This window comes from Mycobacterium sp. IDUB_3 (assembly GCF_055419585.1).
Map to the genome: position 1 here is coordinate 2,921,419 of NZ_JBVAXZ010000001.1, position 52,055 is coordinate 2,973,473.

A 52,055-nucleotide genomic window follows, 5' to 3' on the forward strand; every position below is an offset into this window, starting at 1 on the left:
GAAATCGCCCCGAAAACTTATCGTCACATCGTGGAACGACGTTTGGCCCTGAAACTCCCTCTGTTGCTGGCGGCAGGCGCCGCAGTTGTCCGGATGCCGCGGGCTTCCGCGGAGGAGGCGGGCCGGTGGTCACCCGAGCGCGCGAACCGTTGGTATCAATCGCAGGGCTGGCTCGTAGGAGCAAACTACATTCCGGCGAATGCCATCAATCAGCTCGAGATGTTCCAGCCCGACACCTTCGACCCGCGGCGCATCGACACCGAACTCGGCTGGGCCCAGTTCTACGGCCACAACACCGCCCGGGTATTCCTTCATGACCAGCTCTGGGCGGCCGATCAGCGCGGCTTCCAAACGCGCCTAGGCCAATTCGTCGACATCGCGGCGCGCCACCGCATCAAACCACTGTTCGTGTTCTTCGACTCCTGTTGGGATCCGCAGCCCCGCGCGGGACGCCAGCGCGCACCACGGCCCGGCGTGCACAATTCGGGCTGGGCACAGAGCCCGGGTGCCGAACGCCTGGGTGACCCGAAGTACGTCCCGGTGATGCGCGACTACGTCACTGCGGTGATGACCCAATTCCGTAATGATAACCGGGTTTTGGGCTGGGACCTGTGGAACGAACCCGACAACCCCGCGCGTCAGTACCGCAGCACCGAACGAAGCGACAAGGAGCAGCTGGTCACCAACCTGCTCCCCCAGGTCTTCCGCTGGGCTCGCGCGGTGGACCCCAGCCAGCCGCTGACAAGCGGTGTGTGGCGCGGGGATTGGGGCCAGCCGCAGGGCCGCAGCGCGATCAGCGACATCCAGCTGGCCAACGCGGACGTGATCACCTTTCACTCCTACGCCGGGCCGTCCGGGTTTGAGAACCGGATCAACGAGCTCACCCCACTGGGCCGGCCGATCCTGTGCACCGAATACATGGCGCGGCCACAGGGCAGCACCGTCGAATCGATCCTGCCGGTTGCCAAGCGCCACAACGTCGGCGCCATCAACTGGGGCCTGGTCGCCGGCAAGACCCAGACCTATTTCCCCTGGGACTCATGGGATCACCCCTACACCTCGGTCCCGAAGGTGTGGTTCCACGACCTGATCCGGCCCGAGGGACGGCCGTTCCAAGACATCGAAGCGCTGACGGTGCGAAAGCTGGCCGGTAGCCAGACCTGAGCCGCATTGCGGCCTTTCGTAACCCTTCGCTGAATCAACACCGACCCGCCATAGACCCTCCGGTAGTAGGGTTATACCTGCTCAGAAGGGGGCGGCGATGCTCGTCGGTGTTGGTCGGCTGCTGGCGGCGCAATGACTTGGGCGAATTTCAGCGAAGCAGAACTGATCGCGTCGGCCGGCGGTGATCCGTGGGCGATCAACCAGAGCTTGCAGGCGGGCAGCCCGTTTCAGATCTCCCAGCTGGCGGAGGCCTTCCATGGCGCCGGCAGGCATACCGCCGAGGCCGACCATGCCTTCGAGGAGGCGCGGAAACGCTTCGCCGCGGCCTGGAACCACCAGCAGGGTGGTCACCCGATAAATGACTCCGAAGAAGTCCAACGGGTCACCAAATCCCTTGGAGCGCAGTCTGAGCAACTGCCGAAGATCGGCGCCGATCTGGAGTCCATCGCCGCCGCGTTGGCGGACGCGCAAAAGCAAGGGGCCCAAGAGATCGCCCTTCTGGACAGCGAGCTGCGGGGCCTGGACAGCATCATGACCGCGATAAACCATGATTTGACGCTCGACCTCCCTCCGGCGGAACGCAACAAATTGGAGAAGCTGAAGCAGGCTGTGCACGCCCAGGCGGTGGACGATGTCCGCGATGCCGTCAAGCAGATGAATTCAATTCGTAATGCCTACTCGGACACGTTGCGGAAGTCGATGGAGAATCTGCATGCCGACGGCTACGACCCTCCGAAAGCTGTGGACGACTGGATCGAGAGTCCGCTGAAGCCAGGTGAGGTGAGGGATCTTGGGCCGATCGCGGGGACCGGCGGCATTCCCGGCATCCCAGGCATCGGGGCGGCTGACTTAGGGGAAGTCGTCGAGATACCCGGGCAGCCCGGGAAGTATCTCGCGATCTTCGGGGATTCGTTCTCTGGCAATAAGGTCGGGGAGGGTGAACACTACCGATCTGTTGCGGTGCCGGTGACCTTCGACGCCGACGGACGTCCGCATTTCGGCGCGCCACTGACGGGAGCAAAAGATAGCGGTCGTGAGCTGTTCCCCATGCCGGCGGAGGCGGTGAAGGCCGGAGTCAACGATACGTTGCCAGCCGGGACGATCACGCTCGGCGACAAAACGTACATGATGGTGACGGGCACTCAGGGTGATTTGAAGCCAGTGGCTTCGTGGCTGGTCGAAGTCAACGGCGATCCCGGCAAGGGGTGGGCAATGGTGCCGGGGTCGTATCGGGCCGCGGGCGACGCGCCCACACAGGTCAGCGGCTACAAAGGGTCAGACGGCAAGGTCTATATCGCCGCCGATTCCTTCGACCGCAGTCGAGGCATCACCATGTACCGCGCGGATCCCGGCAACGTGTTCGATCGTTCAACCTGGCAGCCGTGGAACGGGAACGACTGGGGAAAGCCCGGCCAACAGGCCGTCCAGGTAACCCCCAATCGTTATGGGGAGCTGAGCTTTCGAGAAATCGGGGGGAAGCCCGTGTTGTCTGGCTTTAACGTAGATGCGCATAAGGGAAGTATTGAAGTGCGGGTGGGATCCAATCCGACCGAAATGTTCGGCGCAAACGTGCCCACGACCGTCGTTGCGCAGAATGGCGATCCAGGGGCCCCGAAGTTCATCCCACAACCGTATGGTGGATATATCCTTCCAGGATCAACGCTGGACGATTTGAAATTATTTGGTAGTCAATGGAATACGCTTAAAGATGCGAACGGCGTGCCGTTGGGTACTCCGTATAACACCCGAGAGTTTCAACTCAACCCATATCACTGACCGCCTGAACCGATTGGATGCATATGGTCATCAAGAAGCTGGCCGGCGTCACGGCATTCGTCGGAGCTGCTTTCTCAGTTGCCTGCACGGCGCATGCCGACCAACCTAGATTCCCCGACCTGAGCGCAGACTCGCCGGTGAACGTCCGCGATTACACGATCGACGTTCCCAACCCTGGCCGACCGCCCCTGCCAACGGTGTATTTCCTCACTCCCGACGGGGTCGTCTGCAACTACACGCCTGATCAAGCACAGTGCACTGGAAATAACTTGCCCGCGGTCCCTCCCGCGCCTTCAAACCCCGATGCGGGAATCACCGGAGTCAATTGGATTGGAACCACTACTGGGCTGAAGCAGACGAATGAGGGGGAGCCGTCACGCGTGATTGACGGACAACCAGTCAAAACGCTTCCTCCGGGTCATTCCATCACCGTCAATGGCATCATCTGCGGGGTCGACAACGCCGGCACGACCGCGTGCAAAGACGCGCAAGGTCGTGGCTTCGTGCTGTCGCCGAAAGGATCTGGGTGGCTGCCCCACGTGTGAGGTCCGCTCGAGGGCATGGCCACCGAACGGGCAAGCGGCCAGAGTGGTGATTCGAAACAGCTTGGCTTAAAAGGTTTTACGACGCAGCGAAGTCACCGACGGCGGTCATCTTGTTGCCGTCCCAGGCGGTGGCGAAGCCGCCCGCGTTGTACGCGCAGTTCAAAATGATGTCTCGGTGTGGTGGACTTTGCATCCACATGTCGAGGGCTTCCTTGGGAGTCGCAGCGGATCCGGTGCCCCAGAAGACGATCTCGCCCGAGTACCTGCTCCTGTAGCCCGCCGCGGTGATTCGCGCCTGCGGCGAAGAGCCGTCCGACCCGGTGTGTCCGCTGACCCCGTTGCGCAGCATGTCGTCGGCGTGGCGCTGGGCGGCTTCGGTCAGGCGCGGGTCGTCGCCGATCGGCCCGCATCCCGGGCGAAGCTGGTTGATGCCGCTGTAGAGCGCGGACCCCGAATCGTCTGCGTGCGCGACGAAATTGGACAGTGTGCCAGGAGCCGTGATGAGGGCAGTGCAGATCGCGAAGACGGCGATGATCTCGACTTTCTTGGCCATGATGCCTCTTGCCGCGCGCTCGCTTTGCTGTTTTCGGTATCTAAATGTTACCCATTTTCAATCAACCACGATCACTAATCGCAAATCGGTGCGCAGCAGCTAGTGGCCGACGTTGTGGACCAGATCGATGGCGTACTGATTGACGAAGTTGCCCGCCGGTGGATCACCTTTGCCGCATGTTCCATCGGACTCGCCGGGACGTTTGATCCATAGGTACGCGTCGGCGTGCGCACCCGCGGTGCTGGCGGTCGGCGGAGTGCCCAGCGCCCGGCCGCTCGGGTTGCACCAGTTGAGGTCGGAGTCGGGAGCCGGTCCCGCGCCGTTACGCGACGTGTCGATCACATAGTGCGAACCATTGGTGAGCCCCGAAATAGCCTCGCCGTAACCGATTTCGTCCTCGGTGGTGAAGAAGTTCGCCGTGTTGATGCTGAAGCCCCGGGCGTGGCCGACGCCGGCCTGGTTGAGCCGGGCGGCCATGTCGTCGGCGCTGTGCCAATGCAGGTGACCCGCGTCGACGTACACGGCCGCGTTCGGATCGCGGGTCAGCGTGTCGACGGCGTAGCGGATCAGGTCGAAGCGTTCCTGGCGCGCATCACCCGACAAGCAGTCGGCCATGGCGAGCGCATCGGGTTCGACGACGATCGCCACCCGCGAAGCGCCCACGCCGGACGCTATGCCGTCGATCCACGAGCGGTAGCTATCGGCCGAGCCCATGCCGCCGGCCGCGAAGCTGCCGCAGTCGCGGTGGGGGATGCCATAAATCGCCAGAATCGGAATGGCGCCGGCCCCATTCGCGTCGCCGACATATTTGCCGACCGTTGCCGCCGACCCGCCCGGGACGATCCAGTAGGCCTGCGGCGTGTTGGCGATGGCGGTCAGCTCGGGGCTCGGCGGATCGGCGCTCTGCGCTGCGCGCATGGCCGCCGACGTCGGGTTTACGTAGAACGGCGCTCCCGCCAGCGGGTCGCCGTCGGCGACCAGCCGCATCGCCGGGGCGGGACGGACCTGCACCGGGTCGGCGACAAGACCCACGCCGGCCACGGCTACGACCGTGAGGAAGGGCAAGATCCACCGCGTTGCTGCACCTGCAGCTGAGAAGTTCACCTAAGGAAAATAGTGGCTCGGAAGCATCGAGCGCCAATCGGCCCGAGCTACGGCCATCCCCCTACATCGAGCCGCGCGCGCCAGGACCCGCGCCGAGAAGGCCGGCCGCAAAAGCCGCACCCTTGTCGATCACCTCGGCGTTGGTCGAATACGTGTCATGCGCGGCGAAATTCATCCCGTCGGAGCAGATCGGGTCCTCGGCGGCGCACACCTGGATGGTCTTCGCCTGATAGAGCGGGCCGATGGCCACCGGCGGCTCACCGAAGAAGTTCATCGCCTTTTCGTTCGGCAAGGCGAAGAGGACGACAGAAGAAACGTGGTTGGCGATTTCCGGATCCAGCGGTTTGGGCACGCTGGCAGGATCGATCCCATTCGGTACCACGGGCGAGGTGACGAAGCCCATCACGGCCGCGCCTTGGGAGTAACCGCCGAGCACCATCTTGGTGTTGGGACAGTCGTGCGCCATCGACACGACGTGTGCGCCCGCATCTCTGACGCCGGCCTCGCCCGCGTTCGTCCAGTCGTGAGTGGCCGGGTAATCGACCGGATAGACGTCGAAGGACTTTGCGCCGATGCGTGGGCGCAGGGAGTCGACGAATGCCTGCCCGGTCGGGCCGAGGCCGGGCGGATCGTCGGTGCCGCGGGCGAACACGACCTCCGCGTCCGGGCATGGATTGGCGGTGGCGGCGGGGATCGCGGTTGCGAGCACCGAAGCGGCGCAGCCCGATGCCGCGGCTACCGCAGGAGCAAGGAGACGAGAGCCGTGACGCGCGGTCATGCCGCTGTGTGCCCCGAAATGTGATTTTTGAACCGCGACCTTCGGCGGCGCACCGATGCGCGGCCGGGTTTCCAGCAAATTCGGAAACCAGTTACGTCCATCAAGCTTGGCGGTGGCGGAGGGATTTGAACCCTATTCAGCTACCTGGTGAGAGCTGCCAATCGGCTTCTAGCTGCCAAAAGACATCACCGTAGTTCACGCCAGTTATCTGTAACTGCACGGGAATTGCGCTCACGGCGTGCTCAGGCGCACCGCCGAAGTGCTTGAGGCAGATATCACTGGCCGCGAAGATCGACGCCATGACTATTTGGCTGACTGCCCAAACCGCCGCCGAGTACTCCACAGTTGGCGTCGACACGATCCGCAATGCCGTCAAGGCCGGGGATCTCAAGGCTTACGCAATCGGTACGGGCCGCGAATACCGGCTGACAGCTGAGGATGTTGATGCCTGGCTCATGTCCCGCTCCTGGGAGCCCAATCCGCCTAAGCACCTCTGACATGGACAGTCCAATTGACGGGCCCAGCCCAGGCACCGCGCCGAGCCCCATCAAGACCTACAGCCTTGACGAAGTCGCTGAGATGGTGTTGCCGGATCTCAAAAACGGACGCCTATGGCTGGTGCGCCGGCTGAAGTCCGGTCGTGCTCGTGGATACAAGGCCGGGCGAACCTGGCGGATGACACACGAAGACGTTGAGGACCTGATTGCCGGGCTTCGAAACAATGTGGCGCCGCCGACGCCGCCGGTGCGCGAGGACCATGAGCACAACCCGATGGGGCTGTCTCCTCGGTCTTTGAGGTACCGCCAGAGGTACGGCATCGAGGGAAATCCGAACTTGCAGAAGCCAAGGAAGAAGCGCAAGCCCGCGGAAGGCTTTTGAGCGCAATCATTCGCTGCCGCTACCGGCCGTCACGGAGCTGGTAAACCCTCGGCAAGGACACTCCCGCAGCCTCGGCCATCTTCTCCCCCGAAAGGCCTTGCTCGAATCCCTCGCGGATGAGCCGGCGCAGCTCGGCATCAGCTTCGTCGAGTGCTGCGCGCCGACGTTGCCGTGTCTTGGCGGCGCGTCGGATGAGTGCCAAATGATCCTCCATAGTCACCGCGAAGCGTAACGCCGCGGGCGACACGTCGGCCGGAAGCCTTTCGCGTGTTTATAGAAGTCTATAAGATCGTTACGGACATGAGTCATTCACGTCGCTGAAATCCCTTGAGAGAGATAGACAAAAGCCATGACCAAAGTACGCCGAGGCTCGCGCGGGCCGCCCCGCTGTGTCGTCGACGACCGCTTTCGTTTGAGCACACCTGCTCGAAAAGACTGAAGGCGGCTCCCCTGCCAGGGAACCGCCTTCTTGACTCACAAGCCCCCTGCCAGGGGCCGAAGCACTAACCAACAAGGAGAGTACTCCCATGCGCAAAAACGGCGCAACCGAAGCCACCCCGCAATCAGATGTCCCGTTACCCGATCCACCGTCTGGCTTCGATGCCCCCGATGGATGGGTAGCTGGCCGGATCCTCTCAGCAGACGAGACACGAGCATGGCGGCTGGTCTACCGCCGCGCTCAGAAGGTCACCGATCACGATGCCTATGCATGTGTTCGTGCTATCCAGTACGGCGACGGCAGCCTCGAAGACGTCGAGATCCTCGTTAACGGCGCTGGTAGCGATGACCCTCTCAACAGCGACCAGGCCCGAGAGCTCGCTGCGGCGCTGCTCGAGGTGGCGGCCGAAGTCGATGGGTGGGCCAAGTAATGACCGCCTCGGGCAGTCGTCGAGAGCGTTACATGCGGAAAGTCTCAGAGGTCACCAATGAAGTCGGCCTGGAGGACTTAACCGAGGACGAGTTGGTGGCTTTCGTCGTTCTCCTGGCGCCTGCGCACGCCCGTGTGCTAGCTGGCCAGCGCGTCTCCGGCGATCAGCTTGGGAAGTGGACGTCGTGAGCCCGGCCCACGACAAGCTCGTGTATCGCGCGAGAGCCGCAATGGGCGTCATCGGGCCAGATCAATTGACCCTCGACGAGCTGTGCCGGATCGTCCCGATTATTGAAGCGGCGGCCGATCGCGAGGCGCTCGGAATGCTCGACGACGGGAACGTAATCACGTTCGCCGCTTGCCGACGCCGGCGCGCTCGGCGGAAGGCATCGCGCAAACAGTCGGGCGATGCCGACTGACGGAACCCAGTCGCTCTAGCCCTCGTCCAAACTAGTGATCGGGCCGCCCCTGCTCTCCTCGGGGCGGCCCGATTCATCTTCCGGCCAGGGAACCTACACGAGGTAACAGGCGGCCGTAGGCATTTCCCGGACAGGCGTCACTCCCCAATGCGAATATTCACAGACGCACCAAACAGGAGACCCCGATATGGCCCGCAACGACAACCAAGACGAGGAGCCCCTAACCAGGGCGGCCCACCAGGCGGACGAGACCGAGATCGGGGCGGCCGCCGATGAGACTGAGCTCGTACCGCCGATCGCCGCCGGGCCGCCCGAGCTGGCCTGGTCTGATGAAGACGGCATCGGCGACGGCGATTACTCGTGGGGAGGCGCCGCGGAACGTGCCAGCATCATCGTCATCGCCGGCGCGGCAGTCGCTGTCGCGGTCGGTCTCTTGACGTGGCTTGGATTCCATCTCCTTGACCAGCCCAAGCCGACAGTAGCCCCGGAGGCCACACGGCCTGCCACGATCGTTCCGGAGGCACTGCCGAAGGTCACCGCGGCGCCTCCGTCGACGGTGACCGTCGTACCGCCAGCACCCGCGCCAGCGACAGTCACTGTGCAAGCCGCGCCACCACCAGCACCCGCTGTGAAACCGGCTCCGGCGATCCCGCCCCCCGGCGGCACCGATGTTTTCACCATCTGCCCGGACGGGCACGAAGGCGTCGTCGGCGGCCACACCACCTGCGCGTTCGCCGCGAACGTGCGTCAGATCTTCTACGCCTCCGGCATGGCCAACGCTTTCACAGCGTTCTCCCCCGTGACTGGTGACGGCTACGAGATGACCTGCGTCGGCAGATATCCCGCATATTTCACCGACGGGTCGACGAAGGTATCGACGCGCTGCTACGGCGGCGACAACGCCGAAGTAGTCATCTGGTGACCCACCCTTGACCGGATGGCCTTGACGCGGAATGCGGGCTCCAAGATCGCGGCCTATGGCGAAGGTTTTGTTTCAACGTCCGCACCCTTTTCACGGTTGACCGTAAAAACACCGGTGGCCGTCCGCCCGGCAGTCGGGGCTAACGGCCCGCTTTCGCTGCTTAACGCGCCCCTCAAACCCCTGCGCGCACAATACCAATGCGAATTACCGAAAGGATGACCATGAAGGTTTCCGGTTCCGACGACTACTGGCAACAGATCAGGATTCACACGAACAACCGCCTAAGCATGGGCAGCCCGTGGAGCGTGCAGCTACACGCCGCGGCGCTCCTGGGCGATCACCGCATCAGCGCGTCCTGGACCGGGTACACCTCCAATCAACCAAGCCTGTGGACCGTTGTCGCCGTCACCGACGACGACCGCCTGATCCGCCTGCAATTGGAGTTCGACGCCGAGCAGTACGACCGCGACGCAGAACAGCGACTCCAGCGTCTGCACCAGTCAGTGGGCACAGTCGTACATGACGCCTCGGTGCATCGGTTGCGCGATGCCGTGAACCTATCGATCGGCAGAGCTTTCCCGCGCGCCGACGGCTGGGGCAAACCGTCACGCGATGAAGTCGATGTCAGCGACATTCGCCTGCAATTCAGCGACGGTAGCGAGATCGACCTCTGCATGGACCAGACCACCATCTACGACACCGACGACCGCGCCCGCTCAGACGCCCTCATCGAGGCGATCCGCACGCAATCAGGCCTATGAACTCTCGCGGCGCATTGGTTTGCTGAAAGACCCCGGGCAACTGTCCCGGACAGTCGCGGACTAGCAATAGTCAGTGCGTCGCCGCCGTAGTCGCTGAGAGGTGTCCATGGTGGTGGACATTCCCGTAGTTGGAGCGGCGCTGAGCGGACAAAATCAGCCTCTCAGCGGCTATTTCTGGCTGATCCATCGCCGGCCATCCGGTAACTTCTTGGGCTGTACGTAAAAAAACGCGACTGGCAGGCGGTCGCTTTGAGGGCCCTCCCCCTCGATTTTTTCGGCGGGGGGTGGGTATGACGGATGGTACAAAGTTTGCTGGGACAGTTTGGCCGTGGTTGACCGGGTGACCGGTCGCATGGTCTCCATGCAGGTGTTAAGGCCAAGCCATGGTGCGATGGCCGACGTCCGAGCGTGCCTCTCGTTACTGCGGTGGTTCCTCGGGAGGCGCCTGCCGCTCGAGTTTGACGTCGCCCGGCCGCAGGAGGCGGAGGAGCGGAGCTTTGCAACCGATCTTTGCGGCGCTATCTGAGATCGATGCACGGAGGTACGGGTAGACGGCCATTACACCCACGCGTTGGACGAACTCGGTGACGGTCCGCTCGTCGATCTCGACCGGGCGTGACAAGGCGAACACGGCGGTGGCGTCCGAGATGTAGCTCCCTCCGGCGCCCGTCACGTTGATATTGCACCGCACGGCGATGCTTTCGGTGGTCAGCTGTGAGCTGATCTGCATGGCGAACCTAGCCAGTTCTTCGTCGCCGGCGGCCTCGTTCTCGGTCCGTTTGGCCGAGACCTCGTTAAAGACGACCGATTTGATATCGGTGAGCTCCAGCAGTGAGCCGATGTCAGCGATTAGTTCGCCCGAAGTGGGCTGGTCGCTCGACGAGTCGTCACTCATGGAGGCAGTAGGTTGTGAACTCGGCGTCCAGGTCTACGCATCCGGACGGCCCTTCAACCTGGTGCGTCACCGCGCTGGACTCGGGCATCATCGTCGCCGCCAAGTCATCCGCCGATCCCCCCATGTACAAAAGCACGCTGCTCCAAATTTGGGCAGGATAGTGCTGCTTGACGCCAGCCTCCGAAACGATGCACGCGTCCCCGACACGCACAAAATCTGATTCAGGCGCCGCGAAAGCGCTGTCTACGAAGCGCGCCGGCGACTCTAGTGCTGCGTTGGCCGCCGGGAGGGCCCGCTGCCGCGGTGCCCGGCGGGCGGGAAGTTCCGCCGATCCACCTTCTACAGGCCTCGCCGCGATCGTCGCTTCGTAGCCAAGCGCCCGCAGGTAGCGCGCGACGGCGGCAATCCGAAGGTTGCCGTCGCCGTTGAGTACCTGGGAGACACGGCCCTGCGTCACACCCAGCTTCTCGGCCAGATCTTTCTGATCCATTCCCGAGGCGGCCAACGCCGCATGGAGAACGCGGCTCACTTGCCCGGCAAGATCTGCAGCAGCCAAGCCCTGGGCGCCGGCGTCTGTCGCTTCGACTTCCTCGACGAGGCTCACTTCACGCTGTTGTTCGGTCATGCGCTAGGTCCTCCTCTCGTACATCTGTCGTTTGTTCAAGGTCGTACTCCGGTGTGGCTTGAGTGACTTTCGGGAATGCGTGCCCGAGACGTATCCAGTGGTCGAAGTACGGAATGTGCCAATAGTCGCTATTCGGTGCCTCTGCGTCGCGGTGGTCGAGTATCCGCAGCTTCGGGGTGTAGTTGCCTGCGCCGTCAGTGTCGTAGAAGCTCAATCGCTTCTTAGCTCGCTTGAATTCCCAGACACCGTCGTCCAGGTCGTTGACTGCCCCGGGATGTACCGGTTCTCCGGTACTCGCCCAGTGTCTGATCGCGTTGAGGAACCAGTGCCAGTCGCTGATCTGTTCGTCGTCAGGCAGTTCCTCGGCGTCGGGGTCTGGCTCCCACATGCCGGTTTTCAGGGCATCGAGAAACTCACCCGCAGGGCAGCCCGTCTCGTCTGCCCGCACGGCGCAATGGACATCGTGGAACTCTCCCCTCGCGATAAGCCGTCGCTCTATACGATGACTATCCACTTTAGTCAACGCTAAAGCCTCCGGTTTCATCAGTCCATTCCGGTGTGACTTACGTCACACCGGTGCAAGCGGATGCCCCCGCCACCATATGTTCGAGGGCTTGTCGACCCATCTACCCATCCGATTCCGCAGCTGAAACACCCACGACCGTGCTGGCCCGGCAGGCCAGGGGCGCGGACATGGTGTCGTGGCCCGCTGACCCGATGGCAGCGTGGGGTTCAAGATCGGGCTAATTGTCGTAGGGGAATAAATTGCGCCAGCCCTCTGGCTGGCTCCACAGGAGCACGCGCCGCGAGAATTCAGGCGCCAGCCACAAGTGGCTGATGTGCACTGGAACGGGTGGTGGTTCGCGAGGGACCGCATCGTCGAACATGAGTACCGAGGAAAGTTTGAACGGGAGGGCGCTCCCGTGAAGCGGGATGAAAAGATGGTGTTCGTCGGCGTCGGCTCTGGCGAGTTTCTGAAAGTGACTCGGGATGTGTGGGCGTTCGAATGCGGTGCCCAGCTCCTGAGCAAAGCCCGATAGCGAGTCATCGATGAATCCGGCCTGAGCGGCGGCTGTGATCATCGCGCCCGGCTTCTGCATGGTGCTCGCGAGTTGTTCTGGGTGGCCGACCATGTTGCATGACGAATGCTCTATCAGCCACTGCAGGTCTGGATCCGCAGCGGGAGTCCACGCAAGCGGATGCCGGGAGGGATAGGCGATGGCCGCCGATTCGCAGATCAGAATGATCTTCTGGTAGCACTGTTTGAGCCGACGCAGGTCTTGCGGCGAGCCGACCTCGATACTCCAAAACCAGTTACCAGGCAATGGCCACCGGTGGTTGTCTCGGGCAAGCAAGCTAGCTGTTTCAAGCGCGCCCTCGGCCGCTAGGTTCGTCACCTCGAATGCGGCCCTGCGCCCGTCTTTTAGTGTCAGCATGACGTCGACGACGCCTTGACGGGCGCCGACATCCCAAGCCTCCGCGGCGACGACTCCGAGCGTTCGGACGGCGATAAGGCAAGCCGCCTGCTCTTGTCTCGGCAAGTCAGCTATTCCAATTAGGACTGGCTGTTCAGCCACGCCGGTGAAGCCTAGTCAATGACGTACCCGGAGCTAGCGGCCAGGTCGAAGTCCATGGCGGTCTGCAGAATTCGAGCGCCCCTACTACCTCGACGCTCTGAAAGATGACGTCGGGGCGGGTGACCACCACACGCGGGGGCGCTACGTCACTGCCCACAGTTTCAGGCTCCGTCGGGATCAACCACTACCCGTTGCAGAACTGCGAACCGCATTGCAGTGGTATCTCGCCGCAGCCCGTCATCATGAAGGCGGTGCAGGCGAGCATGACTGCGACGAGGATTCGGGTTAGACGAGGCATGACCCAACTCCATTTCTCTATGAAAAGGAACTGTTGCCCGAGAACACGACAGTACGTCAGCGGTTCGGCGCAGTGAGCGATTTTCACAAATTCCGATGTGACTACTCGCGGAAGCGCTTATGCTCCAATCGACGAGTCGGGCAACGTCACGAAGCGGGTTTGGAACCTAACCCACGCAAGATTGTTGGGGGACCCAGTGTTTCGACTTATTGCACTACTGAGCGCTGCCCTCGTCGGCGCGCTGATAGGCGCGACGCCTGCCCATGCTGACGGCGACAGCTATATCCGTTACCTCAACGACCACAACATATTCGTGCCGGGGATAAACGACGCCGTCAGGATCAGTCGCGGATCTCAAGTGTGCACCTCATTGCACAACGGCATGACACCGCAACAGATCATCGACGCGAACCCGATCGTGTATTTCGATCTGCGCGGAGTGATCGACGCTGCCCAGCACGAGCTCTGCCCTGACACGCTGCACTAGGAGCAACGCGGAGCGGACGCGAAGCACGGGTGGTGAGCACCTATTGATCACGGTATCGGGACGCCAGTCGGTGGGTGCACTGTCGCTCACCTATCAGCCCGCATTAGTCGGCCCGCCGCTTATGACACCGCGCGGCTGTCTTCCCCCAGCTACGGGACGAGCGGGACGGCTATTCCGCCCCAATTGGTCCCGGTCGGTGCGGTGGCGCTGAAGGTTACTGTTGCGGCGCCGGGTGAATCCCCGATCACCAGCGGGAAGCTAACACTGCTGCCGTACAGGGCGCTGTAGCGGACAGTTTGGCTATAGCCTGTGAAGCCCCCTGATGTCATGCCGCCCCCGGTGAACGCCTGGATAAGTGCGCGGCCACTGGTGGACGAAACCGTCTGGGATGCGCTCGTGCTGGCTGTGGGCCCAGCAGTAGTCACGGTGCCGAAGCTCGACCCGGCCGTGTAGGAGACAGAGTCTGCGGCCGTCTCCCAACTGGTGCCCCCACTGTTAGTCAAAGTGATGGTTTGCGCGCCGGTCGGCGGATTAATCAACCCAAATAAGTAGAGGTAGAGGTAGAAGCCGCCGCCTGGGTTGTAGACGGAACTCCCGTAGGTGCCCAGTTGCCCTAGCAGGGTCATTGATGTACTGCCGACCTTCGCCGACGGTGTCGGCGATCCCGAGTTGGTGTAAGAACTGACCAGCGCGACAACAGCTTTTGCGGATGAGCCGATCGTGTGCGACCACGTTGGGGATGTTGACGTCCCCGCATAGCCAGCCCCGGTGGCGTCGTAGGGTACGGCCGGAATAATCCTCGGCGGCGGGTGCCCAAGCGCACTCATCATCGGAAAACCGCGGCCAAACCTGCACATCAGCTCGGGCTTTCCGCGAGGTCATCGAGTACGTAAGAGAAGCCATCCTTATCGTCACAGTGCTGCACCAGCCGCAGAACGGTTCCGCACGGGTAAGCGCCTGCGGCTACTATCGCGTCGGCCGCTACTTCGCGGGCAAGCGCTTCCAGAGGTTCATCGAACGTTTCGTCGTCGTGGCCGCTGCATTCAAAGGTGTAGCGGCAAGCGCTAATTAGGTCATCCTCGCTGACTCCCAAGTCGCGGACCATGACCCTGGTGGTGCGGTCGCGCCATGGGCAGATGCCGGGCACCACAAGCATCTCGCCGTCGACCTCCCACTGGAAGAAGTCGCGATTGGCTTCAGTGGCCGTGTGCACGGTCAACACCTTCATTGCTTACCTCATCCTCTGCCCGTCTGGCGGTCACCGCTAACGCTAGAAGGACAAGGGGCGCAATCGGTTTCTGCTCGCGTCGGCGCGAGTGTCAGAAGGGAGGTGTCCAAGGGTTGCGTCGGCCTACTCGGGGCTCGCCCGAACCTACGTTTCCTCGATTCACTGCCCCAATTCTGTCCGCAACCTCAGGGGGAGGTAGCGGTTTCCATGACGTCACGACTTGAATGTCTGTAGCTTTGGGCATGATCTCGGCCCATTGGCCATAGCAGCTAGCCAGCTTTGCGCGCTTTCGGGCGGCCGTGGTCAGGGTGGTGTACCAGACCCGCTGCTTAAAACCCGTATACGAACCCTGATAGGCGATCGCGGCCCAATGCTCATCTGCGAGTCGGAAGCATACGACGGATTTCTCCACCAGGCGCTTGTCGCGCTCGGCAGGTTGCTTTATTGCGTCGAGCGCGGTGGCCAGTTCGAAATACCGTCCGGCTAGCCACATGTCACTCCAAGTCATCACCTCGTCAATGAACCCGACCGACTGGGTGGCGCTAGTTTCCCAACAGTCGCCGGATCTGACAGCCACGAACCCGTAACCGGATTTGATGAACCTCACCACTGAGCCATCAGCAGGCTCGGGGAGCTGCTTACGCTCAGGGGTAGGAAACATGCGCGTAGTTTCCTGGATTTTTCAGCCCTGTGTAAAAAAAATCGGTGACCATGGTCGACCGGTAGGGGGTGGCCTCAAGAAAAAGGCGGGCCGCCCCCTATGCCGGGGTGCGTGGTCGCGGAGGGAGAACTTGGGCGCGCAACTGACCCCGTTGTTGCGGCGCTACCCAGAATGTTGGATGACCGGGGCATGCGCCACGTGCGCGTAGATCCGGGCGATCTTTTCAAGTTCCTGCAGTCGATATGTTTGGTCCTCGCTACTTGAGACCAGCTCATCGAGTTCCTTCTCGATCTGTGCGTAGAGTGCCGCGGCGGCCTTCGACTTCTCGTTGACACCGGTTGGGGGCATATCGGGGTTCCCCTCCTTTACGGGGTTAGTTGCCCGGTGCGGGCTGAGGACCGCCGACGGGATGCATGAGCGGAAGTTCACACACACACCCAGTCTGCCCCAGCCGGCCCAGGGACTATGGATCATTGGTTGGTAGCGAGTGTTTCCTGCGGCGGAGCGGCTTTCGAGCGTCGCCCGCCGATACATTGCTCTCTCGCTGTGGCGCCGTCTTGCGTATCGTCAGCCCATGACCCAACGGCTGGAAACCCGACTCAACCCGCGTGCACCGATAGTCCTGAGCCTGTTCCGGATCTTCTTCGGGCTTCTGTTCCTCTGCCACGGCACGTCCCTGCTGTTCGGGCGGCCGGCGGATACCGTCGCGGACACTGGCTCGCTCTTGTGGGTTTCCGGGTTGATCGAGTTGATCACGGGCATCTTGATCAGCCTTGGACTGTTCACGCGTCCAGCGGCTTTCATCGCCTCCGGCGAGATGGCTGTCGCGTACTTCACCCAACATTTTCCGCACGGGTTCTGGCCGATCGGCAACGGCGGTGAACTCGCGGTCATGTACTGCTGGGCGTTCTTTCTGCTGGTGTTCACCGGGCCGGGTGCCTACGCACTCGACACTAGGTTCGGACCACGCGGCCCGGGGTTCGTAAAAAGCTCTCTGCGTAGGTCGCCACGTCTGCCGCGCGGGCGCGGGCGTCGATAGCAAAGTAGACACAATCCGCAGTAACCGCTTCCGCTAGAACGGCACCCGCATGATGTCCGTGCTGCCGTCTCCGTGCCGTTCTTGGCGCCAAGCTTGGTGAATCTGTTGACGGAAGCGCGATTCAAGCTGTCCGCCGCGCGTAACGAGATGTGGGGTATCGCTTAACCGAGCCATGGCCAGGTGCGTTGCCATGGTGCCCCAGTAATGGTCGTCCATTCTTACTCCCTGGTTGTTGGTGGGTGTTCGGCACCAGCCGGTCGCGCCAGCGTCGTCGACCGCGGCAGCGGAGCCGGCTGGTGCCGCCTGTCCGCGCACCACAGAAAGGTAGCCGGCGCGCGGGCGAGGGCTAATTAGGCGGCTGTCCCGGACAGCGCGCGGACAGCGTCCTTGCGGGCTTTTACGGCCGCGGCGACAACGTCATTGGCGAAGCGGAAACCGCCATCCCTTAGGGCGGTGCGAGCAGTGGGCGCACCAGCGGCCAAATCCACACCGAGGTCCTCAAGGGCCTTGAGGCATTCGTGCAATGGTTCGGCGTCGACATTGAACGGATCCGCTTCAGACGCAGCTGGCTCGATCCGCTCGACCATGCCACTACGGAGCAGGAACTCGGCTTCATCGTCGGACAGCCACGGGATGATGTCGCCGTAGTTCGTTGGTCTGCCCAGGTTTGGGCAATCGCGGTAGTGATAGTTGATTGAGCCGGCCTGGTCGTGCACGAGGACCAGAGGCGCCTTTACGCGGTAGGCGGACATAGTCGAACCTTTCTTCTCCTGATGCGGGTTCAATTCCCTCGGACTGCTTTTGGCTCCCAGTACGCGGTGCCGTCGTCGTTCTCGATCAGCGCCGGGGTGTAGTCATCGGCTACAGCTGGAATGTTGTAGTACCGGGCCTCCGGAGGTTTCAAGCCCGCACGAATCCCCATTTTCCAGGCGACATCGCGATAGGTTGGGTCCTCGTTGATCTCGGTTTCCGTGCGGCCGCGGATCTCTGCAGAGTTGGACGGGCGCGACGACGTCGCGGGGCGGTGGAAGTACGACTGATGGCTTGACGCAATGCTTTTGGACTGCGGGCCGAGCCACGGCGACATAAGGCGGTTGTAAACGTCTTCCAGTTCGGACTCGGGGGCCGCGCCCATCTGTCCATCCGGTCTGATGCCGGGCGCCAACGACGCAAGCACTAATCGATTGGCAGGGCGATCGCGTTTGAGTGCCTCACGCCAGCGTTGAGCGCTATTAGCTGTCAGGCGACCATCGTTCACCGCTGCAGCGACTAGCCGCCGATCTTCGGACTCAAGGACTTTCTCGGCCTGCGTGCGGCTTTCGGCTTCGCACCTGGCGGCGTCCTGCGCCAGGATCTTGTCCGCGGCGGCCTTGATCGTTTCCCAATCCGATGACGGATCCACGTCAACGATCCGTGCTAGTTCGGCAAGTTCCTCGACTGATACGGCTATCATTTCCATATCTAGGCCCCGTTCCCTTCGCTCATGCGGGTTTGCCATCTCTCCAGGCTCTCGACGGTCACCATGTGTTGGCGGCCGACCTTTCGGCTCGTGAGATTGCCTTTTCGGCAGTGGTCACGGACGTTATCGGCTGTACATCCAAGTGCCGCAGCGGCTGTCGCGGTGTCCACACAGGCGTCATACCCAGAGATTATTGTTTCGACGGCGGTTAAACAGCTTTCCTCGCGTTGGCGCGAGTCACCAACGCTGACCGCGGCTTCAGCGAGTGCATGTTGGGCCTCAACCAGTCCGGCCGGAACGCAGCCATTCCGTCGAGATGCCATTTCGGCGTACTTGCCGAGCCAAAACACGACGAGCCGCACCAGATCCGGGTCGACTGCGACGACGTCGAGGCGCTGCACTGCGCCAGCAAGGCTATTCGGCCGGCGGCCAGCCTGGGTGCTGCGCGGGGGCTCGGCCGCGGTCATCAGGACTCCCCCTCCACAAGCTCGTCCGCCGCGGCCGCCAGTTGGCTTGCCAACTCGATCGCCTCATTACGGGTTGCGGTGAATCGCAGACCGCACAACTCGAGCTGCACACGACCATTACTGGCCCAAGCCGCAGTCTCGATGTGATGGCGGCGGCCTCTGAGTCTCACCGCCGAGTTCCTGTCCCGGACAGCGCCGGCGTCGCCGCTCGTACACAGTTTTCACGTCGGGGAGGGGGGAGCTTGACGCACGAACGGTCGAGTAGGCCCCCCGGGTGCCTCCGGAAAGTCGGCCGGGGGGGTAGCTGCTGCCACTGCTCGGTCCCTGGAGCAACGAGTGTGTCGTTACGGGGTCGCACGCTCATCGCCCCGACTTCGGGCACAGACGGGTTTGTGTCCAGCATGGCGCCGATCGGGCGGCCGCAGGCGGACATGATCTGCCGTAGCTGTAACAGAGCCGTCCGAAAGTCGACTTGGCGCTTTTCGTCGGTCATTGGTTGGCCTCCCACCGCAGAGGCAGTGCGGCCATTTTGTTGGTGCCTTCAGTGAAAACCGGGGCGTCTCGGCCGAAGCCGGATTTGGTCGCGAAGTCGGGGATGCGGCGCAGCCACTCGGTCAGGATCACTTGCAGCTCAAGTCGGGCCAGATGGATGCCGAGGCAATGCCGCGGCCCGACTCCGAAGCTAAAACTCTGCTTTCGGCGCACCTTGCCGCCCTCGATTGACATGTCGGTGCCGCCGTCCATGCCGGCCGGCTGTAGCAGCAATGACAGGCGCGTGCCTGCTGGCAGCGTCTGGCCGCCGATGGTGACCGGCTCGGTGGTGACGCGGGCAACCGACGTCACCGGCGGATCAAGGCGCACGATCTCGTCAACGAACGACGCCATCTGTTCGGGCTGCTCACGCAACTGCGCCCGTAACTGCGGGTTGCATGCTAACTCCAACAGCGCGAATCCAATTGCCGCGGCGGGGTTATTGAGTCCAGCGATCACGAGCAACGTGTAGAACCCGAGGACATCGGGGTAGCTGAAGGGTTCGGCAAGCAACTGTGAGAGAACCTCGGCGCCTCGACGCCCAAGCCGCTCATCGGTCGCTTCGGCCTCAATCCGCCCAGAAAGGTAGGCGAGCAGATCGCGTACCGGCGCGAAATCAGTGTTTTCGCCACGGTTTCGAAGCTCGCAGGTTCTTTGGACGGCGGCTCTCATCCCGATCAGTCGGTCGCGGTCCGCGAGCGGGAAACCTAAGAAAGTCAGCAAGGCCTGCGCGGGGTACAGATTTGCGATGTCGGCCATGGCGTCGCACTCGCCCTTGGCTACGACGGCGCCGACCAGCGCTGTTGCCTGCTCGTGCAGCGCTAGCATCAGTTCGGCGACAGCACTCGGGCTAAACAAGGGACGCAGCGCCTGGCGGTATCGGCCGTGCTCGGCTGGCGGGCATGACAGCGGTACCATCGGCAGTCCTATCTCACCAAGAACCGCTATGGGCGGCCTCGCGAACGTCTCGGGTTGGGTCGCCGCCGCCACCACATCGTCTCTGCGGGTCAGACATCGGATGCCGTTCACCACCACAATCGGTTGGGCATCCCCCACTACTTTTTTCCATTCGGCGCGGTGAGCCGGGCGCCAGTGATTCACTCCGCCGGCGTCATCCTCGGCCTCGGCGGCGGTCATTCGTCAGCTCCTCCTAGATCGAGTGGGCGCGTGGCTTGGTCGTAGGCGGCTATCGCAGCCCGCAGTGTCTCGATATCGCTGGCGCCGAGCGAATATGGGCCAAGTTCTAAATGCCAACCGGCGGCCTGGTCGTGAACCAGCCGGACCGGCATCGCGACCCACGAGTCAATCTCGTCGAGGTATGGCTCGGCGTCGCCGAAGCTGTCTAAGACCCAGCGCCCAAATCTGTTATTGGCATAGGTGCGCGGGGCGTCGAGCACGGGAAAATCTGTCACGGGTTCTGCTCCTCGGTGGGTGATGTTGTTGGGAGGCTGTTTCGGGCATTGCGGTGCGGTCGTCTTCTGGCCAGAGCAGGCTTTATCCGGCCTCCAATTCGCGCCGTGCGTCGTTTAACTCGCGTTGGAGTTGCGGGCAGCCAGTGTCCTGGTTATCGGGGTGCAACACACGCGTCAGTGCTCGGTACACTGCCGGAGCGCGGTTCGGGCCGACGCGGCGGAACAATCCGTGGGCCCACCCTTCGCATGTCGTGTGCAGTCCCGTTATTTCGCAGCCGATGCCGCGCATTGCTTTCGAAAGTGGCGCGGCCCATTCGCTATCGACGGACCATTCCTTTGTGTGCGCATTCCAGCTCCGTGCGTGCTTGGGAACTGTCCGCTTGATGAGGTCGACGATCACGGGGTTGTAGTCGAACCGGATGCCGTAGTGGCCGTTACGGCGGCTGAAGGTGACGTCGGTCATTTGTCAGGCCTTCCGGTCCGGCAAGGCTTGCATTTCCCGGCTGCCCGGCCTTCCGGGGTGATGAGTTGATTCCCGCAGTCGCATCTGTGGATCTCGCCGTTGGGTTTGGTACGCGCGTTTTCCCGCAGAGGCTCGAAGGTAACGGATGTAGCGGATGTAACGCTTTCCTGGGGGGACTCTCCCAGGGGATCTAGATAACGCTCCCAAGCGTCGGTGAGTTGTCCACGGGTGTACCCGCGTAGCACTTGACCATCGACCCGTTGAAGATCCGGGCTGATGCCGTATTTCCTGAGCCGCTGTGCCAGGCCGCGAGCGTCAAGCGGTTCGCCTCGGCGAATGACTGCCCAAGGACTCTCTTCTATCTCCTTGAGGTCAGTAAGAACAACTTCAGTAGAGAGACGTTCGGCGCCATGCTGATTGAAGATGGTTCGGAGGTCGCGGAGCAGTTGCACTCCGAGGCTGGGTGCCTTCCCCATAGAATCCGTTACAAGCGTTACAGCCGCTACTCGGGCTACTTGAGGCCACTGGCCGCCGGCTAGCTCGGCAACCGCAAGCAACGGCTCCCAGACGTCGGCCGCGCGGTCCTCGACACCGTTGGGAATCTGAGGCCACATTCCTACGGCTTGCTCTCGCACTGAGTTAGACCAGGCGCCAAGCCGCGCCGCTAACTGCTGGCCTTGCGAGGCGTGGATTCGGTGGCGCCACGGCTCGACCTTCTCTGAAGGTGCCCGCCTACGCATCCGAATCACAACGGATCGCGACATCAGTGTGTCAGGGAGGTCGTCGAGTCCTGCGAACGCTACGGCGCAGTAGGCGGCAAGCTCTTCGGTCTCGACTGTCTTGCCCCGCACGACGCAACGTCCAGCCATGGCACCCTTGCGATGCCCTGCGTTGAGCATTCCGCGAATGTCTTCGTTTTCTTTTGCCTTCGGTCCGAAGACTGTGTCGATTTCGTCATAGAGGATGGTGGGCAAGCCGTCAGGATCGGACACCTTACGAAACAGATAGGCCGATGTCGTGTTGACTGCGTGAACCGGGCGCGGCACAAGGGGTTCTGTGACCTCCAGTGCTCGTGACTTCCCGCTGCCCGGTTCGGGCGACAGGAACGCAATGCGTGGCGTGGATTCCCAGCACTCAATCAGCCAGGCGTGCGCGATCCAGAGTGTGTGGGCGGTGAGTGCATGGTCGCTGGGGTACGCGACGAATCGCGATAGGAATGTCCGCATGTCGTCAAGCAACTGAGCGCCGTCTGGATTGTCTTCGGCATACCACTCAAGGAGTTCCTCGACGCGGTCCTCGATCACGAGACCGCCCGCTTTAGCCAGGGCCGATCCGCACAAAAGCTGTCGCGCTGGTGTATTTCGCGGCTTATGGCCGACCAGTCGGCGGCCGCTGCGATAGCCCGACTGGCCTCAGCGTGGGCTGTCTGAGCGACTTCGACGCGAAGGACATGATGTTCTCCAGCCACCGCTAGGGCTAAGAGCTTTCGCGGATCACCATCCGACATGGCGCACCACTGAGGTGTTCCGGCCCACGGCAGCGGGCGGGCATTGGCTTGGGACAGCACGGCTTCCAGGAAGCGATGCACTTCTGACCAAGAGACCTGCTGTGAGACTGAGGCGCTCACAACGCCACGGCTTCAATAAGGCGATGACGCCAGCAAGTTGGGCCGCTTGATCTAGCGATCGACAGCGGCGCCCACAGTGGTCGGCGACAGCGGCGGCATCGCACGGTAGAATCGATGTCGGTTGATGTGGCGTGGTGGCTACTAAGATCGTTGGTCGGCTCCTGGTTCTGCGGGGGCCGATCTTCTTTTGACGGAGTGGCGGCCGTCAGGCCCGGTGGGCTCATGTCTGTCTTCCAAGTCTGCGTGGCCTGGTTTGGATGGGTTTACGTCAGAGGGATTAGCGGACTACTGCCCCACGAGGGTCATCCGTGCGCTGGATTGTGTTGGCCGCCAAATACTCCCGCACGTCGGACCAGCGGTATAAGACTCGGCGCCCCCGTTTGATGAAGCGTGGCCCAGTACCACGGAAGCGCATCTGCGCTAGGCCGGCCTCACTTGTGTCAAGCACCTCCGCGACTTGTGCGGGGGTGGCGGTGTCGATGTCGACAGGGATCTGCATCCGCTTCCTCTTTCATCGGGCTACGCACAACCGCGTAACTTCTACTAATGAAGGAAACACATCAGTTCGGCATTGTCAAGCTACGCACTACTGCGTTATCGTGCATCTCATGCGTGAGCCGCTTGCAGTGGTAGTCGGTCGGAATTGTCAGGCGATCCGTTCAAAGTTCGGCGTGACTCAAGAGCAGTTCGTGCACTATGCGCGCGATGCTGGTCTGCGTTGGACAGCCTCGAAAGTTGGTGACTTCGAGAGAGGTCGGCGTGAATTAGCTTTCGGGACGGTTCTGGCAGTCAGCTGGGCGCTGTCAAGAGCGCAAGCGGACGCGAAAGAACGCGGTCTTGCCGTTGGCCGTCAAATATCACTGGCCGACCTGGTGCAGTTCGACGGGAACGTGGTCCTTGCTCCCGACGGCCCTGATCCCTTGGGCTCTGTAGTTGCAAGCGTTTGTCGCGGACGCCCCTGGCCGCTGCACCCTGTCGAGCTGATGGGCGAAGCGGAAGCCGACGCGTACGGGGTGTACAAGAATGTTGTCGACTCGGCCCTCGCCGCTGCAGTGGTGGATGGCTATTTGGATCCGGACGTGACGGCGGCCGAACTGGCGCAGACACGCCAACGGTCCGGCTTGGCAGAGGACCGACTGGCCCAGCGACTGAAGGTAAGCCGGGACCGTCTAGCGGCCGTGTCATTTCGGCTATGGCAGGGCACTTTCAGCGAAGAGCGGGACCGACGGGCCGGCCCAGAGGCCAACCAGCAGAAGCGTGGCCGCATCTCGCGCGAGATGCAGGCAGAATTGCAGGAGGCGCTGGCCCATGGCGACAGTTGAGAAGTATCAGACTGGGGGCGGCGCAACGCTTTACATGGTTCGATACCGCAAACCCGATCGCGGGACGACGATGAAGCGCGGGTTCAAGACCAAACGCGCAGCCGAGCAGTGGGCGAACAACGTCGAGGTCAAAAAGGCGATCGGCGACTACGTTGCACCCTCCCTGGGCAGGATCACCGTTGGTGAGCTCGCTGTTGACTGGCTTACTCGGAAGAAGCAAGCGACCGCCCCGAGCCACTACCGAATGCTTGAGTCCGCGTGGCGTGTGCATGTGAAGCCACAGTGGGGCAAGGTCAGCGTGGCCGACGTCGACCAGCTCGACGTCGAAGCGTGGATAGCCCGTATGGGCACCAAGGGGGCTGGCGCCACCACCGTACTTCGGGCGCATGGCGTGTTGTCGGGCATCCTTGGCGCCGCAGTGAAGGCGAAGCGGATCGTGGTTAATCCCGCCAAGGGCGTGGAGAACCTGCCCCGCAAGACGGCACGCCGGCATATCTACCTGAGCGCCGACGATGTGCACCGGCTGGCCGATGAATCCGGCCAGCACCGCGCCCTGGTGCTCGTCTTGGCCTACTGCGGGCTGCGGTGGGGCGAGGCGATCGCGCTGAGGGTGCGTGATGTCGAGTTCCTGAAGAGGCGCCTGGTGGTGTCCGAGAATGCGGTGCAACTCGGCGTCGACCATGCGGTGGGACAGACGAAGGGCCGCAAAGTGCGATCGGTGCCAGTGCCGACATTCGTGCTTGATGAACTGTCCGTGCAGTGCAAGGAGAAGGGCCCCGGCGATCTAGTATTCCCCTCGCCAAGCGGCGGCTATCTGCCTCGCCCTAAGTCGTCAGGAGGGTGGTTCGCCGCCGCGGTGAAGCGCGCCGGAGTCCAGCAGGTAACTCCGCATGATTTGAGGCACAGTTGCGCGAGCCTGGCGATCAGCGCCGGGGTGAACGTGCTGGCGCTACAACGGATGCTCGGGCACACGTCGGCGAAGGTCACTCTGGACACCTATGCGGACCTATTCGATACCGACTTGGATGCCGTCGCGACGACGCTGCATGCCAACTATTCACGCGAGAATGCGCGCAAAATGTGCTCACCAAGCGCTCAAGCGAGCACATAGCAAACGCAAAAAAGCAATCTAGCTGCGCGAACAACCGTACAGCTTTGGCGGTGGCGGAGGGATTTGAACCCTCGGACGGTTTTAGCCGTCACACGCTTTCGAGGCGTGCTCCTTAGGCCGCTCGGACACGCCACCGCCGAGCAGCTTACCGAACGGCATGCCCCTCACCCCAATCGCTGGCGGGCGAAGAAGGCCTCCAGTGGCGCGGCGCACTCCTGCGCCAGCACGCCGCCGCGCACTTCCGGGCGGTGGTTGAGCCGCCGATCGCGGACCACGTCCCACAACGACCCGACCGCTCCGGTCTTGGGCTCCCAGGCGCCGAACACCAGGCGGGCGATGCGGGACAGCACCAGAGCGCCCGCGCACATCGTGCACGGCTCGACGGTGACCGCCAGCGTGGCGCCTTCCAGCCGCCACCCGTCCCCGAGTACCTCGGCCGCCGCGCGCAGCGCCAGGATTTCGGCGTGGGCCGTAGGGTCTCCCCACGCCTCGCGGGCATTGACCGCGCGGGCCAGCTCGGTTCCGTCGGCGCCGACCACTACCGCACCGATGGGCACATCGCGGGGACCCGCCGTCGCGGCGACCGCCAGTGCGGAACGGATCAGGTCTTCGTCAGTGATCACCGACCGAGGCGGTCGATCACCGCCGACAGCTGATCGGCGAAGCCCATCTCGCGCGCGATGCGACCCAGCTGCTCGTCGGCGTACAGGTCGCTCTCATCGAGGATGACCCCGAGGACCGCCTCGGGCAGCCCGACGTCGGACAGCAGCCCTAAGTCACCCTCTTCGAAGGGATCGGAGTCCTCGAGATCCTCGGGATCGATGTCGGCGTCCAGCTTGTCGAGCACCTCGGCGGCGATGTCGTAATCCAGGGCCGCGGTGGCATCCGAGAGCAACAACCGCGTCCCCGACGGCGCAGGCCGGACGATGACGAAGAATTCGTCGTCCACATCCAGCAGGCCGAAGACCGCCCCGGAACTGCGCAATTCGCGCAGCTCGGTCTCGGCAGCCGCGAGGCTCAGCAGCGATTTACGGGCCATCGGCGCGCAGCGCCACTGCCCCTCTTCGCGCACCACCGCAACGCCGAAACCGTCCGGCGTGTCCGCGGACAGGCCCTGGGCAGAGGCCCGTTGTGCTCCCATGGCCGCTTACGGTAGTCCCTGACCAGGCCCCTGACCAGATGGCTCCTGGTAGCCGCGAGATCTGACGGCGCCGTTCCCGACCGGATGTGCCAACCTTGGAATGTGGCAAGCCCTCCTTCCAAGACGCCGGTATGCGTACTCGGGCTGGGACTGATCGGTGGCTCGATAATGCGGGCCGCCACGGCCGCCGGCCGTGAGGTGTTCGGCTATAACCGCTCGGTGGAGGGCGCGCAGGCCGCGAGCGCCGACGGCTTTGACGCCACCACCGATCTGACCGCGACGCTGTCGCGCGCCGCCGACTCCGGAGCCTTGATCGTGCTGGCGGTGCCGATGCCGGCGATGGCAGGCATGCTCGCCCACATCAAGGAGACGGCCCCGGCGTGTCCGCTGACCGACGTCACCAGCGTCAAGCAGGCGGTGCTCGACGAGGTGGCCGCGGCCGGGCTGCAGCGGCGCTTCGTCGGGGGGCACCCGATGGCCGGTACCGCGCATTCGGGTTGGACGGCCGGCTACGCCGGGTTGTTCACCGGTGCGCCGTGGGTGGTCAGCGTCGACGATCATGTCGATCCGGCGGTCTGGTCGACGGTGATGACGTTGGCGCTGGACTGCGGCGCGGTGGTGGTGCCGGCCAGGTCCGACGAACACGACGCCGCCGCGGCGGCCATCTCGCACCTGCCCCACCTGCTCGCCGAGGCGATGGCGGTCGTCGCCGGAGACGTTCCATTGGCCTTCGCACTGGCCGCCGGGTCATTCCGGGACGGGACTCGGGTCGCGGCCACCGCCCCGGACCTGGTCCGCGCGATGTGCGAGGGCAACTCCGACCAACTGGTACTCACGGTCGACCGCGTCATCGAGCAGCTGCGTCGCGCTCGGGACTCGCTGGCTTCCCACAACTCGGTCGCCGACCTCATCGAGGCCGGCCATGCCGCGCGAACGCGCTACGACAGCTTCCCGCGCAGCGACGTCTTCCACGTCATGATCGGGGCGGAGAACTGGCGTGCGGAATTGGCCGCCGCGGGCCGGGCGGGCCAGGTGATCAGATCCGCTCTGCCAAGCCTGGATAGTCGACGATGAATCCTTCTTCGTCGACGCTCACTGTGGTGTTGGCGATCGGCGTATGCACCTTGATCCCGTCGCGGCTTCCCGTGCTGCTGTAGCTCACGGTGTCGGCGGTGATGGACATATCCGGCATGTTGACATAGACCACGGGCAGCGTGACCGCGGCCGCCCGCTCATACACGCCGAGCCGCCGGATGGGCAGGGCGTTGAAGAACGGGCTGAACTCGACGTCGACGTCGAGCGCGCCGTTGTAGGCCGCGCGATGTTCGCCCTGATGGTCGGTGACCAGCCACATGTTCTCTTCGTCGCGGGCGAAGGAGAAGACGCGCTCCCGCTCGGCGAGGGTGACGGTCATTCCGAGCCGCTTGGTGGCGCCGGCCTCATCGGTCAGCAGGTCGTAGTAGGCGCCGAACGCCGGATGGGTGTCGGTGGCGGCGGCGATGATGCGGCCATTGGCCTTGATTCTGTTGCCGGACACCTGGACTCGTACCGATTCCATCCGGGGAGCATCATGTGCGCGCCAGGTGAGCATCGCCTGCCACACGCGGCGAGACGGTTCAGAGGGGGCTGCGTTCACTCATCTACCGTAAGACGTGCCCGCCAACCGCTGCGGAAGTGCCCGGTATGTTCGCCGCAGCCGACCGGTGCCCGGCGCCGAAATCCACACCGCAACCGCCAGCAGTCCGTCGAGCATCAGCGCCAACGCGGCCACCATCAACGCCCCGACCAGAGCGAGATGAAACTCACGTTCTTTGATCCCGTCGATCAGGTATCGGCCCAGACCACCGAGGCTGGCGTAGGCGGCCACGGTCGCCGTGGCGACCACCTGCAGCGTCGCGTTGCGCAGTCCGCCGAGAATCAACGGCAACGCATTCGGCACCTCGACGCGCAGCAGCACCTGGGCCTCGGTCATGCCCATCGCGCGGGCCGCATCCACGACGGTCGGCTCAACATTGGCGATACCGGCGTAGGTGCCGGCCAGCAACGCGGGCACACCGAGCAGCATCAGCGCCACCAACGACGGGCCCAGGCCCAGCCCGAAGAGCAGCGTCCCGAACAGCAGCACGCCCAGCGTCGGCAGGGAGCGCAGGCCGTTGACGGCACCCACCACCAGCAGGGTCCCGCGCCCCGTGTGTCCGATGATCAGGCCGACGGGGATCGCGATCAGCGCCGAGGCGCTCACCGCAAGGGCGGTGTACTCGAGGTGTTCCAAAATGCGGGCCGCGAGCCCGACCGGGCCGGTCCAGTTGTCGGCGGTCAACATAAAGGAGATCGCCCGCCCGACGAAGTTCACCGTGCACCACCCACGACGGGCGCGACGACCGAGTGGCGGCCGGTGCTGCGCGTGGCGTGTGCCCACGGCGTCGCAAGGCGGCCGGCCGACACGATGAGCACGTCGATGACGACCGCCAGCACGAACAGCGCGATGATGCCGGCCAGGATCTGATCGCTCTTGTTGGTCTGGTACCCCTGGGTGAACCAGATGCCCAGCCCGCCGATGCCGATCACCGAACCGACCGAGACCATCGCGATGTTGGTGACCACCACCACCCGCAAGCCGGCGACGAGCACCGGAATCGAAAGCGGCAGTTCGACTTTCAGCACCCGCGCGATCGACGAGTACCCGACCGCGGTGGCGGCGTCACGCACCTGGGCGGGCACCGCGTCCAGTGCCTCGAGCACCGCCCGCACCAGCAGCGCGGCGGTATAGGCCGTCAACGCCACCATCACGTTGGCCTCGTCGAGGATGCGGGTCCCGATGAGCATCGGCAACACCACGAACAGCGCGAGCGATGGAATGGTGAACACGACGCTGGCGGCCGCCGTCGTGAGTCGGCGGGCGATTCGGGTGCGCTGCACCAGCATGCCCAGCGGCAGCGCGATCGCCAGACCGATCAGCACCGGCACCAACGCCAGCCGCAGGTGCACGACGGTCAGCCCCCAGGCGTCGTCGAGGTGGGTGAGTAGATAGTGCATCGGTTAGTTAGGTCCCCCCGGTTTCCGCCGAACCCAGCCGTTGGGAGTCCACCGCGGCCAGCACGTCGGCGGCCAGCACGCCGCCGATCACCCTACCGCCGTCGTCGACTGCGACACCGACGCCCGACGGCGACGACAGCGCCGCGTCCAGCGCCTGGCTCAGATTGCCCCGCGGCCGGAACAGCGATCCGACTCCGCTCATGCTGTCGGGCAACGGCACACCGCCGCGGTGCCGCCGCAGCCCCTCGTCGTCGATCCAGCCGAGCGGAACTCCGGCGTCGTCGACGACCACCGCCCAGCCGTCGGAAAGCATTGTCGCCGAAAGCTGGTCGGCCGTGATCCGTTCGACGTCGTGCAGCGGCAGCCCGGCCGCGTCGAGGAGTTGTAGCCATCGGTAGCCGCGGCCCAGGCCGATGAACCGCGACACGAAGTCGTTGGCCGGCCGTGACAGCAGCCGGGCGGGCTCGTCGTACTGCTGTAGCGAACCGCCCTTGAACACCGCGACCCGCTCGCCGAGTCGCAGCGCCTCATCGATGTCGTGGGTGACGAAGACGATCGTTTTGTGCAATTCGCCTTGCAGGCGCAGTATTTCGTTCTGCAGATCATGGCGGACCACCGGGTCGACGGCGGAGAACGGCTCATCCATCAACAGGATCGGCGGGTCTGCCGCCAGCGCTCGTGCCACGCCAACCCGTTGTTGCTCCCCGCCGGAAAGCTGCGCGGGGTAGCGGGTCGCGAGCTTGGCGTCCAGCCCGACCCGTTCCAGCACCGCGTAGGCTTCTTTGCGAGCGGCCCGACGGGGCTGGCCCCGTAAAACGGGAACCGTTGCCACATTGTCGATTACGCGTTGGTGGGGCATCAGACCGGCGTGTTGGATGACGTATCCGATACCGAGGCGCAGCTTCACCGGGTCGTGGATGGAGACATCGACGCCATCGATCGTGATTGTGCCCGAGGTGGGCTCGATCATCCGGTTGATCATCCGCAGCGCCGTGGTCTTGCCGCTGCCGGAGGACCCGACGAACACCGTCAGCTTGCCGTTGGGGATGCTCAGGCTGAGCTGATTCACGGCGGTGGTGCCGTCGGCGTAGGCCTTGCTGACGTTGTCGAAGATGATCAAGTCATCCTCCGATCGGATGGTCGAAGCCGTTGTCCCGTATCCAGTTTCGTGCCGCCTCGTCGGGATCGATGCCCGAATTCCCCGACACCGCGGCGTTGAGTCCGGCGACTCCGGACGTGGTCAGCTTCGCCGAGACGGCGTCCAGCACCTGTTTGAGCCGCGGAGATCTTTTCTGCGAATTGAGCAGCGGCACAATGTTTCCGGCCACGAAATTATGTTCGGGGTCGTCGAGGGCAACCAAGTGGTTCTGCGGGATGGCCGGTGACGTGGTGAAGACGTTGGCGGCGTTCACCCTGCCCTCGACCAAGGCGCGCACGGTGACCGCACCGCCGCCGTCATCGATGGCGACGAAGTTGCCCGGCTTGATCTCGAGTCCGTACTTCTGCCGCAGCCCGGGCAGCCCGGCGGGCCGGGTCGCGAACGCCGAGGGCGCCCCGAATCGCACGTCGGCCGAATGCACGGCCAGATCGGCGATCGTCCTTAGGTTCCAGGAGTTGGCCGTTGGCCCGGTCACGCTGACGGTATCGGTGTCGGTGGCCGGGGCGGGCGTCAGAATTGCGAGGTCAGCGGGCAGGCGCTGGTCCAGCTCACGCTCGACGGCATCCAGCGTGGTGGCGTCGGACTGCGGCGAAATGTAGAGCAACAGATTGCCGATGTACTCCGGCACCAGATCGATGGAATGGTCTTTGAGCGCAGGAATATACGTCTCCCGGCTCCCGATGCCCATTCGCCTGCCCACTTCGAAACCATTGGCCTGCAAGGCTTGTGCATAGACCTCGGCGATGATCTCCGATTCCGGAAAGTCCCCGGAGCCGATGACGATGGAGTTGGGGCTTCGAACCTGCGCTCCCAGCGGATCGGAATTGCTGCACGCTGCAACAACGGCCATCGCCATCGCCAGCGCTGCCGCGCGCGTGATCGCGCCCCGCACGTGCGGCAGTGCCGTCATACCGCCGACCCTAACGCCCGAACCGCGCGGATGCTGTCGCGCGAGGTTCGGTTGTCCGAATCGGTTTCAATCGGCGTCCGATAGGGCAAAGATGGCAGTATGAGCAGCCACACCCCTGCCTCGCCCGGGCAGCCGCCCCCCAAGCCCGACCCCGCCGCCAAGACCGGCGCGCCCGCCAAGGAACCGGCCATCGGGTTCACCCGCGCCGGCGCTCTCTGGTCGTCGCTGATCGTCGGCTTCGTGATCCTGATCCTGTTGCTGATTTTCATCACCCAGAACACGACAACCGCAGACTTTCAGTTCTTGGGCTGGCACTGGACCCAGCCCAAGGGAGTCGCGATCCTGCTGGCGGCCGTGGTCGGGGGGTTGATCACGGTTGCGGTCGGCACCGCACGGATCTTGCAGCTGCGCCGCGCGGCTAAACGGCAGCACGCGGCCGCCTCGCGCTAGCCGGGCAGCTTCGCGAGTTCGGCCAGACCCCGGGAAATCAGCGGCGCCACCACCTCGGGTGTGTGGTCGGACGGGTCGCCCGTGCCGCGGGCCTGATCCGACATCCGCCGGCGGAAGTCGATGCCCGCGGCGATGATGGCGAGCTTGAAGTAGGCCAGCGCCATGTAGAACTCCCAATGCGCCAACGGTATACCGGCCACCAGCGAATAGCGGTCGGCCAGTTCGTCGGCCGTCGGCAACAACGGCGATGTCCACGCGGCCTGCGCATTGACGATCAAATCCAGGGCCGGGTCGCGGTACACGCACATCAGGGCCGCGTCGGACAGTGGGTCCCCCAGCGTGGAGAGCTCCCAGTCGACGACCGCACGAACCTTGGTCGGGTCGTCGGCGTCCAGGATCGTGTTGTCGATGCGGTAGTCGCCGTGCACGATCGACGTGCGGCTCTGCTGCGGAATCGCTTCGCCCAGACCGGAATGCAGCCGTTCCACGTCGGCGTCGCGCCGATCCTCGGGCAACCGCACCAGCGACCATTGCGAGCCCCATCGCCGCACCTGACGCTCCAGATAGCCGCTGGGCTTACCGAAATCGGCCAGCCCGACGGCGTCGGGGTCGACCGTGTGGAGGTCGACGAGCACCCGGATCAACGAGTCGACGCAGCCGCCGATCACCGTGTGGCTGAACGACTCGAGTTGAGCGCGGCGGCGCACCACCTGGCCGGCGACGAATTCGACGATCTGGAAGGGGGCGCCCAGCACCGAATCGTCCTCGCAGAGCCCGATCGTGCGCGCCACCGGCACGGGTGTGTCCTGCAGCGCGGCGACGACGCGGTACTCGCGGGCCATGTCGTGCGCCGACGGGGTCAACCCGTGCAACGGCGGTCGCCGCACCAGCCAACTGGTGCTGTCGTCGTAGACACGGAACGTCAGGTTGGAGCGACCACCGGAAATGAAGTCCGCGCGTAACTCGCCGTCGCGCCCGATCCCGAGCGAGCGCAGGTAGGAGTCCAGCGAGGCCAGGTCGAGGCCCTCGAGTTGGTCAGCTGAAGTCACCGAACTTGTCTACCATCGCCGGGCTCGACGCGGCGCACCACCTGCGATTTGCCGGTCTTCGGCTCAGGCCTTGCCATGGCTGGTGTGGTCGTCGGGCAACCGTTGGTTTCGCGGCAACAGGTCCCAGACATGTTCGGTGGTGTTGACCGCGGCCACCGTCGCCTGCCCGGACCGCGAGAACAACAGCCGAGTGACCGATGCGTAGTCGACCGGAAAGGACAGCAGCCGGGCGGTGCCGAGGATTTCGTGCAGGAGGACGTTGATGACCCCACCATGGCTGAACACCGCGACCGTGTCGTCGGGGTCGCCGGTGGCGACCAGGTCGTCGACCGCGGCGCGCACCCGGGCACGAAAAGCGTCCTCGTCCACCGCGCTGGGCAGATGCCCCTGAGCCAGGCGCGCCCATTCTTCGGGCATCTCTGCGCGGATCTGCTCGACGGGGATGTACACGGGAAGGTCGCGGTCGTACTCGGCGAAGCGATCGTCGATCTCGACGGTCAGGCCCCGATCCGCCGCGACCGGTTCGGCGGTCTGGATGGCCCGGCGCTGCGGGCTGCTCACCACCCGCGCGATGGGAAACCTGGCGAGCGCCTTGGGGAGTCGCTCGATCTGGGCCAACCCTTCCTCCGACAGGTCCGGATCGGAACCTTGGCCGTGTTCGCTGCGCAGCGGCAGCGCGTGCCGGACCAGAAGCACTTGCATGTTTCTTCCCGTCTTGTCGAAAGGTTGTGCCGGTCCGAAGTCTCTCATCGCCCCTTGCTTGTCGTTCAGGGCGTGCACAATGACATCGCTGCATAGCTTGATGCCCACAGCACCGAGGAGGACGGATGACTGAACCGGACAGGGATTGGGACGCCGCCTACCGACAAGCCGCGCCGCCCCCCTGGAGCATCGGCCGGCCCCAACCGGAGTTGGCGCTGCTCATCGATCAGGGCAAGATCCGCGGCGAGGTGCTGGACTCCGGTTGTGGCCACGCCGCTTTGTCGCTGACCCTCGCCGCGCTCGGCTACACCGTGGTCGGCCTGGACGCCAGCGCGACCGCGATTCAGGCGGCCACCGCCGCTGCCGCCGAGCGAGGGCTGACGACGGCGACATTCGCCCAGGCCGACGTCACCAACTTCGGCGGCTATGACGGTCGCTTCTCCACGATTCTGGACAGCGGGCTGTTTCACGCGCTGCCGCCCGATCGCCGCCAGGACTACGTGCAGTCAATTTTTCGGGCCGCCGCGCCGGGCGCCGCGCTGTACATCCTGGCCTTCGCCGCCGGCGCATTGGACGACGCCCATTCGGACCGGCCGGGGCCGCCCGGCTTCACCGAAACCGAATTGCACGACGCCGTCGCGACGCTGTGGCGGGTCGACGATGTCCGCCCGGCCAAGCTGTACGGCACGGACGACGCGGCCGGGTCGCCCGACGGTCCACTGGCGCACCTGGACCACGACGACGAGGGCCACTTCATGGCGCCCGGGTTCCTGCTGAGCGCGCACAAGCCAGGCTGACACTCATAGTTGCCTCTAGCACGGAGAATGCTATTCTCCGGACAGAGATCGGGGTGTGCAGAGAGGGTTGGCCAGTGACTCACGTGGGTGAATCGGGACTCGACGCGGGCGTCCTCGCTCGCTGGCTGGATGCGAACGACGCGCCGGGCGGTGGCGAAGAGGCGCGGCTGACCCAGCTGAAGGGCGGGTCGCAGAACACCCTTTATCTGATTGAGCGCGGAGGCCAGCGCATGGTGTTGCGGATGCCCGGTGCCCGGGCCGACGCCGCCCGCATCGACGGGCTGCTGCGGGAGATCCGCCTGGTGCGCGCCCTGTCCGGCACCGATGTCCCGCATGCGGCGCTGATCGCGGCCGACGACACCGGCGCCGCGCTCGGGATGCCGTTCTACGTCATGCAGGCGATCGATGGATGGAGCCCGATGGACGGCGGTTGGCAATCGCCGTTCGACACCGACCTCGAGGCCCGGCGCGGCCTGGCCTTCCAATTGGTCGACGGCGCGGCCAGGCTGGGCCGAGTGGATTGGCGCAAGCAAGGACTCGAAGGTTTCGGCCGCCCGGACGGATTCCACGAGCGCCAGGTCGATCGCTGGCTGGCGTTCCTCGACGCCTACAAGGTTCGCGAGCTACCGGGTCTGGACGATGCTTCCGAGTGGCTGCGCCGCAACCGTCCGGCGCATTACCGGGCGGGCATCATGCACGGCGACTATCAGTTCGCCAACGTGATGTTCGCGCACGGCGCACCCGCGCGCCTGGCCGCGATCGTGGACTGGGAGATGACCACGGTCGGCGATCCGCTGCTCGACCTGGCGTGGTGCCTGCTGGGCTACGACGGCGAAAAGCCGCGCGAGGACGGATTTTATCTCGACATGCGCGGCATGCCCACGCGCAGCGAGTTGCTGGAGCATTACGAAACCGTCAGCGGATTGTCGACCGAGAACATCGACTACTACCTGGTGCTGGCCAACTGGAAGTTGGGCATCGTGCTGGAGAAGACCTACGCGGCCGGGGTGCGGACCGGCAAGGTCGACCCCAAGATCACCGACGCGTTCGGCCCGATGATTCTCCAGCTCATCGCCACCGCCGCCGATCTCGCCCGCTCCACCAAGGGATCCTGAAATGGGTTATGCCGAAGAGCTTTTCGATCTCACCGACCGGGTCTTCCTGATCACCGGCGGTAGCCGCGGGCTGGGGCGCGAGATGGCGTTCGGCGCGGCGCGCTGCGGCGCCGACGTGGTGATCGCGAGCCGCAACATGGACAACTGCGTATCCACCGCCAAGGAGATCGAGGCCGAGACCGGCCGGTCGGCGCTGCCCTATCAGGTCCACGTGGGTCGCTGGGATCAGCTCGACGGCCTGGTCGAGGCGACCTACGAACGGTTCGGCAAGGTCGACACGCTGATCAACAACGCGGGCATGTCGCCGCTCTACGACAAGCTCACCGACGTGACCGAGAAGCTGTTCGACGCCGTGGTCAACCTCAACCTCAAGGGACCATTCCGCTTGTCGGCGTTGGTGGGTGAGCGCATGGTGGCGGCCGGTCGGGGCTCGATCATCAACGTGAGTACGGCCGGCTCGCTGCGTCCGACACCCGATATCATCCCCTACGCCGCGTCCAAGGCCGGGCTCAACGCCATGACCGAGGCGCTGGCGAAGGCGTTCGGTCCGGCGGTGCGGGTCAACACGCTGATGGCCGGGCCGTTTCTCACCGACGTGAGCAAGGCCTGGAATCTCGGAGCGGCCGAACAGAATCCGTTCAAGCATCTTTCGTTGGAACGCGCCGGCGACCCACGCGAAATCGTCGGCGCGGCACTGTTCTTGGCCTCCGACGCGTCCAGTTTCACCACCGGCTCGATCCTGCGGGCCGACGGCGGGATTCCCTGACGCAGTCATCGCAAGCGCAGCGGGTCGCCACCAATGAGAGGAGTGTTCGAATGTCATGGGATTTTTCTACCGAGCCGGAGTTCGAGGAGAAGCTCGAGTGGATCCGCGGCTTCGTTCGCGACGAGGTGGAACCGCTCGAGGTGCTGTTTCCGGGCTGCGAGTTTCTGCCGCTGAACGACGAGCGGCGCCGCATTGTCGACCCGCTCAAGCAGCAGGTGCGCGACAAGGGTTTGTGGGCACCGCATCTGGGGCCGGAGCTGGGCGGGCAGGGATTCGGTGCGGTCAAGCTGACGCTGATCAACGAGATCCTGGGCCGCAGCCAGTGGGCGCCGATCGTGTTCGGGACGCAAGCGCCCGACACCGGCAACGCCGAGATCATCGCCCGCTTCGGAACCCAGGAACAGAAGGACCGCTACCTGGCGGGCCTGCTGTCCGGGGAAATCTTCTCGTGCTTCTCGATGACCGAGCCGCAGGGCGGCGCGGATCCGCGGGTCTTCACCACCCGCGCCGTCCGTGACGGCGACGACTGGGTCATCACTGGGCGAAAGTACTTCTCCTCCAACGCCTCCGTCGCCTCGTTCTTCATCGTCGTCGCGATCACCGATCCCGACGTGCCGGTCCATACCGGCGCGTCGACGTTCCTGATCCCCGCCGGCACCGAGGGGCTGGTCCTGGAAGCCAATCACCACCTGGTTGGGGCCGACCCGCACGAACCGGGCCATTCGCTGGTGCATTACAACGATGTGCGGGTGCCCGCCGACGCGTTGCTCGGCGAGCCCGGCCAAGGCTTTTTGATTTTGCAGACCCGGCTGGCCGGCGGGCGCCTGCATCACGCGATGCGCTCCATCGGGATGGCGCAACGCGCCGTCGAGATCATGTCCCGCCGGGCGAAAAGCCGCTTCACCCAAGGCAGTCTGCTGGCCGACAAGCAACTGGTCCAGGAGTTCGTCGCCGATTCCTACACCGAGCTGATCCCGTTCCGGCTGACCGTGCTGCACGCCGCGTGGCTGATCGACAACGGCGACGAGCGCGCCGCACGCGCCGAGATCGCTGCGTGCAAGATCCTGGCATCGCAGGCGCTCAAATCGATTGCCCTGCGGGCCATTCAAGTGCACGGGGCGCTGGGGCTGACCGACCAGTTGCCACTGGTCAGCGTCCTGCTGGGCGGCATCGCGCTGGGCCTGGCCGACGGGCCGACCGAGGCGCACAAGGTCAACCTGGCCCGGATGCTGCTGAAGGGTTACGAGGCCGAGGAGGGTGACTGGCCCAGCGAGATGCTCGACGTGCGGCGCGCGGCCGCGCGCGCCAAATACGGTGAGCTCGTTGACCTCTAACCGGGTGACCGCCGCGGTCGAGCGGGCACTGGATGACCGCCAACGGGAGGCCACCGAGGAGGTGGAACGCATCCTGGCCGCCGCGGTGCGAGTCATGGAACGCGTCGCACCCGAACCGCCGCGGGTCAGCGACATCGTCGCCGAGGCGGGTTCGTCGAACAAGGCGTTTTACCGCTATTTTGCCGGCAAGGACGATCTGATCCTGGCGGTCATGGAACGCGGCGTGGCCATCGTGGTCTCCTACCTCGAGCACCAGATGGCCAAGGAATCCGAGCCGCGCGACAAGGTCGCGCGGTGGATAGAGGGCACGCTCGCCCAGGTGGCCGACCCGCACCTGATCAGCATGACCCGCGCGGCGGCCGGCCAGATGTCGGCCGGTACCAGCTGGCGCGCGGCCGACCAGGAGATGATGCGGCCGCTTCGCGAGCTTCTGGTTGAACCCGTTGCGGCGCTGGGCAGTAGCGACGTCGACCGCGATGTCCAGGCGGTGTTCAGCTGCACCGCCGCGACCATGCGCCGCTATGTGGGCTCGGCCGAGGAGCCCGGCCCCGACGACATCGCACACGTGGTGCGGTTCTGCTTACGTGGGCTGGAGGCCGGTTGATGCGCGCGGTGATCTGTCGTTCCTACGGCACTCCCGAGGACCTGGTGATCGACGACGTGCCCGATCCCGTTGCGGCCCCGGGACAGTTGCTGGTGCGGGTCCGCGCGGCCGCGGTCAACTTCCCCGATGTCCTGTTTATCGCCGGGAAATACCAGGTCAAGATTCCACCGCCGTTCATCCCCGGCAATGAGATCGCCGGGGAGGTCATCGCCGCCGGTGACGGTGCACGGTTCCATCCCGGACAACGGGTTTCCGGAACCACATTCGGGGCGTTCGCCGAAAAGGCGCTGCTCGACGCGAGTCAGGCCGAGCTGGTGCCCGACGACGCCGACTTCGCCTCGGCCGCGGCGTTCGGCGTCACCTACCGCACCGCCTATCACGCCCTGCGCTCGACGGCCGCTGTCAAACAAGGAGATTGGGTGGTCGTGCTCGGCGCCGCGGGCGGCGTGGGGCTGGCGGCGGTCGACCTGGCGGTCGCGATGGGGGCCCGGGTGCTGGCGGCGGCGTCGAGCGCGGAGAAGCTCGAGCTGTGCCGGCACCGCGGCGCCGAGGCGACCGTGGACTACGACCGCGAGGACCTGAAAGTGCGGATCCGTGCGCTCACCGGCGACAGTGCCCGCGTGGTGCTGGACCCGGTGGGCGGATCGTATTCGGAACCGGCGCTGCGCGGGCTCGCGCGTGGCGGCACCTTCGTGACGCTGGGTTATGCGGCCGGCACCATCCCGGCGATTCCGCTGAATCTCATTCTGCTCAAAGACATCTGTGTGCGCGGCATGGAGATCCGCACGTTCATGACCGACCGGCCCGACGACGCTGTCCGCGACCTCAAGGAGTTGGCGCAGATGTTCGCCGCCGGTACCGTGCGGCCGTACATCGGCGCACGATTTCCGCTGTCTGAGACAGCAGCGGCCTTGCGGCATGTGGCCGACCGCAAGGTGCTGGGCAAGGTGGTGATCGACGTCGCGTGATGCCGCGTCACGGCGTGACGATGTTGAAATTCGGGTCGGGCCCGTCGAGCACACTCAGCAGGGCCTGCAGCGCGCTCTGATCACCGGTGAGGTCAAGGCCGGGCGAGCTGAAGTCGCCCATCACCACGGCCAGGAGCCGAATCTTGGTGGCCAGCTTGATCGTCACGGTCGCCGTCGAGGGCTCGGGCGCCACCTTACGGCGAACGAGCACCCCATTGCGCAGGGTGAGCCGGTAGTTGGCCGCGGTGTCGGCGAAGGCGATATCGATGGCGATGTTCAGATCCCAGCTGCGTGGGCCGTTGACCCGAATCGCCAAACCGTCGAAAATCTGCTCCGGTGTCAGTTGGGCCATCATGGTGGGAGAGGCGACCTGAGCCGCGGTGCCGAAGTTTCCGTCGCGCAATTCCGTTGCGCCGCTGAGGAAAAAGTTGCGCCAGGTCGCGTTTTCGGCACCGTACGCCAGCTGCTCGAGGGTATCCGAGTACAGCGCGCGGGCGCCCGCGTGCTCGCTGTCGGTGAAGATAGCGTGGTCCAACGGCGTTGCGGCCCAACGGAAGTCTCCGGTGTCGAACGCCTCCCTGGCGAGGTCGACGACGCGGTCGATCCCGCCGATCGCCGCGACATACCGGGGCGCCAGCGCCTCGGGCGGATGGGGCCACAGCCGGCCGGGGTTGCCGTCGAACCAACCCATGTAGCGCTGGTAGATCGCCTTGACGTTGTGGCTCACCGATCCGTAGTAACCGTGGGTATGCCAGGCCTGCTCGAGAGCCGGTGGCATCTGGAACATTTCGGCTATCTCGACACCGGTGTGGCCCTGGTTGAGCAATCGCAGCGTCTGGTCGTGCAGGTACGCGTACATGTCGCGTTGCAGCGACAGGAACGCGACGATGCTGTCCCGTCCCCACGTCGGCCAATGGTGGGAGGCGAATACGACGTCGGCGCGATCGGCAAACGTGTCAATCGCTTCGGTGAGATAACCGGACCAGGCGTGCGGGTCACGCACCAGCGCGCCGCGCAGGGTCAGCAGATTGTGCAGATTGTGCGTGGCGTTCTCGGCCATGCACAGGGCGCGGAAACGTGGGAAATAAAAATGCATTTCGGCGGGCGCCTCGGTGCCCGGCGCCATCTGGAATTCGATCTCCACGCCGTCGATGGTGTGCGTTTCGCCCGTGGTGCGAATGTCGATGGTGGGCACGATGACGGCGACCTCGCCGGTGGACGGCGCTTGTCCCAGCCCGCAGCCGACCTGATCCATGGGCCCACGAGGCAGCAAGGCGCCGTACATGTAGGTCGCCCGTCGCGTCATTGCCGGTCCGGCATAGACGTTTTCCTGCACCGCGTGCTCGATGAAGCCCTCCGGCGCCAGCACGGCCACCGCACCGGCGTCTACGTCCTGCTCCGAGGTGACGCCCAATACGCCGCCGAAATGGTCGACGTGGCTGTGGGTGTAGATCACCGCGACGACGGGGCGCTCGCCACCTCGGTGGGTGCGATACAGCGCCAGCGCCGCCGCGGCCACCTCCGCGGACACCAGGGGGTCGATGACGATGATGCCGTTGTCGGATTCCACGAAGGTGATGTTCGAGATGTCGAAGCCCCGGACCTGATAGATGCCGGGCACCACTTCGTAGAGCCCTTGCTTGGCGGCCAGCGTCGACTGTCGCCAAAGGCTGGGGTGAACCCAGGCCGGGGCGGGACCACCCAGGAACGAGTACGCGTCGTTGTCCCACACCACCCGTCCGTCGGCCGCTTTGATCACGCATGGGGACAGTGCGGCAATGAATCCGCGATCGGCGTCGGCGAAATCCGTTTTGTCATGGAAAGGCAGATCGTGGTCGCCATGGGCCGACTCGATGACTGCGCTGGGAGGCTTGTGGTCCACCGTCATACCTTGCCATTAATGCGGCTCCAACCAAGGTGATTCCGACGGCTTTTCGCAGTCTGATCAATGAACACAGCAACAATATCTGCGGGCTCTGGATCCCGACCCGGTTAGCCCGCATACTGCCCAGGCGGCCCTCAATGCCGAGGACCGCAACTTTCGGGCAAAGGAGAACAGGTGAAGCGTCAACTGACGGTCGCGGTGGCTGGAGCGGCCATTCTTGCCGCGGGTATTTCCGGCTGTTCGAGTAACAAATCGAATGGCGTTTCGACCTCGGTGCCGGGAGGCTCCGTGTCGGCCGGCGGCAATAACTCGTCGAAGGTCATCATCGACGGCAAGGACCAGAACGTCCGGGGCACCACTATTTGCACCAAAGCTGGCGGCAATATCTCAATTGCGGTCGGTGGGAACACCACCGGGATCAGCGTCGTGCTCGCCGACGCCGATCCGCTCGCGGTGAAGGCGGTCCAGCTCGGCAACGTCAACGGCGTGACGCTTCAATACGCGCAAGGGGGCCAGGGCAACGCCTCGGCCGCCAAGGACGGCAATACCTACAAGATCACCGGCAGCGCCACCGGCGTCGACATGGCAAACCCCATGCAGCAGGTGAACAAGCCCTTCGAAATAGACGCGACTTGCTCCTGACCTAAAGATCGGCAGCGGGCGGTTGCCATCCGTTGGGTGGCAACCGCACCGTGAACTCGGTCCGGCCCGGCGCGCTGTCCACCGCGATAGTCCCGTTGTGCGCCTTGACAACCGCCGACACGATCGCCAGGCCCAGCCCGGTGCTGCCGCCCTTGCGGGAACGTGACGAGTCACCGCGGGCGAACCGTTCGAAGACCTCGGATTGCAACGCCGACGGGATGCCGGGCCCGTTGTCGATGACCTGCAGCACGGTGTGCGTCGGCTCGGCACTCAGCCGGGTCGTCACGACGGTGCCCGCGCCGGTATGGACCCGGGCGTTGGCAAGCAGATTGGCCAGCACCTGGTGTAGCCGCGCCGCGTCCCCGGTGACGACCACCGGCTCCTCGGGTAAGTCGAGTTCCCATTGATGATCTGGCCCGGCGACGTGAGCGTCGTTGACCGCATCCACCGCCAACCGCGACAGATCCACCGGTTCGCTTTCCAGCGGCCGGCCGGAGTCCAGCCGGGCGAGCAGCAGCAGGTCCTCGACAAGGCGCGTCATCCGCTCGGTCTCCGACGCCACCCGGCTCATCGCCTGCGCCACCGCCTCACGGTCGTCGCCCATCCGTTGGGTCAGTTCGGTATAGCCGCGGATCGCCGCCAGCGGCGTGCGCAGCTCGTGACTGGCGTCGGCGACGAATTGGCGAACCCGCGTCTCGCTGGCCTGCCGCGCCGACAGCGCCGCGGCGATGTGGTCCAGCATCTGGTTGAGGGCCGCGCCGAGTTGACCCACCTCGGTGGAGGGGTTCGCATCGGATTCGCGCACCCGCATCGGGAGTTCGACCTCGCCGCGCGCCAACGGCAGGCCGGCGACCTCGCTCGCAGTTTGCGCGACGCGGCGCAGCGGCGCAAGGGCCCTCCTGATGATGATCACACCGGCCGTGGTCGCGGCGACCAGCGCGATGACGGTGACGATCCCGAAGATGACCAGCATCCGCATCAGGGTGGTGTCGATATTGGCCATCGACAGGCCGGTGACGATGACGTCGCCGCCGTTACGGCTCGGGGCCGCGACCACCCGGTAGCGACCCAGCCCGTCGAGGTCCAGGGTCACCGGCTTGCGGCTGCCGGCGATCCCGGACAGCTGCTGCTGGGCGGTCGCGGTCAGCTCGGCCCGGTCACCGCTGCTCGTGGTGTAGCCGGCGTCCACCGTGTTTCCGTGGCTGACCACCGCCGCCACCATGCCCGCCGGCTGGCCCGGGGCGTCCAGGAATCGCGGACCGGGACCCGGCCTCGGATAGACGTGCTGATGCCGCCAGCTCGAGTGCGGCGGCTCGGGGTACATGAGCGCCGAACGGTAGGAGGTGCCGGCGAGCTGCCCGTCGAGCTGGGCCACCAGGTGGTGCAGCAGCGCCAGTTCGGTCGCCGCGGTGATGCCCACGCAGACGATGGCCAGGACGACGATCTGACCGACCAGCAGCCGCAGCCGAAGGGACCAGACCCTTCGCGTGTCAGCGGGCCGGCTTGAGGACATAACCCGCGCCGCGCAGCGTGTGGATCATCGGTTCCCGGCCGTTGTCGATCTTCTTGCGCAGGTAGGAAATGTAGAGCTCGACGATGTTGGACCGGCCGCCGAAGTCGTAGCTCCAAACCCGGTCCAGGATTTGGGCTTTACTCAGCACCCGCTTGGAGTTGCGCATCATGAATCGCAACAGCTCAAACTCGGTGGAGGTCAAGGAGATTGGCTCACCCGCCCGGGTGACCTCGTGGCTGTCCTCGTCGAGCACCAGGTCACCGACCACCAGTTGCGCGCCGCTGTCCACCGTCGTCACCCCGGTGCGACGCAACAGCGCGCGCAGGCGCAGCACGACCTCTTCGATGCTGAACGGCTTGGTGACATAGTCGTCACCGCCCGCCGTCAAGCCGGCGATGCGGTCTTCCACGGCGTCCTTGGCGGTCAGCAGCAGCACGGGCAATTGCGGGTTCTCTTCGCGAAGTTTGTGCAAGACATCGAGGCCGCTCATGTCGGGCAGCATCACGTCCAGGACAACCACGTCGGGCCGCTGCGAGCGGGCGGAAGCGATCGCCGATGCACCGTCACCGGCGGTGGAGATGTTCCAGCCCTCATACCGCAGTGCCATTGACACCATGTCGGCCAGGACGGATTCGTCATCTACGACCAAAACATTGATGGGGTTGCCGTCCGCACGGCACATGACAACCCGCTCTACCGAGGCTCGGGGCTGCGTCACAAGTTCCAGTATCCGCCGCCGGCTGAGCCGCGCCTATGCCAAACCTATGTGTGTCCTGTGAAACAAATCGCGCGACTGCTGAGCAGTCGCGCGATCCGTTCTTCAGTCAAGCCGTTAGTACCAATAGCGCCGGCCGGCGACCGGACGGCCGACCGAGCCGAGGATCCACAGGATCGCACCGATGACCAACAGCACGATGCCCAGCGTGGTCAGGATGGGTACGTGGAAAACGAATCCGAGAATAAGCAGGACTATCCCTAAGATAACCATGTCGACTTCCTTTTGAGTGAGCGGTTAGAGGTTGATCGATTGCATTGAACTTGGTTGCGGCAGATGGCAATCCGTAACTTTCGGATTGACACCGAAGTAATTCAAGGGTCCGGCGATCACGGTCACCGCAACCGTGCCCGCCGAGGCGCATGATGTGTTGTCGTTTTTGAAGTAGTCGCGCTGCCACGCCGCGAAGACTCCGATCAGCAACCACACCAACGCAACCGTTCCGATGATCCCGCTGCCACGCATCGTGACCTCCAATGTGGACGAGAAAGAAGTTTCTCGTGGACGTGATGTTACCCATTCGACTTATGTCTAAACATGCATTGGGTTATGCGGCAGTGCTTGTCGGCGCCGCTCGCAGCGTCAGAGGTGGTCGGCGAGCCAGGTCGCGGCCCGCTTCTTCGACGCCCGGGACAACCAGGCGTCCTGAATCAGCTCAGCTAATTCGGTTCTGCTGATTTCACCCAGCCGACTGGCCCGCACCAGGACCGACGGGTGCCCGTCGAAGTGGTCCGTGGTGAAAAACGGTGACCCGGGATCGGACACCAACGCCAGCTTGTCGCTCTCCGATCCCACCCAGAGCATGACCACGTCCGCATAGCGTTCGCCGGTGTCCGGATCGGTCGCATCCGGTCGGGGCGTGCGGAAGAAAACGAACGACTTCCCGCCCACCTGGTAAATGGCGTTGCCCTTGGGGCCCTCCAGGCGCTGAACGTGCGGCATCGCCGCGGCGAGCTCGTGCACATCGCCGAGCCGGGCGCGTCGAGCAGGCATATCCGCGAGGGTACCGACCACCGTGGTCGCCCTCATCGCCGCGGCGAGACGCTTTGCGGCGCTACAGGTCTAAGCCTCGCGGAGATCAGCCCGCGTCCGCTGCGCGGACACGTAGAGGGTGGGAGGCATCGAGTCCTCCGCGCCCTGCGGGACGCTGCGGCCGTACCGCGCCATCAACTCCGCGAACGACGCCGTCGTGACGTCCCAGCCGCGGTCGCGCAGCCAGGCGTCGACGGGCGTGCGTTCCTCCGCGTACCAGAGGTCGTCGAAGTCGGTGATCTCGGCGTTGACCAGTTCGGCGGCCGCGGCCCGCATCCGGCGCATGTCGTCGCGCTGGCGCTGCACCCGGCCAGGGTCGGTGAAGCCCGAGTCGGGCACGTTGGACGCCAGCCAACTGCCCTGAACGCTCAGCGCATCGATCCGTTCGAACAGCAGGTCCTGGGCCTGCGCGGGCAGGTAGCGAACCAGTCCCTCGGCCGACCAGACCGCAGGCTTGGAGGCATCAAATCCCGCCTCCTGCAATGCTTTCGGCCAATCCTGGCGCAGGTCGATCGGAACGTTGACCAGCCGCGCCTTGGGCTGCGCCCCGTGCTCACGCAGCGTCTTGGATTTGAACTCGAGCACCTTCGGCTGGTCGAGCTCGTAGACGACCGTCCCGTCGGGCCACGGGAGCCGCCAGCTGCGTGCGTCCAGGCCGGCCGCCAAGATCACCACCTGCCGAACGCCGGCATCCGCGGCGCCGAGGAAGAACTCGTCGAAGAACGCCGTCCGGGTCGCCATGAAGTCGACCATCAGCTGAAGGCGATTACGCAGGTCCGGCTCGATGTCGCCCGCCTTGGCCAGCAGCGCCGGATCGGCGTAGATGCTCCACATACCCTCGCCCGCGGCGTCGACGAACACCCGCGCGAACGGATCGTTGATCAGTGGGTTCTCGCTCTCGGTTTCGGCCGCGCGAGCAGCGGCGACACCCAGCGCCGTGGCACCCACGCTCTGAGTGATCTCCCAAGAATCATTGTCGGTCCGCGGCATCGCCAGTTTCCTTCCCCAGAAAGTAAGTTATGCACACTATTCTTCCAGCCGCCGCCGCTCGGGGCCGCGCGTCGACCCTGCCCTAGTCTTTTTCCCAGACGGTCCACAGGTTGCAAGGGAGTGCCATGACGTCCACCCCGCGTTCGCCGCAGGAGGTGTTCGCCCACCACGGCACCGCACTGGCCGCTGGCGACCTCGACGAGATCGTCGTCGACTACGCCGAGGATTCGGTGGTGCTCAGCCCCGCGGGAATCGCCCGCGGCAAGGATGCCATCCGGACCGTCTTCGCGACGTTGCTCGCCGAGCTTCCGGATGCGGAGTGGGACTTGCTAACTCAGCTTTTCGACGGGGACGTGCTGTTCCTTCAGTGGTCCGCCGATTCTGCTGTCAACCGGGTGGACGACGGTGTGGACACCTTCGTGTTCCGTGACGGCATGATCCGAGCGCAGACCGTCCGATACACGCCGCACCCGAAGGGCTGAGCAGTGGATTACGTGAATCTGGAAGCCGTAGCGGAGTGGATGTCCGGGCAGGGGCTCGGCGAGGGGCCGCTACAGGACGTTTCCAATGTCACCGGCGGAACCCAGAATGTGATGCTGCGATTCACCCGGGCCGGCCGGCCGTACGTGCTGCGGCGCGGGCCACGACACCTGCGCCCGCGCAGCAACACCGTGATCCTACGGGAGACGAAAGTCCTTGCCGCACTGGCGGGCTCCGACGTCCCCCATCCCCACCTGATCGCCGCCTGCGAGGACCCGAGCGTGCTGGGCGACGCCGTCTTCTATCTGATGGACCCGGTCGACGGCTTCAACGCGGGCGAAGGCCTGTTACCGCTGCACGCCGGCGATGCCAGGGTGCGCCACGGCATGGGCCTGTCGATGGCCGACGCGCTGGCCAAGCTGGGCGCGGTCGACCACGTCGCGGTGGGTCTCGCGGATTTCGGCAAGCCCGAGGGCTTCCTGGAACGTCAGGTGCCGCGCTGGCTCTCGGAGCTGGAGTCCTACAACGAGTACGACGGTTACCCCGGGCCGGACATCCCCGGCATCGAGGAGGTGTCGGCCTGGCTGGACCGGCACCGGCCGGCCACCTGGACGCCCGGGATCATGCACGGCGACTACCACGCCGCCAACGTGATGTTCTCGCGCACCGGGCCGGACGTGGTCGCGATCGTCGACTGGGAGATGTGCACCATCGGCGACCCGCTGCTGGATCTTGGCTGGTTGCTGGCCACCTGGCGCCAGTCCGACGGATCGAGCGTCTTCAGCCACGCGCTGGGCGGCCAGGACGGATTGGCCAGCACCGACGAGCTCTTCGAGCGCTACGCCGCCAACACCACCCGCGACCTGTCCCACATCACCTGGTACACCGTGCTGGCCTGCTTCAAGCTCGGGATCGTGATCGAGGGGACGCTGGCCCGGGCCTGCGCCGGCAAGGCGGAGAAGGAGGTCGGCGACCAGTTGCACGCGGCCACGGTGCATCTGTTCGAGCGAGCGCTGGGCCTCATCTCCACCAAGGGATGACCTACTAACATCTCCTCACGTGCCGCCTTATCCCGAGGAACCGGATTACTACTCCGAGCCCACCGCGGCCGCGCGGTACGGCGGGTATTACGAGCCCGAGCCACAGCCGCCGGAGCCCCCGACGCCGTGGTACCGCCGTCCGGCGGCACTGGTCGCGGCCGGCGCCATCGGGGTGATCCTGTTGGCCGCGTTGTTGTACGCGGTGGTCAAGCTCACCAGCGGCTCGCCTGCGCCCGCCCCCGCCACGACGACGCCCGTCCCGTCCACCACCGCGCCGGTGACCACCACGGAGCGGGCGCCGCGGCATCACGGGGGCGGCGGCGGCGGTGGCGCGCCGACCGAGACGGTGACCGAGACGGCCCCGCCGCCGAGCACCGACACTCCTACGACGACGGAGCCGCCCATCACGGCCGCACCGAGCACGGAGACCAGCACCGTCACGCAGACCGTGACCGAACCGCCCCGCCGGGGGCCGTTCCAGCCGTTCCAGCCGCGCCCTTAGCGCGGGCGACGTGCACGCGAGCGGCGGCCTGCTCCGCCCGGCATCGGCAGCGGATGCGGCTGCGTGCCTTGCCATTTACCGGCCGTATGTCGAGCACACGGTCATCAGCTGGGAAACCGACGTGCCAACCGAAATTGAGATGGCCGCGCGGATCGCCGCCGCCCAGGTGAGCCACGAATGGCTTGTCCTGGAACGCGATCACCGGGTGATCGGCTTCGCCTACGGGCACGCCTTCAATCGCCTTGCCACCTACCAGTGGTCGATCGAGACCGGGATCTACCTCGACACCGGCCATCGCCGCACCGGCGGGGGGCGCGCGCTCTACGCGGAGCTACTGCGCAGGCTCACCGAGCGGGGTTACCGGCAGGCGTTCGCCGGTATCACGCAGCCCAACGAGGCCAGCAATGAATTCCACCGGTCTTTCGGGTTCACCGAAGCGGGCCTATACCGGCGCGTCGCGTGGAAACACGACGGCTGGCACGACGTCGCGTGGCTGCAGCTCGACCTGGTCGCTGCCGAGCCGGATGAAGTACCCGGCCCGATCATTGCGCCGGGCCGGGTGCGCGGGTCCGGGGCTTAGCCGCCGGCGCCGCCACCGCCCAGGAAACCCCCACCGGCGCCACCACCGACGAACCCGCCACCGGCGCCGCCGCCCAGGAAACCGCCGCCCGCGCCACCACCGATTTGCTCAATGCTGATTGTCATGGGCGGAAGGTACCGACGGAAAACCGCGCCCACAAGGAACTGGGTCTTAACGATTCAAATCATTTTGGGTTGCTGAGACCTGCCGAGCGCGCCCGAAGGGATTCGAACCCCTAACCTTCTGATCCGTAGTCAGATGCTCTATCCGTTGAGCTACGGGCGCCTGTTCTTCAGTTGTCGTTCCGTGTAGCCGCTAAAGGATCTAGCGGAGGCGAGAGGATTTGAACCTCCGGTCCCCTTTGAGGGGGACAACTCATTAGCAGTGAGCCCCATTCGGCCGCTCTGGCACGCCTCCCTTGGACTTTCTGAGGGTACCGACCCCTTTCCGGTCTCGCGGAACCGGCCATACTGTACACAGTTGGCACGTAAACTGTCGAAGTGACTGCCCGCCTGCGTAACGAACTGGCCGGATTGCCAGTGTATGTGCCCGGCAAGAACGTGCCGGGCTCAATCAAACTGGCCAGCAACGAGACCGTGCACGGCCCGCTGCCCAGCGTGCACGCGGCAATCGAGCGGGCGGTTGCCGTGGTCAACCGCTACCCGGACAACGCCAGCGTGGACCTCAAGGCCGCGCTCGCGATGCACCTGGGTTCCGACGTCGCGCCCGAACAGATCGCGGTCGGTAGCGGTTCGGTCACCTTGTGCCAGCAGCTGGTTCAGATCACCTCCGCGGCCGGTGACGAGGTGATGATCGGCTGGCGCAGCTTCGAGTGCTACCTGCCCATCATCCAGGTGTCCGGCGCGACCACCGTCAAAGTGCCGCTGACCGACCACACACACGACCTCGACGCGATGCGCGCCGCGATCACCGACCGCACCCGGCTGATCTTCGTGTGCAACCCGAACAATCCGACGTCCACTGTCGTCGACCCGGACGCGCTGACGCGATTCGTCGAGACCGTTCCGCCGCACATCCTGATCGCCATCGACGAGGCCTACGTCGAATACATCCGCGACGGCATGCTGCCCAACAGCCTGGAGCTGGCCCTGACGCACAGCAACGTCGTTGTGCTGCGGACTTTTTCGAAGGCCTACGGGCTGGCGGGGCTGCGCTGCGGTTACGCGGTGGGCCACCCGGACCTGATCACCGCGCTGGACAAGGTCGTCATGCCGTTCGCGGTGACGAACGTCGCACAGGCGGCCGCCATCGCGTCGCTCGAGGCCTCCGACGAGCTGATCGCCCGGACCGACGCGCTGGTGATCGAGCGCACCCGGGTAAGCGACGCCCTGCGCGACGCCGGATTCGAACTGCCCCCGTCGCAGGCCAACTTCGTCTGGCTGCCGCTGGGCGAGCGCACCATGGACTTCACCGATCAGGCCGCCGACGCGCGCCTGGTGGTGCGGCCGTTCGCGGCCGAAGGCATCCGTGTCACCATTGGGGCGCCGGAGGAGAACGACGCCCTGCTGCGTTTCGCCTGCGACTGGATCGCCCGCACCGAATCGTAAGGAGCCGCCCCGTGGACCTCGCGCGGAAGAAGTTCACCGAGTTCAAAGAGCGCAGCGGCGACATCGCGGATTCCGAGCTCGACGAATTCTGGGCCGAACTTTCGCCCGCGACGATCGACGGCATGCTCGGCGAGTGGAAGGGCGGCGAGTTCCAGACCGGCCACAAGATGAACGGCCAACTGGAAAAGGCCGGCTGGTACGGCAAGACCTTCAAGTCCGTCCGCGACGTGCAGCCGCTCGTTTGCCTGGACGCCGACGGCAACAAGTTCTCCAACGTGGAGATGGGCAAGGGCGAAGCCAGCCTGTGGCTGGAGGACTTCCGCGGCGAAGTCACCGCCACCATGGTTTACGACGGCCAGCCGGTGCACGATCACTTCAAGAAGATCGACGACGACGCCGTGATGGGCATCATGAACGGCAAGGGCGTCCGGGACAACGGCAAGTACTACTACTTCTACCTGGAACGCGAGCGGTAGTCGCTCGGCGAATGCCGCGCTACCCCGCCGGATTGCGGCCGGTGAATGCGACCAACTGCTCGAGCGCGCCGGCGTCCGCCGGGACGTCGACCGGGTCGTCGAATCCGGCTTGGCCGCGTAACTCCGGCCTGATGATCTGACGGGCCAGCCCCAGCACGTACTCGGACAGCGGCTCGGGAGCGTGGATGTCGCGCCCCACCGCGGCGGCATAATCCCAAGCGTGGACCAGGAATTCGATCGACAGGATGCCGCACGCGCTGTTCGCGGGTAACTCGCCCTTACCGAACGGCACCGATCCGTTTAGGCCGTGGCGGTGCCACGCGTCCAGCGCGGGCCGAGCCGCAACGATCACCTGGCGCTCGACCGAATCGCCTTCCGCGCGCTCCGGAATCTCCGCGCCCACCATGCCCCCGAGCGCCGAGATCGAGTTCAGCAGGTGCCCGGTGAGCGCCGACACGTCGAATTCCGCGCACGGCGTCCGGCGCGACAGGTCGTCGGCGGCGATGGTGTGCAGGACCCGCTGCAGCACCCCCAGGGTGTCCTCGGCGCTGTGCAGCTCGTCGGTGGGCGAGGAATGCGGTCCGGGTCGCAAGTCAGGAGCCATATTCGCCACGCTACGGTCTCGATATGGGCCAAGCATACGAATCCGTCACCGTCGAGACGAAAGACCACGTCGCCCAGGTGACACTGATCGGACCGGGCAAGGGCAACGCGATGGGACCGGCCTTCTGGTCGGAGATGCCGGAGCTGTTCGCGGCGCTGGACGACGACCCCGAGGTGCGGGCCATCGTGCTGACCGGCTCGGGCAAGAACTTCAGCTACGGCCTGGACGTGCCGGCGATGGGTGGCTCGTTCACCCCGCTGCTGTCCGGCGACGCGCTGGCCGGCCCGCGCGCGGTGTTCCACCGCGAGGTCAAGCGCATGCAGGGCGCGATCACCGCGGTCGCCGACTGCCGGACCCCAACCATTGCCGCGGTGCACGGCTGGTGCATCGGCGGCGGCGTCGACCTGATCTCCGCGGTGGACATCCGCTACGCCAGCGCCGACGCCAAGTTCTCGGTGCGTGAGGTCAAGCTCGCCATCGTCGCCGACGTCGGCAGCCTGGCCCGCCTGCCCTTCATCCTGAACGACGGACACCTGCGCGAGCTGGCGCTGACGGGCAAAGACATCGATGCGGCCCGCGCCGAGAAGATCGGTCTGGTCAACGACGTGTACGCGGACGCCGACGCCACTCTGGCCGCGGCGCACGCCACCGCCGCGGAGATCGCCGCCAATCCCCCGCTGACCGTGCACGGCGTCAAGGACGTCCTCGACCAGCAGCGCACCGCCGCGGTCTCGGAGAGCCTGCGGTATGTGGCGGCCTGGAACGCGGCCTTCTTGCCGTCCAAGGACCTGACGGAGGGCATCTCGGCGACGTTCGAGAAGCGCCCGCCGCAGTTCACCGGCGAATAACCGGGCGCCACGTACCCTCGCTGAGGTGACGACACCCGACGGCAAGATCCGCCTCCCGGCAGACCTGGACTCCGTGACGGCGATCGGCGCCGAGGACCACTCCGAAATCGACGGCGCC

70 protein-coding genes and 3 tRNA genes (1 of these 73 running past the window's edge) are annotated in these 52,055 nt (G+C 64.9%); 30 read left to right on the forward strand and 43 right to left on the reverse strand.

What is annotated here, in order from left to right:
- Positions 1–30: 30 nt before the first annotated feature.
- The 3 genes from ACZYVJ_RS13380 to ACZYVJ_RS13390 all read left to right on the forward strand — a co-directional run bounded on the left by ACZYVJ_RS13380 (position 31) and on the right by ACZYVJ_RS13390 (position 3,485).
- Positions 31–1,164: a cellulase family glycosylhydrolase gene (locus ACZYVJ_RS13380; RefSeq protein ID WP_463831423.1), complete on the forward strand. Its 1,134-nt coding sequence runs from the start codon at positions 31–33 to the stop codon at positions 1,162–1,164.
- A 132-nt stretch (positions 1,165–1,296) separates the two neighbouring features.
- Positions 1,297–2,940 carry a putative alpha/beta hydrolase gene (locus tag ACZYVJ_RS13385; protein WP_463831424.1) on the forward strand — a complete coding sequence of 548 codons (1,644 nt, stop codon included), beginning with the start codon at positions 1,297–1,299 and terminating at the stop codon, positions 2,938–2,940.
- A 23-nt stretch (positions 2,941–2,963) separates the two neighbouring features.
- Complete coding sequence (locus ACZYVJ_RS13390) at positions 2,964–3,485, forward strand: hypothetical protein (protein WP_463831425.1); 522 nt, start codon at positions 2,964–2,966, stop codon at positions 3,483–3,485.
- Between the two features lie 76 nt (positions 3,486–3,561).
- Here ACZYVJ_RS13390 and ACZYVJ_RS13395 read toward each other — a convergent pair whose 3' ends face one another.
- The 4 genes from ACZYVJ_RS13395 to ACZYVJ_RS13410 all read right to left on the reverse strand — a co-directional run bounded on the left by ACZYVJ_RS13395 (position 3,562) and on the right by ACZYVJ_RS13410 (position 6,221).
- Complete coding sequence (locus ACZYVJ_RS13395; RefSeq protein WP_463831426.1) at positions 3,562–4,038, reverse strand: CAP domain-containing protein; 477 nt, start codon at positions 4,036–4,038, stop codon at positions 3,562–3,564.
- A gap of 99 nt (positions 4,039–4,137) precedes the next feature.
- Positions 4,138–5,142, reverse strand: a complete 1,005-nt coding sequence (locus ACZYVJ_RS13400) for a glycoside hydrolase family 6 protein (RefSeq protein ID WP_463831427.1) — start codon at positions 5,140–5,142, stop codon at positions 4,138–4,140.
- A 61-nt stretch (positions 5,143–5,203) separates the two neighbouring features.
- Positions 5,204–5,920, reverse strand: coding sequence for a cutinase family protein (locus ACZYVJ_RS13405; protein ID WP_463832984.1), 717 nt, complete (start codon positions 5,918–5,920; stop codon positions 5,204–5,206).
- A gap of 136 nt (positions 5,921–6,056) precedes the next feature.
- Positions 6,057–6,221 (reverse strand): hypothetical protein, encoded by a 165-nt coding sequence (locus ACZYVJ_RS13410; protein WP_463831428.1) that lies wholly within the window; start codon positions 6,219–6,221, stop codon positions 6,057–6,059.
- On the opposite strand from ACZYVJ_RS13410, the gene ACZYVJ_RS13415 reads away from it, so the two are divergent.
- Together ACZYVJ_RS13415 and ACZYVJ_RS13420 are read left to right on the forward strand one after the other, a co-directional pair.
- Positions 6,220–6,417 (forward strand): excisionase family DNA-binding protein, encoded by a 198-nt coding sequence (locus tag ACZYVJ_RS13415; protein ID WP_463831429.1) that lies wholly within the window; start codon positions 6,220–6,222, stop codon positions 6,415–6,417. The two genes, ACZYVJ_RS13410 and ACZYVJ_RS13415, sit on opposite strands and share 2 nt — an antisense overlap.
- 1 nt (position 6,418) lies before the next feature.
- Positions 6,419–6,799: a hypothetical protein gene (locus ACZYVJ_RS13420; protein ID WP_463831430.1), complete on the forward strand. Its 381-nt coding sequence runs from the start codon at positions 6,419–6,421 to the stop codon at positions 6,797–6,799.
- A gap of 19 nt (positions 6,800–6,818) precedes the next feature.
- Here ACZYVJ_RS13420 and ACZYVJ_RS13425 read toward each other — a convergent pair whose 3' ends face one another.
- Positions 6,819–7,001 (reverse strand): hypothetical protein, encoded by a 183-nt coding sequence (locus tag ACZYVJ_RS13425; RefSeq protein ID WP_463831431.1) that lies wholly within the window; start codon positions 6,999–7,001, stop codon positions 6,819–6,821.
- 325 nt (positions 7,002–7,326) lie between these two features.
- Between ACZYVJ_RS13425 and ACZYVJ_RS13430 the strand changes: the two genes are divergently transcribed.
- The 4 genes from ACZYVJ_RS13430 (at position 7,327) to ACZYVJ_RS13445 (ending at position 9,769) form a co-directional block, all read left to right on the forward strand.
- The gene (locus tag ACZYVJ_RS13430; protein ID WP_463831432.1) at positions 7,327–7,668 is read left to right on the forward strand and encodes a hypothetical protein; all 342 of its coding nucleotides are present in this window, start codon (positions 7,327–7,329) and stop codon (positions 7,666–7,668) included.
- Between the two features lie 175 nt (positions 7,669–7,843).
- Positions 7,844–8,086: a hypothetical protein gene (locus ACZYVJ_RS13435; RefSeq protein ID WP_463831433.1), complete on the forward strand. Its 243-nt coding sequence runs from the start codon at positions 7,844–7,846 to the stop codon at positions 8,084–8,086.
- Between the two features lie 187 nt (positions 8,087–8,273).
- A complete protein-coding gene (locus ACZYVJ_RS13440; protein ID WP_463831434.1) occupies positions 8,274–9,008 on the forward strand; it encodes a hypothetical protein in 735 nt (244 codons plus the stop codon).
- Between the two features lie 215 nt (positions 9,009–9,223).
- Complete coding sequence (locus ACZYVJ_RS13445) at positions 9,224–9,769, forward strand: hypothetical protein (protein WP_463831435.1); 546 nt, start codon at positions 9,224–9,226, stop codon at positions 9,767–9,769.
- A 418-nt stretch (positions 9,770–10,187) separates the two neighbouring features.
- Here ACZYVJ_RS13445 and ACZYVJ_RS13450 read toward each other — a convergent pair whose 3' ends face one another.
- From ACZYVJ_RS13450 to ACZYVJ_RS13465, 4 genes are all read right to left on the reverse strand, one after another.
- Entirely contained in the window at positions 10,188–10,664 is a 477-nt protein-coding gene (locus tag ACZYVJ_RS13450; RefSeq protein ID WP_463831436.1) for a hypothetical protein, read from the reverse strand.
- Positions 10,657–11,289 (reverse strand): helix-turn-helix domain-containing protein, encoded by a 633-nt coding sequence (locus ACZYVJ_RS13455; RefSeq protein ID WP_463831437.1) that lies wholly within the window; start codon positions 11,287–11,289, stop codon positions 10,657–10,659. Before ACZYVJ_RS13455 ends, ACZYVJ_RS13450 begins: the two co-directional genes overlap by 8 nt.
- A complete protein-coding gene (locus ACZYVJ_RS13460) occupies positions 11,270–11,833 on the reverse strand; it encodes a hypothetical protein (RefSeq protein ID WP_463831438.1) in 564 nt (187 codons plus the stop codon). The genes ACZYVJ_RS13455 and ACZYVJ_RS13460 overlap by 20 nt, the downstream gene beginning before the upstream one ends.
- Positions 11,834–12,032: 199 nt before the next feature.
- The gene (locus ACZYVJ_RS13465) at positions 12,033–12,830 is read right to left on the reverse strand and encodes a hypothetical protein (protein ID WP_463831439.1); all 798 of its coding nucleotides are present in this window, start codon (positions 12,828–12,830) and stop codon (positions 12,033–12,035) included.
- 530 nt (positions 12,831–13,360) lie between these two features.
- Between ACZYVJ_RS13465 and ACZYVJ_RS13470 the strand changes: the two genes are divergently transcribed.
- A complete protein-coding gene (locus tag ACZYVJ_RS13470) occupies positions 13,361–13,651 on the forward strand; it encodes a DUF732 domain-containing protein (RefSeq protein ID WP_463831440.1) in 291 nt (96 codons plus the stop codon).
- A gap of 149 nt (positions 13,652–13,800) precedes the next feature.
- Here ACZYVJ_RS13470 and ACZYVJ_RS13475 read toward each other — a convergent pair whose 3' ends face one another.
- The 3 genes from ACZYVJ_RS13475 to ACZYVJ_RS13485 form a co-directional block, all read right to left on the reverse strand.
- The gene (locus ACZYVJ_RS13475; RefSeq protein WP_463831441.1) at positions 13,801–14,481 is read right to left on the reverse strand and encodes a hypothetical protein; all 681 of its coding nucleotides are present in this window, start codon (positions 14,479–14,481) and stop codon (positions 13,801–13,803) included.
- A gap of 26 nt (positions 14,482–14,507) precedes the next feature.
- A complete protein-coding gene (locus tag ACZYVJ_RS13480; RefSeq protein ID WP_463831442.1) occupies positions 14,508–14,879 on the reverse strand; it encodes a hypothetical protein in 372 nt (123 codons plus the stop codon).
- A gap of 823 nt (positions 14,880–15,702) precedes the next feature.
- Positions 15,703–15,888, reverse strand: a complete 186-nt coding sequence (locus ACZYVJ_RS13485) for a hypothetical protein (RefSeq protein WP_463831443.1) — start codon at positions 15,886–15,888, stop codon at positions 15,703–15,705.
- Positions 15,889–16,114: 226 nt separating this feature from the next.
- On the opposite strand from ACZYVJ_RS13485, the gene ACZYVJ_RS13490 reads away from it, so the two are divergent.
- Positions 16,115–16,579: a DoxX family protein gene (locus ACZYVJ_RS13490; protein ID WP_463831444.1), complete on the forward strand. Its 465-nt coding sequence runs from the start codon at positions 16,115–16,117 to the stop codon at positions 16,577–16,579.
- A gap of 350 nt (positions 16,580–16,929) precedes the next feature.
- Here the strand turns inward: ACZYVJ_RS13490 and ACZYVJ_RS13495 are convergent, their stop codons facing one another.
- From ACZYVJ_RS13495 to ACZYVJ_RS13540, 10 genes are all read right to left on the reverse strand, one after another.
- Positions 16,930–17,331: a hypothetical protein gene (locus ACZYVJ_RS13495; protein ID WP_463831445.1), complete on the reverse strand. Its 402-nt coding sequence runs from the start codon at positions 17,329–17,331 to the stop codon at positions 16,930–16,932.
- Positions 17,332–17,360: 29 nt separating this feature from the next.
- Positions 17,361–17,981 carry a hypothetical protein gene (locus ACZYVJ_RS13500; RefSeq protein ID WP_463831446.1) on the reverse strand — a complete coding sequence of 207 codons (621 nt, stop codon included), beginning with the start codon at positions 17,979–17,981 and terminating at the stop codon, positions 17,361–17,363.
- Positions 17,982–18,040: 59 nt separating this feature from the next.
- Positions 18,041–18,505, reverse strand: coding sequence for a helix-turn-helix domain-containing protein (locus tag ACZYVJ_RS13505; RefSeq protein ID WP_463831447.1), 465 nt, complete (start codon positions 18,503–18,505; stop codon positions 18,041–18,043).
- Between the two features lie 489 nt (positions 18,506–18,994).
- Positions 18,995–20,173 carry a cytochrome P450 gene (locus tag ACZYVJ_RS13510; protein WP_463831448.1) on the reverse strand — a complete coding sequence of 393 codons (1,179 nt, stop codon included), beginning with the start codon at positions 20,171–20,173 and terminating at the stop codon, positions 18,995–18,997.
- Positions 20,170–20,448, reverse strand: coding sequence for a hypothetical protein (locus ACZYVJ_RS13515; RefSeq protein ID WP_463831449.1), 279 nt, complete (start codon positions 20,446–20,448; stop codon positions 20,170–20,172). Before ACZYVJ_RS13515 ends, ACZYVJ_RS13510 begins: the two co-directional genes overlap by 4 nt.
- 82 nt (positions 20,449–20,530) lie before the next feature.
- The gene (locus tag ACZYVJ_RS13520) at positions 20,531–20,911 is read right to left on the reverse strand and encodes a hypothetical protein (RefSeq protein ID WP_463831450.1); all 381 of its coding nucleotides are present in this window, start codon (positions 20,909–20,911) and stop codon (positions 20,531–20,533) included.
- The gene (locus ACZYVJ_RS13525) at positions 20,908–22,215 is read right to left on the reverse strand and encodes a DUF3631 domain-containing protein (protein ID WP_463831451.1); all 1,308 of its coding nucleotides are present in this window, start codon (positions 22,213–22,215) and stop codon (positions 20,908–20,910) included. The genes ACZYVJ_RS13520 and ACZYVJ_RS13525 overlap by 4 nt, the downstream gene beginning before the upstream one ends.
- On the reverse strand, positions 22,212–22,538 hold the full coding sequence (locus tag ACZYVJ_RS13530; protein WP_463831452.1) for a DUF2742 domain-containing protein: 327 nt from the start codon (positions 22,536–22,538) through the stop codon (positions 22,212–22,214). The genes ACZYVJ_RS13525 and ACZYVJ_RS13530 overlap by 4 nt, the downstream gene beginning before the upstream one ends.
- Positions 22,535–22,762 (reverse strand): DUF6011 domain-containing protein, encoded by a 228-nt coding sequence (locus ACZYVJ_RS13535; RefSeq protein ID WP_463831453.1) that lies wholly within the window; start codon positions 22,760–22,762, stop codon positions 22,535–22,537. The genes ACZYVJ_RS13530 and ACZYVJ_RS13535 overlap by 4 nt, the downstream gene beginning before the upstream one ends.
- Before the next feature lie 53 nt (positions 22,763–22,815).
- A complete protein-coding gene (locus ACZYVJ_RS13540; RefSeq protein ID WP_463831454.1) occupies positions 22,816–23,037 on the reverse strand; it encodes a helix-turn-helix transcriptional regulator in 222 nt (73 codons plus the stop codon).
- 109 nt (positions 23,038–23,146) lie between these two features.
- Here ACZYVJ_RS13540 and ACZYVJ_RS13545 point away from each other — a divergent pair, with 109 nt between their 5' ends.
- A complete protein-coding gene (locus ACZYVJ_RS13545; RefSeq protein ID WP_463831455.1) occupies positions 23,147–23,860 on the forward strand; it encodes a hypothetical protein in 714 nt (237 codons plus the stop codon).
- Positions 23,847–24,971 carry a tyrosine-type recombinase/integrase gene (locus ACZYVJ_RS13550; protein WP_463831456.1) on the forward strand — a complete coding sequence of 375 codons (1,125 nt, stop codon included), beginning with the start codon at positions 23,847–23,849 and terminating at the stop codon, positions 24,969–24,971. The genes ACZYVJ_RS13545 and ACZYVJ_RS13550 overlap by 14 nt, the downstream gene beginning before the upstream one ends.
- Positions 24,972–25,016: 45 nt before the next feature.
- Here the strand turns inward: ACZYVJ_RS13550 and ACZYVJ_RS13555 are convergent.
- The 3 genes from ACZYVJ_RS13555 to ACZYVJ_RS13565 all read right to left on the reverse strand — a co-directional run bounded on the left by ACZYVJ_RS13555 (position 25,017) and on the right by ACZYVJ_RS13565 (position 26,112).
- Positions 25,017–25,106 (reverse strand) — tRNA-Ser (locus ACZYVJ_RS13555).
- Between the two features lie 29 nt (positions 25,107–25,135).
- The gene (locus tag ACZYVJ_RS13560) at positions 25,136–25,594 is read right to left on the reverse strand and encodes a nucleoside deaminase (RefSeq protein ID WP_463831457.1); all 459 of its coding nucleotides are present in this window, start codon (positions 25,592–25,594) and stop codon (positions 25,136–25,138) included.
- Positions 25,591–26,112, reverse strand: a complete 522-nt coding sequence (locus tag ACZYVJ_RS13565) for a tRNA adenosine deaminase-associated protein (RefSeq protein WP_463831459.1) — start codon at positions 26,110–26,112, stop codon at positions 25,591–25,593. The genes ACZYVJ_RS13560 and ACZYVJ_RS13565 overlap by 4 nt, the downstream gene beginning before the upstream one ends.
- A 102-nt stretch (positions 26,113–26,214) precedes the next feature.
- On the opposite strand from ACZYVJ_RS13565, the gene ACZYVJ_RS13570 reads away from it, so the two are divergent.
- Positions 26,215–27,186 (forward strand): prephenate dehydrogenase, encoded by a 972-nt coding sequence (locus ACZYVJ_RS13570; protein ID WP_463831460.1) that lies wholly within the window; start codon positions 26,215–26,217, stop codon positions 27,184–27,186.
- On the opposite strand, the gene ACZYVJ_RS13575 is transcribed toward ACZYVJ_RS13570, so the two are convergent.
- From ACZYVJ_RS13575 to ACZYVJ_RS13595, 5 genes are read right to left on the reverse strand one after another with little or no spacing between them, the layout of a single operon-like run.
- The gene (locus tag ACZYVJ_RS13575; RefSeq protein ID WP_463831462.1) at positions 27,149–27,748 is read right to left on the reverse strand and encodes a putative glycolipid-binding domain-containing protein; all 600 of its coding nucleotides are present in this window, start codon (positions 27,746–27,748) and stop codon (positions 27,149–27,151) included. The genes ACZYVJ_RS13570 and ACZYVJ_RS13575 overlap by 38 nt on opposite strands.
- The gene (locus tag ACZYVJ_RS13580; RefSeq protein ID WP_463831464.1) at positions 27,749–28,465 is read right to left on the reverse strand and encodes an ABC transporter permease; all 717 of its coding nucleotides are present in this window, start codon (positions 28,463–28,465) and stop codon (positions 27,749–27,751) included.
- Positions 28,462–29,148: an ABC transporter permease gene (locus ACZYVJ_RS13585; RefSeq protein WP_463831466.1), complete on the reverse strand. Its 687-nt coding sequence runs from the start codon at positions 29,146–29,148 to the stop codon at positions 28,462–28,464. Before ACZYVJ_RS13585 ends, ACZYVJ_RS13580 begins: the two co-directional genes overlap by 4 nt.
- A 7-nt stretch (positions 29,149–29,155) precedes the next feature.
- Positions 29,156–30,268 (reverse strand): ABC transporter ATP-binding protein, encoded by a 1,113-nt coding sequence (locus ACZYVJ_RS13590; RefSeq protein WP_463831467.1) that lies wholly within the window; start codon positions 30,266–30,268, stop codon positions 29,156–29,158.
- 1 nt (position 30,269) lies between these two features.
- Positions 30,270–31,163 (reverse strand): ABC transporter substrate-binding protein, encoded by an 894-nt coding sequence (locus ACZYVJ_RS13595; RefSeq protein WP_463832985.1) that lies wholly within the window; start codon positions 31,161–31,163, stop codon positions 30,270–30,272.
- 153 nt (positions 31,164–31,316) lie between these two features.
- On the opposite strand from ACZYVJ_RS13595, the gene ACZYVJ_RS13600 reads away from it, so the two are divergent.
- Positions 31,317–31,667 carry a LapA family protein gene (locus ACZYVJ_RS13600; protein ID WP_463831469.1) on the forward strand — a complete coding sequence of 117 codons (351 nt, stop codon included), beginning with the start codon at positions 31,317–31,319 and terminating at the stop codon, positions 31,665–31,667.
- On the opposite strand, the gene ACZYVJ_RS13605 is transcribed toward ACZYVJ_RS13600, so the two are convergent.
- Both ACZYVJ_RS13605 and ACZYVJ_RS13610 read right to left on the reverse strand, forming a co-directional pair.
- Positions 31,664–32,716, reverse strand: coding sequence for a phosphotransferase family protein (locus tag ACZYVJ_RS13605; protein WP_463831470.1), 1,053 nt, complete (start codon positions 32,714–32,716; stop codon positions 31,664–31,666). The genes ACZYVJ_RS13600 and ACZYVJ_RS13605 overlap by 4 nt on opposite strands.
- A gap of 63 nt (positions 32,717–32,779) precedes the next feature.
- Entirely contained in the window at positions 32,780–33,418 is a 639-nt protein-coding gene (locus ACZYVJ_RS13610) for a histidine phosphatase family protein (RefSeq protein ID WP_463831471.1), read from the reverse strand.
- A gap of 125 nt (positions 33,419–33,543) precedes the next feature.
- On the opposite strand from ACZYVJ_RS13610, the gene ACZYVJ_RS13615 reads away from it, so the two are divergent.
- The 6 genes from ACZYVJ_RS13615 to ACZYVJ_RS13640 all read left to right on the forward strand — a co-directional run bounded on the left by ACZYVJ_RS13615 (position 33,544) and on the right by ACZYVJ_RS13640 (position 39,002).
- Complete coding sequence (locus ACZYVJ_RS13615; protein ID WP_463831472.1) at positions 33,544–34,215, forward strand: class I SAM-dependent methyltransferase; 672 nt, start codon at positions 33,544–33,546, stop codon at positions 34,213–34,215.
- Positions 34,216–34,289: 74 nt separating this feature from the next.
- Positions 34,290–35,330, forward strand: coding sequence for a phosphotransferase family protein (locus ACZYVJ_RS13620; RefSeq protein WP_463831473.1), 1,041 nt, complete (start codon positions 34,290–34,292; stop codon positions 35,328–35,330).
- Between the two features lies 1 nt (position 35,331).
- Positions 35,332–36,096 carry an SDR family NAD(P)-dependent oxidoreductase gene (locus ACZYVJ_RS13625; protein ID WP_463831474.1) on the forward strand — a complete coding sequence of 255 codons (765 nt, stop codon included), beginning with the start codon at positions 35,332–35,334 and terminating at the stop codon, positions 36,094–36,096.
- 50 nt (positions 36,097–36,146) lie between these two features.
- Positions 36,147–37,430, forward strand: coding sequence for an acyl-CoA dehydrogenase family protein (locus ACZYVJ_RS13630; RefSeq protein ID WP_463831475.1), 1,284 nt, complete (start codon positions 36,147–36,149; stop codon positions 37,428–37,430).
- Positions 37,411–38,034 (forward strand): TetR/AcrR family transcriptional regulator, encoded by a 624-nt coding sequence (locus ACZYVJ_RS13635; RefSeq protein WP_463831476.1) that lies wholly within the window; start codon positions 37,411–37,413, stop codon positions 38,032–38,034. Before ACZYVJ_RS13630 ends, ACZYVJ_RS13635 begins: the two co-directional genes overlap by 20 nt.
- Entirely contained in the window at positions 38,034–39,002 is a 969-nt protein-coding gene (locus tag ACZYVJ_RS13640) for an NADPH:quinone oxidoreductase family protein (protein WP_463831477.1), read from the forward strand. Before ACZYVJ_RS13635 ends, ACZYVJ_RS13640 begins: the two co-directional genes overlap by 1 nt.
- 7 nt (positions 39,003–39,009) lie before the next feature.
- Here ACZYVJ_RS13640 and ACZYVJ_RS13645 read toward each other — a convergent pair whose 3' ends face one another.
- Positions 39,010–40,890: an alkyl/aryl-sulfatase gene (locus tag ACZYVJ_RS13645; RefSeq protein WP_463831478.1), complete on the reverse strand. Its 1,881-nt coding sequence runs from the start codon at positions 40,888–40,890 to the stop codon at positions 39,010–39,012.
- A gap of 171 nt (positions 40,891–41,061) precedes the next feature.
- Between ACZYVJ_RS13645 and ACZYVJ_RS13650 the strand changes: the two genes are divergently transcribed.
- A complete protein-coding gene (locus ACZYVJ_RS13650) occupies positions 41,062–41,529 on the forward strand; it encodes a lipoprotein LpqH (RefSeq protein WP_463831479.1) in 468 nt (155 codons plus the stop codon).
- A gap of 1 nt (position 41,530) precedes the next feature.
- Here ACZYVJ_RS13650 and ACZYVJ_RS13655 read toward each other — a convergent pair whose 3' ends face one another.
- The 6 genes from ACZYVJ_RS13655 to ACZYVJ_RS13680 all read right to left on the reverse strand — a co-directional run bounded on the left by ACZYVJ_RS13655 (position 41,531) and on the right by ACZYVJ_RS13680 (position 45,839).
- Positions 41,531–43,042, reverse strand: a complete 1,512-nt coding sequence (locus tag ACZYVJ_RS13655) for a sensor histidine kinase (protein ID WP_463831480.1) — start codon at positions 43,040–43,042, stop codon at positions 41,531–41,533.
- Positions 43,020–43,724, reverse strand: coding sequence for a response regulator transcription factor (locus ACZYVJ_RS13660; RefSeq protein WP_064880192.1), 705 nt, complete (start codon positions 43,722–43,724; stop codon positions 43,020–43,022). Before ACZYVJ_RS13660 ends, ACZYVJ_RS13655 begins: the two co-directional genes overlap by 23 nt.
- A 150-nt stretch (positions 43,725–43,874) precedes the next feature.
- Entirely contained in the window at positions 43,875–44,030 is a 156-nt protein-coding gene (locus tag ACZYVJ_RS13665) for a hypothetical protein (protein ID WP_463831482.1), read from the reverse strand.
- Positions 44,031–44,054: 24 nt separating this feature from the next.
- A complete protein-coding gene (locus ACZYVJ_RS13670; RefSeq protein WP_064880197.1) occupies positions 44,055–44,294 on the reverse strand; it encodes a hypothetical protein in 240 nt (79 codons plus the stop codon).
- Between the two features lie 105 nt (positions 44,295–44,399).
- The gene (locus ACZYVJ_RS13675; RefSeq protein ID WP_463831483.1) at positions 44,400–44,810 is read right to left on the reverse strand and encodes an MmcQ/YjbR family DNA-binding protein; all 411 of its coding nucleotides are present in this window, start codon (positions 44,808–44,810) and stop codon (positions 44,400–44,402) included.
- A gap of 69 nt (positions 44,811–44,879) precedes the next feature.
- On the reverse strand, positions 44,880–45,839 hold the full coding sequence (locus ACZYVJ_RS13680; protein ID WP_463831484.1) for a class I SAM-dependent methyltransferase: 960 nt from the start codon (positions 45,837–45,839) through the stop codon (positions 44,880–44,882).
- A 125-nt stretch (positions 45,840–45,964) separates the two neighbouring features.
- On the opposite strand from ACZYVJ_RS13680, the gene ACZYVJ_RS13685 reads away from it, so the two are divergent.
- Genes ACZYVJ_RS13685 through ACZYVJ_RS13700 form a run of 4 tightly spaced genes read left to right on the forward strand, consistent with a single transcriptional unit; the run spans position 45,965 to position 48,441 of the window.
- Positions 45,965–46,321, forward strand: a complete 357-nt coding sequence (locus ACZYVJ_RS13685) for a nuclear transport factor 2 family protein (protein ID WP_463831485.1) — start codon at positions 45,965–45,967, stop codon at positions 46,319–46,321.
- Positions 46,322–46,360: 39 nt separating this feature from the next.
- Complete coding sequence (locus tag ACZYVJ_RS13690; RefSeq protein ID WP_463832986.1) at positions 46,361–47,359, forward strand: phosphotransferase family protein; 999 nt, start codon at positions 46,361–46,363, stop codon at positions 47,357–47,359.
- Positions 47,360–47,378: 19 nt separating this feature from the next.
- Positions 47,379–47,861, forward strand: coding sequence for a hypothetical protein (locus ACZYVJ_RS13695; protein WP_463831486.1), 483 nt, complete (start codon positions 47,379–47,381; stop codon positions 47,859–47,861).
- 10 nt (positions 47,862–47,871) lie between these two features.
- Entirely contained in the window at positions 47,872–48,441 is a 570-nt protein-coding gene (locus ACZYVJ_RS13700) for an N-acetyltransferase family protein (protein WP_463831487.1), read from the forward strand.
- Here the strand turns inward: ACZYVJ_RS13700 and ACZYVJ_RS13705 are convergent.
- From ACZYVJ_RS13705 to ACZYVJ_RS13715, 3 genes are all read right to left on the reverse strand, one after another.
- Positions 48,438–48,566, reverse strand: coding sequence for a hypothetical protein (locus ACZYVJ_RS13705; protein ID WP_267880497.1), 129 nt, complete (start codon positions 48,564–48,566; stop codon positions 48,438–48,440). The two genes, ACZYVJ_RS13700 and ACZYVJ_RS13705, sit on opposite strands and share 4 nt — an antisense overlap.
- Before the next feature lie 87 nt (positions 48,567–48,653).
- Positions 48,654–48,726, reverse strand: a tRNA-Arg gene (locus ACZYVJ_RS13710).
- 43 nt (positions 48,727–48,769) lie between these two features.
- Positions 48,770–48,858 (reverse strand) — tRNA-Ser (locus ACZYVJ_RS13715).
- A gap of 83 nt (positions 48,859–48,941) precedes the next feature.
- On the opposite strand from ACZYVJ_RS13715, the gene hisC reads away from it, so the two are divergent.
- Both hisC and ACZYVJ_RS13725 read left to right on the forward strand, forming a co-directional pair.
- Positions 48,942–50,009, forward strand: a complete 1,068-nt coding sequence (hisC, locus tag ACZYVJ_RS13720) for a histidinol-phosphate transaminase (RefSeq protein ID WP_463831488.1) — start codon at positions 48,942–48,944, stop codon at positions 50,007–50,009.
- Positions 50,010–50,020: 11 nt separating this feature from the next.
- Complete coding sequence (locus tag ACZYVJ_RS13725) at positions 50,021–50,485, forward strand: DUF4334 domain-containing protein (RefSeq protein ID WP_463831489.1); 465 nt, start codon at positions 50,021–50,023, stop codon at positions 50,483–50,485.
- A gap of 19 nt (positions 50,486–50,504) precedes the next feature.
- On the opposite strand, the gene ACZYVJ_RS13730 is transcribed toward ACZYVJ_RS13725, so the two are convergent.
- The gene (locus ACZYVJ_RS13730) at positions 50,505–51,089 is read right to left on the reverse strand and encodes a TIGR03086 family metal-binding protein (RefSeq protein WP_463831490.1); all 585 of its coding nucleotides are present in this window, start codon (positions 51,087–51,089) and stop codon (positions 50,505–50,507) included.
- 23 nt (positions 51,090–51,112) lie between these two features.
- Between ACZYVJ_RS13730 and ACZYVJ_RS13735 the strand changes: the two genes are divergently transcribed.
- Complete coding sequence (locus ACZYVJ_RS13735; RefSeq protein ID WP_463831491.1) at positions 51,113–51,937, forward strand: crotonase/enoyl-CoA hydratase family protein; 825 nt, start codon at positions 51,113–51,115, stop codon at positions 51,935–51,937.
- A gap of 25 nt (positions 51,938–51,962) precedes the next feature.
- Positions 51,963–52,055 carry the start of a lipase LipE gene (gene lipE / locus ACZYVJ_RS13740; RefSeq protein ID WP_463831492.1) on the forward strand. The gene runs 1,146 nt beyond the window's last position, so only the first 93 of its 1,239 coding nucleotides appear in the window; it begins with the start codon at positions 51,963–51,965; its stop codon lies beyond the right edge, outside the window.

What these genes read in the sequence shown, in the direction of transcription:
- ACZYVJ_RS13680 (WP_463831484.1), bottom strand. Translation starts at nt 45,839, where the DNA reads ATGCCGCGGACCGACAATGATTCTTGGGAGATCACTCAGAGCGTGGGT.
- ACZYVJ_RS13490 (WP_463831444.1), top strand. Translation starts at nt 16,115, where the DNA reads ATGACCCAACGGCTGGAAACCCGACTCAACCCGCGTGCACCGATAGTC.
- ACZYVJ_RS13685 (WP_463831485.1), top strand. Translation starts at nt 45,965, where the DNA reads ATGACGTCCACCCCGCGTTCGCCGCAGGAGGTGTTCGCCCACCACGGC.
- ACZYVJ_RS13655 (WP_463831480.1), bottom strand. Translation starts at nt 43,042, where the DNA reads ATGTCCTCAAGCCGGCCCGCTGACACGCGAAGGGTCTGGTCCCTTCGG.
- ACZYVJ_RS13510 (WP_463831448.1), bottom strand. Translation starts at nt 20,173, where the DNA reads ATGACCGCCGCCGAGGCCGAGGATGACGCCGGCGGAGTGAATCACTGG.
- ACZYVJ_RS13520 (WP_463831450.1), bottom strand. Translation starts at nt 20,911, where the DNA reads ATGACCGACGTCACCTTCAGCCGCCGTAACGGCCACTACGGCATCCGG.
- ACZYVJ_RS13640 (WP_463831477.1), top strand. Translation starts at nt 38,034, where the DNA reads ATGCGCGCGGTGATCTGTCGTTCCTACGGCACTCCCGAGGACCTGGTG.
- ACZYVJ_RS13540 (WP_463831454.1), bottom strand. Translation starts at nt 23,037, where the DNA reads ATGCAGATCCCTGTCGACATCGACACCGCCACCCCCGCACAAGTCGCG.
- ACZYVJ_RS13660 (WP_064880192.1), bottom strand. Translation starts at nt 43,724, where the DNA reads ATGTGCCGTGCGGACGGCAACCCCATCAATGTTTTGGTCGTAGATGAC.
- ACZYVJ_RS13410 (WP_463831428.1), bottom strand. Translation starts at nt 6,221, where the DNA reads ATGGCGTCGATCTTCGCGGCCAGTGATATCTGCCTCAAGCACTTCGGC.
- ACZYVJ_RS13610 (WP_463831471.1), bottom strand. Translation starts at nt 33,418, where the DNA reads ATGCAAGTGCTTCTGGTCCGGCACGCGCTGCCGCTGCGCAGCGAACAC.
- ACZYVJ_RS13630 (WP_463831475.1), top strand. Translation starts at nt 36,147, where the DNA reads ATGTCATGGGATTTTTCTACCGAGCCGGAGTTCGAGGAGAAGCTCGAG.
- ACZYVJ_RS13595 (WP_463832985.1), bottom strand. Translation starts at nt 31,163, where the DNA reads ATGGCGATGGCCGTTGTTGCAGCGTGCAGCAATTCCGATCCGCTGGGA.
- ACZYVJ_RS13430 (WP_463831432.1), top strand. Translation starts at nt 7,327, where the DNA reads ATGCGCAAAAACGGCGCAACCGAAGCCACCCCGCAATCAGATGTCCCG.
- ACZYVJ_RS13445 (WP_463831435.1), top strand. Translation starts at nt 9,224, where the DNA reads ATGACCATGAAGGTTTCCGGTTCCGACGACTACTGGCAACAGATCAGG.
- ACZYVJ_RS13625 (WP_463831474.1), top strand. Translation starts at nt 35,332, where the DNA reads ATGGGTTATGCCGAAGAGCTTTTCGATCTCACCGACCGGGTCTTCCTG.
- ACZYVJ_RS13665 (WP_463831482.1), bottom strand. Translation starts at nt 44,030, where the DNA reads ATGGTTATCTTAGGGATAGTCCTGCTTATTCTCGGATTCGTTTTCCAC.
- ACZYVJ_RS13675 (WP_463831483.1), bottom strand. Translation starts at nt 44,810, where the DNA reads ATGCCTGCTCGACGCGCCCGGCTCGGCGATGTGCACGAGCTCGCCGCG.
- ACZYVJ_RS13395 (WP_463831426.1), bottom strand. Translation starts at nt 4,038, where the DNA reads ATGGCCAAGAAAGTCGAGATCATCGCCGTCTTCGCGATCTGCACTGCC.
- ACZYVJ_RS13600 (WP_463831469.1), top strand. Translation starts at nt 31,317, where the DNA reads ATGAGCAGCCACACCCCTGCCTCGCCCGGGCAGCCGCCCCCCAAGCCC.
- ACZYVJ_RS13535 (WP_463831453.1), bottom strand. Translation starts at nt 22,762, where the DNA reads ATGAGCCCACCGGGCCTGACGGCCGCCACTCCGTCAAAAGAAGATCGG.
- ACZYVJ_RS13460 (WP_463831438.1), bottom strand. Translation starts at nt 11,833, where the DNA reads ATGAAACCGGAGGCTTTAGCGTTGACTAAAGTGGATAGTCATCGTATA.
- ACZYVJ_RS13495 (WP_463831445.1), bottom strand. Translation starts at nt 17,331, where the DNA reads ATGTCCGCCTACCGCGTAAAGGCGCCTCTGGTCCTCGTGCACGACCAG.
- ACZYVJ_RS13480 (WP_463831442.1), bottom strand. Translation starts at nt 14,879, where the DNA reads ATGAAGGTGTTGACCGTGCACACGGCCACTGAAGCCAATCGCGACTTC.
- ACZYVJ_RS13585 (WP_463831466.1), bottom strand. Translation starts at nt 29,148, where the DNA reads ATGCACTATCTACTCACCCACCTCGACGACGCCTGGGGGCTGACCGTC.
- ACZYVJ_RS13415 (WP_463831429.1), top strand. Translation starts at nt 6,220, where the DNA reads ATGACTATTTGGCTGACTGCCCAAACCGCCGCCGAGTACTCCACAGTT.
- ACZYVJ_RS13440 (WP_463831434.1), top strand. Translation starts at nt 8,274, where the DNA reads ATGGCCCGCAACGACAACCAAGACGAGGAGCCCCTAACCAGGGCGGCC.
- ACZYVJ_RS13390 (WP_463831425.1), top strand. Translation starts at nt 2,964, where the DNA reads ATGGTCATCAAGAAGCTGGCCGGCGTCACGGCATTCGTCGGAGCTGCT.
- ACZYVJ_RS13550 (WP_463831456.1), top strand. Translation starts at nt 23,847, where the DNA reads ATGGCGACAGTTGAGAAGTATCAGACTGGGGGCGGCGCAACGCTTTAC.
- ACZYVJ_RS13405 (WP_463832984.1), bottom strand. Translation starts at nt 5,920, where the DNA reads ATGACCGCGCGTCACGGCTCTCGTCTCCTTGCTCCTGCGGTAGCCGCG.
- ACZYVJ_RS13615 (WP_463831472.1), top strand. Translation starts at nt 33,544, where the DNA reads ATGACTGAACCGGACAGGGATTGGGACGCCGCCTACCGACAAGCCGCG.
- ACZYVJ_RS13485 (WP_463831443.1), bottom strand. Translation starts at nt 15,888, where the DNA reads ATGCCCCCAACCGGTGTCAACGAGAAGTCGAAGGCCGCCGCGGCACTC.
- ACZYVJ_RS13705 (WP_267880497.1), bottom strand. Translation starts at nt 48,566, where the DNA reads ATGACAATCAGCATTGAGCAAATCGGTGGTGGCGCGGGCGGCGGTTTC.
- ACZYVJ_RS13450 (WP_463831436.1), bottom strand. Translation starts at nt 10,664, where the DNA reads ATGAGTGACGACTCGTCGAGCGACCAGCCCACTTCGGGCGAACTAATC.
- ACZYVJ_RS13545 (WP_463831455.1), top strand. Translation starts at nt 23,147, where the DNA reads ATGCGTGAGCCGCTTGCAGTGGTAGTCGGTCGGAATTGTCAGGCGATC.
- ACZYVJ_RS13565 (WP_463831459.1), bottom strand. Translation starts at nt 26,112, where the DNA reads ATGGGAGCACAACGGGCCTCTGCCCAGGGCCTGTCCGCGGACACGCCG.
- ACZYVJ_RS13420 (WP_463831430.1), top strand. Translation starts at nt 6,419, where the DNA reads ATGGACAGTCCAATTGACGGGCCCAGCCCAGGCACCGCGCCGAGCCCC.
- ACZYVJ_RS13455 (WP_463831437.1), bottom strand. Translation starts at nt 11,289, where the DNA reads ATGACCGAACAACAGCGTGAAGTGAGCCTCGTCGAGGAAGTCGAAGCG.
- ACZYVJ_RS13690 (WP_463832986.1), top strand. Translation starts at nt 46,361, where the DNA reads ATGTCCGGGCAGGGGCTCGGCGAGGGGCCGCTACAGGACGTTTCCAAT.
- ACZYVJ_RS13475 (WP_463831441.1), bottom strand. Translation starts at nt 14,481, where the DNA reads ATGATGAGTGCGCTTGGGCACCCGCCGCCGAGGATTATTCCGGCCGTA.
- ACZYVJ_RS13505 (WP_463831447.1), bottom strand. Translation starts at nt 18,505, where the DNA reads ATGACCGCGGCCGAGCCCCCGCGCAGCACCCAGGCTGGCCGCCGGCCG.
- ACZYVJ_RS13385 (WP_463831424.1), top strand. Translation starts at nt 1,297, where the DNA reads ATGACTTGGGCGAATTTCAGCGAAGCAGAACTGATCGCGTCGGCCGGC.
- ACZYVJ_RS13645 (WP_463831478.1), bottom strand. Translation starts at nt 40,890, where the DNA reads ATGACGGTGGACCACAAGCCTCCCAGCGCAGTCATCGAGTCGGCCCAT.
- ACZYVJ_RS13730 (WP_463831490.1), bottom strand. Translation starts at nt 51,089, where the DNA reads ATGGCTCCTGACTTGCGACCCGGACCGCATTCCTCGCCCACCGACGAG.
- ACZYVJ_RS13735 (WP_463831491.1), top strand. Translation starts at nt 51,113, where the DNA reads ATGGGCCAAGCATACGAATCCGTCACCGTCGAGACGAAAGACCACGTC.